56 protein-coding genes (1 of these 56 cut by a window edge) are annotated in these 55,966 nt (G+C 60.7%); 27 read left to right on the top strand and 29 right to left on the bottom strand.

What is annotated here, in order from left to right:
* Positions 1-1,177, bottom strand: partial view of a DNA polymerase I gene (gene polA, locus QNI81_RS13040; protein WP_283966765.1) — the 5' portion only. Its footprint begins 1,631 nt before the window's first position; only the first 1,177 of its 2,808 coding nucleotides appear in the window; the start codon lies at positions 1,175-1,177; its stop codon lies off the left edge, out of view.
* Positions 1,178-1,207: 30 nt separating this feature from the next.
* On the opposite strand from polA, the gene QNI81_RS13035 reads away from it, so the two are divergent.
* Positions 1,208-1,741 carry a hypothetical protein gene (locus tag QNI81_RS13035; RefSeq protein ID WP_283966764.1) on the top strand — a complete coding sequence of 178 codons (534 nt, stop codon included), beginning with the start codon at positions 1,208-1,210 and terminating at the stop codon, positions 1,739-1,741.
* A gap of 65 nt (positions 1,742-1,806) precedes the next feature.
* On the opposite strand, the gene QNI81_RS13030 is transcribed toward QNI81_RS13035, so the two are convergent.
* On the bottom strand, positions 1,807-2,292 hold the full coding sequence (locus tag QNI81_RS13030; protein WP_283966763.1) for a flavodoxin family protein: 486 nt from the start codon (positions 2,290-2,292) through the stop codon (positions 1,807-1,809).
* A gap of 53 nt (positions 2,293-2,345) precedes the next feature.
* A complete protein-coding gene (locus tag QNI81_RS13025; RefSeq protein ID WP_005679955.1) occupies positions 2,346-2,528 on the bottom strand; it encodes a zinc-finger domain-containing protein in 183 nt (60 codons plus the stop codon).
* Between the two features lie 70 nt (positions 2,529-2,598).
* On the opposite strand from QNI81_RS13025, the gene QNI81_RS13020 reads away from it, so the two are divergent.
* From QNI81_RS13020 to QNI81_RS13010, 3 genes are all read left to right on the top strand, one after another.
* Complete coding sequence (locus QNI81_RS13020; protein WP_046002069.1) at positions 2,599-3,528, top strand: ABC transporter ATP-binding protein; 930 nt, start codon at positions 2,599-2,601, stop codon at positions 3,526-3,528.
* A complete protein-coding gene (locus tag QNI81_RS13015) occupies positions 3,528-3,998 on the top strand; it encodes a GNAT family N-acetyltransferase (RefSeq protein WP_283966762.1) in 471 nt (156 codons plus the stop codon). The genes QNI81_RS13020 and QNI81_RS13015 overlap by 1 nt, the downstream gene beginning before the upstream one ends.
* A 122-nt stretch (positions 3,999-4,120) precedes the next feature.
* Entirely contained in the window at positions 4,121-4,744 is a 624-nt protein-coding gene (locus QNI81_RS13010; RefSeq protein ID WP_283966761.1) for a LysE family translocator, read from the top strand.
* A 5-nt stretch (positions 4,745-4,749) separates the two neighbouring features.
* Here the strand turns inward: QNI81_RS13010 and QNI81_RS13005 are convergent, their stop codons facing one another.
* The gene (locus tag QNI81_RS13005) at positions 4,750-5,211 is read right to left on the bottom strand and encodes a DUF1203 domain-containing protein (RefSeq protein ID WP_283966760.1); all 462 of its coding nucleotides are present in this window, start codon (positions 5,209-5,211) and stop codon (positions 4,750-4,752) included.
* Positions 5,212-5,436: 225 nt separating this feature from the next.
* On the opposite strand from QNI81_RS13005, the gene gpmI reads away from it, so the two are divergent.
* From gpmI to QNI81_RS12990, 3 genes are read left to right on the top strand one after another with little or no spacing between them, the layout of a single operon-like run.
* A complete protein-coding gene (gene gpmI, locus QNI81_RS13000; protein WP_283966759.1) occupies positions 5,437-6,957 on the top strand; it encodes a 2,3-bisphosphoglycerate-independent phosphoglycerate mutase in 1,521 nt (506 codons plus the stop codon).
* Entirely contained in the window at positions 6,954-8,099 is a 1,146-nt protein-coding gene (locus QNI81_RS12995; RefSeq protein WP_009177659.1) for a murein hydrolase activator EnvC family protein, read from the top strand. Before gpmI ends, QNI81_RS12995 begins: the two co-directional genes overlap by 4 nt.
* A gap of 7 nt (positions 8,100-8,106) precedes the next feature.
* A complete protein-coding gene (locus QNI81_RS12990; RefSeq protein WP_005637296.1) occupies positions 8,107-9,444 on the top strand; it encodes a S41 family peptidase in 1,338 nt (445 codons plus the stop codon).
* An 86-nt stretch (positions 9,445-9,530) separates the two neighbouring features.
* On the opposite strand, the gene QNI81_RS12985 is transcribed toward QNI81_RS12990, so the two are convergent.
* The 7 genes from QNI81_RS12985 to QNI81_RS12955 all read right to left on the bottom strand — a co-directional run bounded on the left by QNI81_RS12985 (position 9,531) and on the right by QNI81_RS12955 (position 16,353).
* Positions 9,531-9,920 carry a RidA family protein gene (locus QNI81_RS12985; protein WP_005637293.1) on the bottom strand — a complete coding sequence of 130 codons (390 nt, stop codon included), beginning with the start codon at positions 9,918-9,920 and terminating at the stop codon, positions 9,531-9,533.
* 26 nt (positions 9,921-9,946) lie between these two features.
* Positions 9,947-10,873 carry a sugar kinase gene (locus QNI81_RS12980; RefSeq protein ID WP_283966758.1) on the bottom strand — a complete coding sequence of 309 codons (927 nt, stop codon included), beginning with the start codon at positions 10,871-10,873 and terminating at the stop codon, positions 9,947-9,949.
* On the bottom strand, positions 10,870-11,925 hold the full coding sequence (locus tag QNI81_RS12975; protein ID WP_283966757.1) for a D-TA family PLP-dependent enzyme: 1,056 nt from the start codon (positions 11,923-11,925) through the stop codon (positions 10,870-10,872). Before QNI81_RS12975 ends, QNI81_RS12980 begins: the two co-directional genes overlap by 4 nt.
* On the bottom strand, positions 11,925-13,391 hold the full coding sequence (locus QNI81_RS12970) for a M81 family metallopeptidase (RefSeq protein WP_283966756.1): 1,467 nt from the start codon (positions 13,389-13,391) through the stop codon (positions 11,925-11,927). The genes QNI81_RS12975 and QNI81_RS12970 overlap by 1 nt, the downstream gene beginning before the upstream one ends.
* 63 nt (positions 13,392-13,454) lie before the next feature.
* Positions 13,455-14,498: a TRAP transporter substrate-binding protein gene (locus QNI81_RS12965; protein WP_283966755.1), complete on the bottom strand. Its 1,044-nt coding sequence runs from the start codon at positions 14,496-14,498 to the stop codon at positions 13,455-13,457.
* Between the two features lie 50 nt (positions 14,499-14,548).
* A complete protein-coding gene (locus QNI81_RS12960; protein WP_239318424.1) occupies positions 14,549-15,835 on the bottom strand; it encodes a TRAP transporter large permease in 1,287 nt (428 codons plus the stop codon).
* On the bottom strand, positions 15,832-16,353 hold the full coding sequence (locus tag QNI81_RS12955; RefSeq protein WP_065325328.1) for a TRAP transporter small permease: 522 nt from the start codon (positions 16,351-16,353) through the stop codon (positions 15,832-15,834). Before QNI81_RS12955 ends, QNI81_RS12960 begins: the two co-directional genes overlap by 4 nt.
* Positions 16,354-16,528: 175 nt before the next feature.
* Between QNI81_RS12955 and QNI81_RS12950 the strand changes: the two genes are divergently transcribed.
* A complete protein-coding gene (locus QNI81_RS12950) occupies positions 16,529-17,434 on the top strand; it encodes a MurR/RpiR family transcriptional regulator (protein WP_283966754.1) in 906 nt (301 codons plus the stop codon).
* Between the two features lie 3 nt (positions 17,435-17,437).
* Here QNI81_RS12950 and QNI81_RS12945 read toward each other — a convergent pair whose 3' ends face one another.
* The gene (locus tag QNI81_RS12945; protein WP_283966753.1) at positions 17,438-20,719 is read right to left on the bottom strand and encodes a hybrid sensor histidine kinase/response regulator; all 3,282 of its coding nucleotides are present in this window, start codon (positions 20,717-20,719) and stop codon (positions 17,438-17,440) included.
* Between the two features lie 354 nt (positions 20,720-21,073).
* Here QNI81_RS12945 and QNI81_RS12940 point away from each other — a divergent pair, with 354 nt between their 5' ends.
* The 7 genes from QNI81_RS12940 (at position 21,074) to QNI81_RS12910 (ending at position 28,798) form a co-directional block, all read left to right on the top strand.
* Positions 21,074-22,729, top strand: coding sequence for an ABC transporter substrate-binding protein (locus QNI81_RS12940; RefSeq protein WP_283966752.1), 1,656 nt, complete (start codon positions 21,074-21,076; stop codon positions 22,727-22,729).
* 86 nt (positions 22,730-22,815) lie between these two features.
* Complete coding sequence (locus QNI81_RS12935) at positions 22,816-23,793, top strand: ABC transporter permease (RefSeq protein ID WP_005623688.1); 978 nt, start codon at positions 22,816-22,818, stop codon at positions 23,791-23,793.
* A complete protein-coding gene (locus QNI81_RS12930) occupies positions 23,793-24,701 on the top strand; it encodes an ABC transporter permease (RefSeq protein ID WP_283966751.1) in 909 nt (302 codons plus the stop codon). Before QNI81_RS12935 ends, QNI81_RS12930 begins: the two co-directional genes overlap by 1 nt.
* Complete coding sequence (locus tag QNI81_RS12925; protein ID WP_283966750.1) at positions 24,698-25,510, top strand: ABC transporter ATP-binding protein; 813 nt, start codon at positions 24,698-24,700, stop codon at positions 25,508-25,510. Before QNI81_RS12930 ends, QNI81_RS12925 begins: the two co-directional genes overlap by 4 nt.
* On the top strand, positions 25,500-26,429 hold the full coding sequence (locus tag QNI81_RS12920; RefSeq protein ID WP_283966749.1) for an ATP-binding cassette domain-containing protein: 930 nt from the start codon (positions 25,500-25,502) through the stop codon (positions 26,427-26,429). Before QNI81_RS12925 ends, QNI81_RS12920 begins: the two co-directional genes overlap by 11 nt.
* Positions 26,422-26,877 carry a GNAT family N-acetyltransferase gene (locus QNI81_RS12915; protein ID WP_283966748.1) on the top strand — a complete coding sequence of 152 codons (456 nt, stop codon included), beginning with the start codon at positions 26,422-26,424 and terminating at the stop codon, positions 26,875-26,877. Before QNI81_RS12920 ends, QNI81_RS12915 begins: the two co-directional genes overlap by 8 nt.
* Positions 26,878-26,914: 37 nt before the next feature.
* Complete coding sequence (locus QNI81_RS12910) at positions 26,915-28,798, top strand: beta-N-acetylhexosaminidase (RefSeq protein ID WP_283966747.1); 1,884 nt, start codon at positions 26,915-26,917, stop codon at positions 28,796-28,798.
* Between the two features lie 45 nt (positions 28,799-28,843).
* Here QNI81_RS12910 and QNI81_RS12905 read toward each other — a convergent pair whose 3' ends face one another.
* Positions 28,844-29,302, bottom strand: coding sequence for an Lrp/AsnC family transcriptional regulator (locus tag QNI81_RS12905; protein WP_009177396.1), 459 nt, complete (start codon positions 29,300-29,302; stop codon positions 28,844-28,846).
* 114 nt (positions 29,303-29,416) lie between these two features.
* Between QNI81_RS12905 and QNI81_RS12900 the strand changes: the two genes are divergently transcribed.
* Both QNI81_RS12900 and QNI81_RS12895 read left to right on the top strand, forming a co-directional pair.
* On the top strand, positions 29,417-30,619 hold the full coding sequence (locus QNI81_RS12900) for a methionine gamma-lyase (protein WP_283966746.1): 1,203 nt from the start codon (positions 29,417-29,419) through the stop codon (positions 30,617-30,619).
* 9 nt (positions 30,620-30,628) lie between these two features.
* The gene (locus QNI81_RS12895) at positions 30,629-33,013 is read left to right on the top strand and encodes a thiamine pyrophosphate-binding protein (RefSeq protein WP_283966745.1); all 2,385 of its coding nucleotides are present in this window, start codon (positions 30,629-30,631) and stop codon (positions 33,011-33,013) included.
* Between the two features lie 4 nt (positions 33,014-33,017).
* Here the strand turns inward: QNI81_RS12895 and QNI81_RS12890 are convergent, their stop codons facing one another.
* The 3 genes from QNI81_RS12890 to QNI81_RS12880 are packed head-to-tail and all read right to left on the bottom strand — an operon-like array spanning position 33,018 to position 36,057.
* Positions 33,018-34,040: an ABC transporter substrate-binding protein gene (locus QNI81_RS12890; RefSeq protein WP_283966744.1), complete on the bottom strand. Its 1,023-nt coding sequence runs from the start codon at positions 34,038-34,040 to the stop codon at positions 33,018-33,020.
* Positions 34,010-35,395 (bottom strand): sensor histidine kinase N-terminal domain-containing protein, encoded by a 1,386-nt coding sequence (locus QNI81_RS12885; protein ID WP_283966743.1) that lies wholly within the window; start codon positions 35,393-35,395, stop codon positions 34,010-34,012. Before QNI81_RS12885 ends, QNI81_RS12890 begins: the two co-directional genes overlap by 31 nt.
* Positions 35,392-36,057 (bottom strand): response regulator transcription factor, encoded by a 666-nt coding sequence (locus QNI81_RS12880; protein ID WP_283966742.1) that lies wholly within the window; start codon positions 36,055-36,057, stop codon positions 35,392-35,394. The genes QNI81_RS12885 and QNI81_RS12880 overlap by 4 nt, the downstream gene beginning before the upstream one ends.
* Before the next feature lie 102 nt (positions 36,058-36,159).
* Between QNI81_RS12880 and QNI81_RS12875 the strand changes: the two genes are divergently transcribed.
* The 6 genes from QNI81_RS12875 (at position 36,160) to QNI81_RS12850 (ending at position 42,202) form a co-directional block, all read left to right on the top strand.
* Positions 36,160-37,140 carry a tripartite tricarboxylate transporter substrate binding protein gene (locus tag QNI81_RS12875; RefSeq protein ID WP_126137798.1) on the top strand — a complete coding sequence of 327 codons (981 nt, stop codon included), beginning with the start codon at positions 36,160-36,162 and terminating at the stop codon, positions 37,138-37,140.
* Between the two features lie 87 nt (positions 37,141-37,227).
* Positions 37,228-37,713 (top strand): tripartite tricarboxylate transporter TctB family protein, encoded by a 486-nt coding sequence (locus tag QNI81_RS12870; protein ID WP_009177475.1) that lies wholly within the window; start codon positions 37,228-37,230, stop codon positions 37,711-37,713.
* A 12-nt stretch (positions 37,714-37,725) separates the two neighbouring features.
* Complete coding sequence (locus QNI81_RS12865) at positions 37,726-39,246, top strand: tripartite tricarboxylate transporter permease (protein ID WP_283966741.1); 1,521 nt, start codon at positions 37,726-37,728, stop codon at positions 39,244-39,246.
* Positions 39,236-40,423, top strand: a complete 1,188-nt coding sequence (locus tag QNI81_RS12860; RefSeq protein WP_283966740.1) for a CaiB/BaiF CoA transferase family protein — start codon at positions 39,236-39,238, stop codon at positions 40,421-40,423. Before QNI81_RS12865 ends, QNI81_RS12860 begins: the two co-directional genes overlap by 11 nt.
* Positions 40,420-41,187 (top strand): citryl-CoA lyase, encoded by a 768-nt coding sequence (locus tag QNI81_RS12855; protein WP_283966739.1) that lies wholly within the window; start codon positions 40,420-40,422, stop codon positions 41,185-41,187. Before QNI81_RS12860 ends, QNI81_RS12855 begins: the two co-directional genes overlap by 4 nt.
* Positions 41,174-42,202 carry an AbrB family transcriptional regulator gene (locus tag QNI81_RS12850; RefSeq protein ID WP_283966738.1) on the top strand — a complete coding sequence of 343 codons (1,029 nt, stop codon included), beginning with the start codon at positions 41,174-41,176 and terminating at the stop codon, positions 42,200-42,202. The genes QNI81_RS12855 and QNI81_RS12850 overlap by 14 nt, the downstream gene beginning before the upstream one ends.
* A 44-nt stretch (positions 42,203-42,246) precedes the next feature.
* On the opposite strand, the gene QNI81_RS12845 is transcribed toward QNI81_RS12850, so the two are convergent.
* Both QNI81_RS12845 and QNI81_RS12840 read right to left on the bottom strand, forming a co-directional pair.
* Positions 42,247-42,375, bottom strand: a complete 129-nt coding sequence (locus tag QNI81_RS12845) for an entericidin (protein ID WP_283966737.1) — start codon at positions 42,373-42,375, stop codon at positions 42,247-42,249.
* Positions 42,376-42,388: 13 nt separating this feature from the next.
* A complete protein-coding gene (locus tag QNI81_RS12840) occupies positions 42,389-42,877 on the bottom strand; it encodes a hypothetical protein (protein WP_005622775.1) in 489 nt (162 codons plus the stop codon).
* A 69-nt stretch (positions 42,878-42,946) separates the two neighbouring features.
* Here QNI81_RS12840 and QNI81_RS12835 point away from each other — a divergent pair, with 69 nt between their 5' ends.
* The gene (locus tag QNI81_RS12835; RefSeq protein ID WP_005622777.1) at positions 42,947-43,681 is read left to right on the top strand and encodes an exopolysaccharide biosynthesis protein; all 735 of its coding nucleotides are present in this window, start codon (positions 42,947-42,949) and stop codon (positions 43,679-43,681) included.
* 102 nt (positions 43,682-43,783) lie between these two features.
* Here QNI81_RS12835 and QNI81_RS12830 read toward each other — a convergent pair whose 3' ends face one another.
* The 4 genes from QNI81_RS12830 to QNI81_RS12815 form a co-directional block, all read right to left on the bottom strand.
* Entirely contained in the window at positions 43,784-44,593 is an 810-nt protein-coding gene (locus tag QNI81_RS12830; protein WP_283966736.1) for a PRC-barrel domain-containing protein, read from the bottom strand.
* 214 nt (positions 44,594-44,807) lie between these two features.
* The gene (locus QNI81_RS12825; RefSeq protein ID WP_283966735.1) at positions 44,808-46,532 is read right to left on the bottom strand and encodes a sensor histidine kinase; all 1,725 of its coding nucleotides are present in this window, start codon (positions 46,530-46,532) and stop codon (positions 44,808-44,810) included.
* Between the two features lie 122 nt (positions 46,533-46,654).
* Positions 46,655-47,212, bottom strand: a complete 558-nt coding sequence (locus QNI81_RS12820; RefSeq protein WP_009177640.1) for an RNA polymerase sigma factor — start codon at positions 47,210-47,212, stop codon at positions 46,655-46,657.
* Positions 47,213-47,410, bottom strand: coding sequence for a NepR family anti-sigma factor (locus QNI81_RS12815; RefSeq protein ID WP_005622784.1), 198 nt, complete (start codon positions 47,408-47,410; stop codon positions 47,213-47,215).
* A 113-nt stretch (positions 47,411-47,523) separates the two neighbouring features.
* Between QNI81_RS12815 and QNI81_RS12810 the strand changes: the two genes are divergently transcribed.
* On the top strand, positions 47,524-48,345 hold the full coding sequence (locus QNI81_RS12810; protein ID WP_065328467.1) for a response regulator: 822 nt from the start codon (positions 47,524-47,526) through the stop codon (positions 48,343-48,345).
* Between the two features lie 153 nt (positions 48,346-48,498).
* Here the strand turns inward: QNI81_RS12810 and QNI81_RS12805 are convergent, their stop codons facing one another.
* From QNI81_RS12805 to QNI81_RS12775, 7 genes are all read right to left on the bottom strand, one after another.
* Positions 48,499-48,996: a Dps family protein gene (locus tag QNI81_RS12805; protein ID WP_005622789.1), complete on the bottom strand. Its 498-nt coding sequence runs from the start codon at positions 48,994-48,996 to the stop codon at positions 48,499-48,501.
* Between the two features lie 48 nt (positions 48,997-49,044).
* Entirely contained in the window at positions 49,045-49,206 is a 162-nt protein-coding gene (locus tag QNI81_RS12800; RefSeq protein ID WP_005622791.1) for a DUF1328 domain-containing protein, read from the bottom strand.
* A 228-nt stretch (positions 49,207-49,434) separates the two neighbouring features.
* Positions 49,435-49,923 carry a hypothetical protein gene (locus tag QNI81_RS12795; protein ID WP_065321213.1) on the bottom strand — a complete coding sequence of 163 codons (489 nt, stop codon included), beginning with the start codon at positions 49,921-49,923 and terminating at the stop codon, positions 49,435-49,437.
* Between the two features lie 3 nt (positions 49,924-49,926).
* Positions 49,927-50,676 carry an ABC transporter ATP-binding protein gene (locus QNI81_RS12790; protein WP_283966734.1) on the bottom strand — a complete coding sequence of 250 codons (750 nt, stop codon included), beginning with the start codon at positions 50,674-50,676 and terminating at the stop codon, positions 49,927-49,929.
* Positions 50,673-51,512 (bottom strand): ABC transporter ATP-binding protein, encoded by an 840-nt coding sequence (locus tag QNI81_RS12785; protein ID WP_283966733.1) that lies wholly within the window; start codon positions 51,510-51,512, stop codon positions 50,673-50,675. The genes QNI81_RS12790 and QNI81_RS12785 overlap by 4 nt, the downstream gene beginning before the upstream one ends.
* On the bottom strand, positions 51,509-52,414 hold the full coding sequence (locus QNI81_RS12780) for an ABC transporter permease (protein WP_005622798.1): 906 nt from the start codon (positions 52,412-52,414) through the stop codon (positions 51,509-51,511). The genes QNI81_RS12785 and QNI81_RS12780 overlap by 4 nt, the downstream gene beginning before the upstream one ends.
* 9 nt (positions 52,415-52,423) lie before the next feature.
* Positions 52,424-53,467 carry an ABC transporter permease gene (locus QNI81_RS12775; protein WP_065328471.1) on the bottom strand — a complete coding sequence of 348 codons (1,044 nt, stop codon included), beginning with the start codon at positions 53,465-53,467 and terminating at the stop codon, positions 52,424-52,426.
* A 248-nt stretch (positions 53,468-53,715) separates the two neighbouring features.
* Here QNI81_RS12775 and QNI81_RS12770 point away from each other — a divergent pair, with 248 nt between their 5' ends.
* Together QNI81_RS12770 and QNI81_RS12765 are read left to right on the top strand one after the other, a co-directional pair.
* Entirely contained in the window at positions 53,716-54,330 is a 615-nt protein-coding gene (locus QNI81_RS12770) for a helix-turn-helix domain-containing protein (RefSeq protein WP_005622802.1), read from the top strand.
* Positions 54,331-54,376: 46 nt separating this feature from the next.
* Positions 54,377-55,966 carry an ABC transporter substrate-binding protein gene (locus QNI81_RS12765; RefSeq protein ID WP_065321207.1) on the top strand — a complete coding sequence of 530 codons (1,590 nt, stop codon included), beginning with the start codon at positions 54,377-54,379 and terminating at the stop codon, positions 55,964-55,966.

Raw genomic sequence — 55,966 nt, 5'->3', positions numbered from 1 at the left:
GATCGTCGGAATTGCCCGCCTTATGCGTGAGCGGCACATAGCAGGCCTGCCCGGGCAACACGCAGAGGCAGATGCCGACCAGATCGGCGATCATCTCGTCAAGGCCGGTGGTCTCGGTATCCACCGCGACATAGCCGTGTTCGCGAATGAGGTCGATCCACTGTTGCAGGGTCTCGGCGTCGCGCACGGTGGTATATTCGGCACTGTCAAAGCCCGGCGCCTCGGGCAGCTCCAGCGCGGCGGCCGCGGCGGAGGGCGCTTCGGGGATGGTCGGGGCCTCGCGGCCCAGCTGGTCGGCCATCCGCTTGGACAGGGTGCGGAATTCCATCTCGGCGAGGAAACCGAGGAGCGTTTCGGCGTCCGGGTCGCGCACTTCCAGATCGTCAAGGGTGAAGTCCAGCTCCATGTCGCAGTCCAGCTGCACGAGGCGTTTGGACATTTCGATCTGTTCGCGTTTTTCAACCAGAGTCTGGCGGCGCTTGGGCTGTTTGATTTCTTCGGCGCGGTCCAGCAGATCCTCCAGCGAGCCGAACTCGTTGATCAGCAGCGCGGCGGTCTTGATGCCGATGCCGGGCGCGCCGGGCACGTTGTCGACCGAGTCGCCCGCAAGCGCCTGCACATCCACCACCCGGTCGGGGCCGACGCCGAATTTCTCGCGCACGCCATCGCTGTCGATGCGCTTGTTCTTCATCGCGTCAAGCATCTCGACCCCGTCGCCGACCAGCTGCATCAGGTCCTTGTCGGACGAGATGATGGTGACGCGCCCACCCGCTTCGCGCGCCTGACAGGCCAATGTGGCGATAATGTCATCGGCTTCGAAGCCTTCGATCTCCTTGCAGGCGATGTTGAAGGCGCGGGTGGCCTCGCGCGTCAGCGGGAACTGCGGCACCAGATCTTCGGGCGCGGGGGGGCGGTTGGCCTTGTAGAGATCGTACATGTCATTGCGGAACGACTTGCCAGAATGGTCGAAGATCACAGCAACATGGGTGGGCGCATCGGGGCCCTTGTTGTCCTCGACCTGTTTGAACAGCATGTTGCAAAACCCCGCGACCGCACCGATCGGCAGCCCGTCGGATTTGCGCGTCAGCGGTGGCAGCGCGTGGTAGGCGCGAAAGATGAAGGCGGAGCCATCAATCAGGTGGAGGTGACAGCCTTTGCCAAAATTGCTAGTGCTCATGGTGTTTGACCCCAACCGATTGTTTCCCAGATGTTCTTATCCGCCTTATCTCCGATCCGTCGCGTCACTGCAATCACTCTGCTCAGCCTGAGCGGTCTCTTGATTACATCCTGCCAACGCGAAGCCTCAAGTTCCGAAGCGGAAGCTTTCTTGTCTGGTTGCATCTCGAACCCGGGTCAGGGCGACCACTGTACACCGCTTTTGGCCTGTTTCGACAATGGGCAAAGCATCCATGGGGCGACGCTCGGTTGGTTGTCGGGCAATATCGAGGGAAAGACCCAAGATGGCGTGGCGTGCCGCGGAAAATGGGAGATTTTAAGTACATCAGATGCCAGCGGTTCTGCTCAATTTATCTGCGAGGACGGCAGCTATGGGAACGCAAGTTTTTCCTATGATCGCGCGAAGCCCGGCACAATTTGGGGGAGAGGTGAATTCAATGCGTCCGAGGCGTTTCAGGTCTGGGGCGGTTGGGACCTCATTCAGCGGCTGCGATTGGCAGGGGGCCATTTTGATCAGCTATGTGATGCTTTGAATGGCCTGAAAGAGCGCCGATCCGCACTGTGATGTTGCACGCATGTGTCGCGGTGGCCTGCAGGTAGGATATTGGCCCATATGGCAGTTCGACAGATTTAGAACATTCCCATCACAAGGCCTGCTGCCATGGCCTGACCTAAGTCGCGGCACATCTGCAATTCTGCCTCGGGGATGACCTTGTCGGCCAGAATCGCCTCCGGAGTCTGTGCGTGGGTGCAGATAATCAGCGGTTCTTGCACCGCCTTCAGCCGCCAGCCTTGCGCGATCCGTGCCAATTGCCGCGCGGCGTTCTCGCCATCTGATCCGGCACAGATCATCTGTGCATAGGGGCGCGCCTCGATCTGCCCCAGCACGGGATAGTAGCAGCGATCAAAGAATTCCTTCATCGTACCAGACAGCGCGGCGAGGTTTTCCGGCGCGCAGAACAGATAGCCGCTTGCCGCCAGCAAATCCTCCGGCCCGGCCTCCTCGGCGCGGACCAGACGCGCGGACTCTTCGTCCGAAGCGCTCTCATAAGCGGCCTCGGCCATCTGCCGGCTGCCGCCGGTGCGGGAATGATATATGATCAACAGCTCTGCCATATCCGGCAGACTAGCGAACCCGGGCGCGGATCAAAAGCGCGGTCAAGCCTGGCTCAGGCAACTTTGCCTTCAAAATCCCGGTGGATGTATTTGCAGTCGCAATAGGGGCATTCGACAAACCCACTGTCTTCGGGGATCTGAAGATAGACGCGCGGATGACCGAGCGCGCCCTCGCTGCCGTCGCAGGCGACACGGTAGCTGTCTACGATCTTGGTTTCCGGCGCTTCTATGGTCATCGCTGGCGATCCTCTGGCTAATGCGTTAGGGGCTTTATGAGCCATGGAAATACCGGGGGCAAGAGCCGCGATGACTGACGAGGCAATCCGCATTGAAGCTTTGCGCAAAACTTACAAAGGGCGCAAAGGTCAGCCGGAGAAACATGCATTAAAAGGGATCGACCTCACCGTGCCGCGTGGATCGGTGTTTGGCCTCTTGGGGCCGAATGGCGCGGGCAAGTCGACACTGATCAATATCCTTGCCGGGCTGGTGCTGAAGACCAGTGGCAAAGTGACGATCTGGGGCTTCGATCAGGATGAAAACCCGCGTCAGAGCCGGGCCTCGATCGGGGTGATGCCGCAGGAGCTGAACCTCGACCCGTTCTTTACCCCACGCGGTGCGCTGGAGGTGCAGGCGGGCCTGTATGGCGTGCCAAAAGCCGAGCGCGACAGTGACGGCATCCTGAAACTGATCGGGCTGGAGGACAAGGCCGAGGCCTATGCCCGCACCCTTTCGGGTGGCATGCGGCGCAGGCTTCTGCTGGGCAAGGCGCTGGTGCATCGCCCCAATATCTTGGTGCTGGACGAGCCCACCGCCGGTGTCGACATTGAGTTGCGCCAGATGCTGTGGGAGAACGTCCGCAAGCTGAACGCGCAGGGCATGACCATCATCCTCACCACCCATTATCTGGAGGAAGCGCAGGAGATGTGCGACGAGATCGCCATCATCAATCAGGGCGAAGTGGTGGCGCGGGATTCGACTGCAAACCTGCTGGGCCGCCTTGATGCGCGCGCGATGGTGGTGCAGCCCGCCGCCCCTGTCACGACCCTGCCACAAGGGCCGGGGATCGAGGCAGAACTGCGCGGTGACGGTGCCGTCGTGCTGCGCTATCACAGCAACGAAACCTCTGCCGAGGCGGTGCTGGAGGCGGTGCGCGCAGCCGGGATTTCCATTCGGGACGTCAAAACCGAAGAGGCCGACCTCGAAGATGTCTTCCTCGCACTGACAAAGTCCCGCTGATGCTGATCCGCCCGTTTGAACCCCGCGATGCCGCCGACTGGGCGCGGATCTTTCACACCGCCGTGCATCAGGTCGGGGCGCGGGATTACACCCCCGAGCAATGCGCCGCATGGAGCCCGGAACCGGCCCCGGTCGACCGGGTGCGGGAGCGCGCGCAGGACGGCCGCCTTATCTGGGTCGCGGCGGACGCAAACGACGTGGCGCAAGGCTTTATCGAGCTGGAGGCCGACGGCCACATCGACTGTTTCTACCTTGCCCCCGAGGTGGCTGGCACGGGCATCGGCGCCGACCTCTATGCCCGGCTGGAGGGGGAGGCGCGCAATCTTGGTCTTGCGTCGCTTTATGTCGAGGCCAGCGAGGCGGCGCGGCGGTTCTTTCTGCGCCAAGGCTTTGCCGAGGTCGGGCGCCGCGAGTTTGAACGGCGCGGTGTAATAATCCACAATTACGCAATGACCAAGGCGCTGACCTAGGTTCATAAGGGCGCAATTAACGCTCGCTCCGGGCGATCGCGCCGCTTAAGGTCGCTGAAATGATCGGGTGCGCGGCACAGCTGTGTTGGGCGTTCGGTATTTGGCTGAGAGGGATTTTGGGAATGGATTTGCATCAGATCGTCCTGTTTGCAGCTGCGGTTGTCGGGGTCTCTCTCATTCCGGGTCCAAGCACGCTGATCGCATTTGCCCATGGTGCAGCGAGCGGTTGGCTGCGGTCGATCTGGACCGCGCTGGGCAATGCAGCGGCGTCGATCTTGCAGGCGATTGCAGCCTCTGCCGGGCTGGGGGTGGTGCTTGCCGGGTCCGCGAGCCTGTTTCTGGTGGTGAAATACCTGGGCGCTGCCTATCTGATCTGGGCCGGTATCCAGATGTGGCGCAGCGCTGCGCGGCGGGTCGATATGGCAGAGGCGATGGGACCAGCCACCATGAGTTCTGCCCGCCTGTTTATCAGCGGCTTCACCGTGGCGGCGAGCAATCCCAAGGCCATCATATTTTTCACAGCGTTGTTTCCGCAGTTCCTGTCACCTGAAGGCACAGGACTTGGACAGCTTGCCACAATGGTCACAGTGGTCGGATTGGGGTCATTTGGTGTGGCGGCGTTTTACTGCGGGCTTGGCGCTTGGGTGCGCGAATTGAAACTGTCTCGCCGAGCGATGTCACGGCTGCATAAGGCCACGGGCGGGGTTTTCGTCGCCAGTGGCCTTAGCCTCGTTGCCGTGCGCTAAGGGCGTCAGCGCTCGATCCTTGCCTGATAGCAGTTGTTGCGCGCGGATCGGATGTGGATGTAGTGCACGCGCGGGTCGGCGAAGATCTCTTCGGCCTGCGCCATCATCTGGTCCTTGCCGATCACGATCCCGGTGCCGTAAACGATGCGGTCGTCTTCCCCATATCCCTTGATCAGATAGTCGGGGGAACGGGTGAAGACCTCGGGCATCTCCGGGCCCTCGTGCCGGGTGCAGGTGTCGGCACAGAGGAAGATCGGCCCGGTTTCTGCATAGGGCTGTGTTGTGGGAAAGGGGCGATGTGCGAGGATCAGCATCTCGGCCCCCTCAGGGATATAGGTCAGGCAATGGCGACATGGGTTGCCGCCGCCGTCAGAGGTGGCGCGTTCCGGCAGCTGGCCATGGGCGTCGGGCTGGCCGGCCTGATAGGCGCGCACGGTTTCGGTGGGCATGGCGATGATCTGGGGCATGGGGGATCGTCCTGTTGTTGATCTGTCCGCTATGGCTAGCAACCCCTGCATTGCCGCCGCGACCCGGATCTTGCGCCTTCGCCCCCTGTGATGCGGAGAGACATGCGCAAAAACGCACCGGCGGAGGTCACATTCGCGCGGATTGCGCACTCCCCGGTTTCCCAACCGCGCGACAGTCTGTAGAACCCGAGGCGAAACACCGCACTCGTTGACCGGAGACGCGCCATGACCGCACCCAAACCCGTTGTTCTTTGCATCCTCGATGGCTGGGGCAGTGCTGAGCCGGGCCCAGCCAATGCGCCCTATCTTGCAAAGACGCCAACGCTGGATGCGATCATGGCAAGCTGCCCCACCGCGCGGCTAATCACCCATGGCCCCGATGTAGGTCTGCCCAGCGGTCAGATGGGCAATTCTGAGGTGGGCCATACCAATATTGGCGCGGGCCGGGTGGTGGCGATGGACCTCGGCCAGATCGACCTCGCGATCGAGGACGGATCATTTTACAACAATGCTGCGCTTCAGGCCTTTATCGCCAAACTGAAGGAAACCGGGGGGGCGGCGCATCTGATGGGGCTGGTCTCGGATGGCGGCGTGCATGGCCATGTGACCCATATCCTGGCCGCGATTAAGACGATCCGCGATGCGGGCGTGCCGGTCTGGCTGCATGCGGTTACCGACGGGCGGGACGTAGCGCCGAAATCGGCGCTGGGCTATCTGGATCAGCTTGAGGCCGGTATGGCCGCAGGGGCGCAAATCGCCACCGTCACCGGGCGCTACTTCGCCATGGACCGCGACAATCGCTGGGAGCGGGTTTCTCAGGCCTATGCTGCGATGGTGAAAGGGGAAGGTCAGTTCACCGCCGCCACTGCCAAAGAGGCGGTTGAGGCCGCCTATGGGCGTGAAGAGCTGGATGAATTCGTCAAGGCCACGGTGATTGATGGATTCAATGGCATTCAGGACAGCGACGGTTTTTTCTGCCTCAACTTCCGGGCGGATCGGGCACGGGAAATCCTGCGCGCCATTGGCGAGCCGGAGTTTGCAGAGTTCGACACCGGCCCCCGGCCCGCGCTCGCCGGGCTGCTGGGCATGGTGGAATATTCCCAAGGCCACAACGCCTATATGACCACCGCATATCCGAAAAAGGCCATCGTCAACACGTTGGGCGAATGGGTGGCCAAACAGGGCAAGCGTCAGTTCCGTCTGGCGGAGACCGAGAAATACCCCCATGTGACCTTCTTCCTCAACGGTGGCAAGGAGGTACCCGAGGAGGGCGAGGACCGCTTCATGCCCAAATCGCCCAAGGTGGCGACCTATGATTTGCAGCCCGAGATGTCCGCGCCCGAGGTCACCGCGAAATTCGTCGAGGCGATCAAGGCGGGCTATGACCTCATTGTCACCAATTACGCCAACCCCGACATGGTTGGCCACACAGGGGACCTTGATGCGGCCATCAAGGCCTGTGAGGCGGTGGATCAGGGCCTTGGCGCGGTTGTCGCGGCCCTTAGGGACGCGGGCGGGGCGATGATCGTCACCGCCGACCACGGCAATTGCGAGATGATGGTCGACCCGGAAACAGGCGGCGCGCATACGGCGCATACCACCAATCTTGTGCCGGTGGCGCTTGTTGGTGGGCCAGAGGGGGCAACGCTGAAGGATGGGCGTTTGGCCGATCTTGCGCCGACGCTTCTGGCCTTGATGGGGCTGGAGCAACCTGCGGAGATGACCGGGGAAAGCCTGCTCGTATGATGCCATTGCGCGTGATGATGCTGGCGCTGGGCCTTCTGGCCGCGATCCCTGCGCAAGCGGCAACCCAGAACCCTGGCGAAGCAGCCACGGCTGCAGCGGCGGCGCTCGAGGCCGCGTCAGAACGGCTGGATGCCGCCAAAAGCGCCAATGACCGGGTCAAGGCGCTGACGGAAACCGTGCGCGCCTATGAAGACGGGCTTCAGGCGATGCGGGAGGGGCTGCGCCGTGTGGCGCGGCGCGAAACCCAGCTCACGACCCAGCTCAAGGCACGCGAGGATGAGGTGGCAGATCTATTGGGTGTGATCACCACGATTGAGACCTCAACGCCGCCAGTGCTGATGCTACATCCCTCCGGTCCACTGGGGGCCGCGCGGTCTGCGATGATGCTTGCCGAGGTGACACCGGGACTGCAGGCGCGCGCCGATGCGTTGCGCAATGACCTGCAAGAGGTGCGGGACCTGCGGCTGTTACAACAGAGCGCTGCGCAGCAGCTTGAGGATGGTTTGCGCGGCGTACAGGATGCGCGTGCGGCACTGTCGACCGCGATTGCGGATCGCCAAGATCTGCCCAAGCGATTTACCGAAGATCCAGTTCAGACTGCGATCCTGATCTCTTCAACCGAGACTCTGACCGGTTTTGCCGATGGGCTGGCGCTCATCGCAGAGGCCAACGGGGTCGAGGCTGATGATGCGGATATCACCGATCTGCGCGGCGATCTGCCTTTCCCGGTCGAGGGGCTTTTGCTGCGCGGCTACGGGGATAAGGATGCGGCGGGTGTCGCGCGTGCGGGCATTCTCGTAGCGACTCGCCCCCGCGCGCTTGTCACCACACCGACAGCGGCGACAATCCGATACCTCGGCCCGCTTCTGGATCTTGGCAATGTGGTGATTCTGGAGCCCCAACCCAACACGCTCTTTATCCTATCGGGCCTTGCCGACGTCTTTGGAGAAGCCGGGCAAGTGATCCCTGAAGGTACGCCAGTTGGCCTGATGGGCGGGGATGCGGCAGCGAGCAGCGCGATTTTGTCACTTAGCGGTGAAGGGGGTGGAACTGGCCGCTCGGAAACGCTCTATATAGAAGTCAGAATGGAAAACAGTCCCGTGGACCCAGAGACGTGGTTTCGGACAGGGCAAGGTGGATAGGCAAGAGATGAAGAAATTTGCGATGGCGGCTCTGGGCGGGACGCTTGCGGGCTTTGTGGCGACAACTTATGTGGCAGCACCGCTGCTGGCACAAGAGAGCAACAAGGCAACCGTCTATGAACAGCTCGATCTGTTTGGTGACATCTTTGAACGCATCCGTGCGCAATATGTCGAAGAGGTCGATGAAAAAGAGCTGATCGAAGCCGCAATTGGCGGCATGCTGCAATCTCTTGATCCGCACTCCAGCTATCTGTCGCCCGAGGATGCCACCAAGATGCGGGTGCAGACCCGAGGTGAGTTCGGCGGTCTGGGCATTGAGGTCACGCAGGAAGACGGGTTTGTCAAAGTCGTCTCTCCGATGGATGGCACGCCCGCCGATGAGGCCGGTGTCGAGGCAGGTGACTTTATCACCCATGTGGATGGTGAGAGCCTGCTAGGTCTGGGGCTGGATGAAGCAGTCGAACTGATGCGCGGCCCGGTGGGGTCGGAGATTATCATCACCGTGGTGCGCGAAGGCGAAGACGAGCCCTTTGACGTTTCCATCATCCGAGACACCATCAAGCTCACCGCCGTGCGGGGCCGCACTCAGGGTGATTCCGTGGTGCTGCGCGTTACCACCTTTAATGAACAAACCACGCCGAACCTTGAATCCAACCTGCAAGAACAGGTTGAGGCGCTGGGCGGTATGGACAATGTGAACGGGATCGTGCTCGACCTGCGCAACAATCCGGGCGGTTTGCTCACACAGGCCATCAGTGTGGCCGACAGCTTCCTCGAAAGCGGCGAGATCGTCTCCACTCGTGGCCGCAACCCCGAAGATGGCGAGCGATTTAACGCAACGCCGGGCGATCTGATTGGCGGTAAACCGATTGTGGTGTTGATCAACGGCGGTTCCGCCTCTGCATCGGAAATCGTTGCGGGTGCCTTGCAAGACCATCGCCGGGCGATTGTTGTTGGTACGAAATCCTTTGGTAAAGGATCGGTGCAGACCGTAATGCCACTGCGCAGCGACGGTGCTATGCGCCTGACAACCGCGCGTTACTACACCCCGTCTGGCCGGTCCATTCAGGCACTTGGCGTCAGCCCCGATATCGTCGTGGCACAACCGCGCCGCCGCCCTGAGGCAGAAGAAGACGAGCCCGCCAGCAGCGCCTTTGGTCCGCGCTCCGAGGCAGAGTTGCGTGGTCGTTTGAACAACGACAGCCTGTCGGAGGATGAGGTCCGCCAGATCGAAGCGGATCGCGAAAAAGCCGAGAAAGCCGCAGAACTGCGCGAGCAGGACTATCAGCTGGCCTATGCCATCGATATCCTCAAAGGCCTGTCCGCGCTGGGGCCAAAAGAATAACGCCTGACCGCGCATATGGATAAAAAACGGGCCGCCCCATCGGGCGGCCCGTTTGTGTTTTCCGGGGTGGCTTTTCAAACGATGCCTTAACCCAGAGGTTTATACGCCGTCACATCGATTTCGATCTTGGCATCGACCATCAACTGCGAACGCACCGTCGAGCGTGCCGGGGCGCCATTGGGGAAATAGCTCGCGTAGACCCGGTTGAAGGTCCAGAAATCACGCGGATCATCAAGCCAGACATTGACCTTGGCCACATCATCCAGCGTGCAACCCGCCTGCGCCAGCACCGCGATCACGTTCTCCATGGTGCGCTTGGTCTGTGCCTCGATACCGCCGGGCTCAATCTCGCCCCGTTCATTCATCGCGACCTGACCGGAAATAAAGACAAAATCGCCAGCGCGGGTGGCCGGGGAAAACGGCAGGTTCTGCCCGCCTGCGCCAGTGCGCTCTGCGCCGATACGTTCAATTGTCATGAGGAGTCTCCTGATAGTTTGGGAGTTTAGCCCCGCACCGCCTGTTCAAGGGCGTTGCGGGTTTGGGAAAGGGTCGGGATTGGTGTCACGGCCCCAAAACCGGTGGTCGACAGCGCGGCCGCCATATTGGCGTGCTCGGCTGCGACGAATGGATCGTCGGTTGCGAGAAGGCGCGCGAGGAAGGCGCCGTTGAAACAGTCGCCTGCGCCGGTGGCGTCTTTGGCCGCGACGCAGTGCCCGGACAGCCTGCGTTGCGCGCCATCGACAGAGATCAGCACGCCCTCAGCCCCCAGTGTCAAAGCCACGATGCGCGGGCCGAGGTCGTGATAGAACCTGGCAATGTCTTCAGCCGTGTTCAGGCCCGTCAATTGTCGTGCGTCGTCCAGACCCGGCAGGGCAATGTCACAGGTCGCCATGCAGCGATGTGTGGTCTCACGGGCCGCGTCCAGCGACCAGAGCGCAAGGCGCAGGTTCGGATCAAAGGCAAACATGCCGCCTGCGGCGCGCGTGAGTGCTGCGGCCTCGGTCACGGCGTCATGCATGCTGGGAGACACAGCAAGGCTAATGCCCGAGGCGTAAAAGATTGGGCAGTTCGGCAAGGCTGCGCGCGGCAGATCCGCCGGGGCGAGGCGAGATGCGGCTGATCCTTTGCGCCGATAGGTAAAGTGATGACCATCCGCATCATGGGTCACGAAATAGATGCCGGTCTCTTCTCCGGTGGCGCGGGTGACATGCGCGGTCGAGACGCCCTCGTCACACCACAGATCGCCAAGTGCGGCCCCAAAAGGGTCATCGCCGACACGGGTGATCATTCCTGCGCGCGTGCCCTGTCGGGCAGCGGCGATGGCGACGTTTGACACATCACCGCCAAAGCCCATCGCAAAGGAACCGTCTGGCGTCTGGTTGAACTCCACCAGTGGCTCGCCAAGGCATAGGATCTGAGGACTGCTCACCAGACTTGCCCCCGCGCCGCAACGGGTTCGGTGCCGATGATCTCATCGCCGCGCATCAGCGTGACATGGTCGAGCATATTCGACACCACGCAGGCATGATTGGGCACGATCCGGAGTTGGTCGCCAACCCGAAGCCCGGTTGGCTGATCCGAGGTGATCCGGCCATGCTCTTCACTCAGTTGATCAATTTTCAGATCGGGGTGCCCCAGAACGTGGCCAAAGCCATCGAGACCAAGCAAATCCGAGGTCAGAACTTTGGACCCTGCGTCTATGATTGCACGGGTCTTTGACGGGGTGGAAACCACCGTCGCCAGAACCGTCAGGGCGCAATCGTCCCAGTCGCAGGTGCCACGCGTCACCAAGGAACGGTCGTTGTAGATATAGGTCCCGATCCGGTATTCGGTGGCGAGCGGCATATGGTGGGCGCGCCACATATCGGGTGATCCGCCAGAGGAAATCACGTCGACTGTCAGGTCCGTGGCTTCAATTAAATCCTTGGCCTCGGCGAGCCATGTGGTGACCTGCGTCGCATCTCCCGTCGGCGGGTAGGTCATCAGCCCTGCAAAGCGCAGACCGGGGGCGGCATTGATCGCCGACGCCAGCTCCAGCGCCTCTGCCGGAGTTTCCACACCGCAGCGATCTGCGCCGGTATTGCACTCGACCAGCACCGGGAGCGGGGTTTTTGCATCCGCAAACCCTGCACTCAGCCCTTCGACAACAGCGGCGTTATCCGCCACGACCGACAGGCGCACCTGTTCCGACAGGGCGCGCAGCCGTGCGACCTTGTCATGACCGAGGATATTATAGGTGATCAGAATATCACGCATATCGCCACCCGCGATCATGGCCTCGGCTTCGGTGATTTTCTGACAGGTGATGCCGATGGCCCCCTGTTCGATCTGATATTCTGCCAGACGCGGCAGTTTGTGGGTTTTGATATGCGGACGAAGCTGCAGTCCGTGAGTATCGCAATAGTCCTGAAAAGCGCGGACATTGGCCTCTGCGATGTTCAGATCGACGAGGACAGCGGGGGTGTCGATGGGCAAGGTCATCAGGCGGTCTCCTCAGCATGCGGCGTTTCAACACGCGGCCAGATCGCACGGGTCAGACGGGTGTAGTCGGTGCGTGCCGGGTCGTTTGGATAGGGGCCATCAACGGCAGCGTAGAGGATCTCTCCGGCCACCGGCGCAAAGGCCCCGTGAAAGTGGTTGGTGGATTTCACCACCACGATGCGTTTTTCGGCGAGATCAATGCCGAGATTTGTGAAGAGATCGGGTGAGAACGTCTGGCTGCGGTTGGTGTTCAACACAAGGTCCAGATCCCCGATCCGGATCACCGCGCAATCGCCAAGCGGCACCACCGAGGTGCCAAAGCTCTGCACCGCATCACGTTGAAGCCGTATCACCGTGACCCGCGCGTCCACCGGTGCGCCCGCATGGGCAGAGGTCTTGCCGCCAAAGCGTAAATCCAGCGTCGCGCCCTCGCCGGCGGCGAAACACAGGCGCACCGCCATCGGGTCCCAAATGGTGCCAAAGGCCACGCCATCCAGCTGTTGGGTCAGCACCTCGCGCAGCAAAATCGTGGAATCGCCTGCAACACCGCCGCCCGGATTGTCCCAGACGTCCGCGACCACAACGGGGGTCTTGGTGCTGGTATCTGCACGCCGCAGGGCCTCGGCCGCCGGTAGGAAATCGGGTTTCGTACGACCACGAAAGCCAAACAGCTCCATCCCGAGGTCACGGGACAGGCGTTCCCCTTTGGCGGCATCGCCATCGGTGATCACGACGATCTTGGCACCAAGGTCGGGGCTGTCGCCGGCCATGAACCCGTGAATGACAGAGCCGGAGAGGATCTCGCCGCGCGCTTCCAGCCCCATGATTTTATCCACGAACCCGCGCATCGGCTGAATGCTGGTTGGCAGAACATCCATCATGCGCACGTCAAAGACTGATATTTCGGGCGCAATCTCACCGCGCACGGCGCGCAGGGTCAGATCCACACAAGCCTCGCCCGCCTCGACAAAATCGGTATGTGGGAATTCCTTGAACACGGTGATGATGTCGGCGTTGTCGACCCGTTTGGCGCTCAGATGGCTGTGGGGGTCAAAGCTCACGCCGATCTTGGCCTCCGGTCCCGCCAGCGCGCGGGCGGAGGCGATCAATTCGCCCTCGCAGTCGACGCAGCCATCCGCAATCATCGCGCCATGCAGGCCCAGTATCACCGCGTCCACCGGCAGGGCGGCCTTCAGTTGGCTCAGTACCTCATCGCGCAGATGCTCCCAGGTTGCCGCACTCACCAGCCCGCCGGGTTCCGCCCATGTGGCGGTGCCTTCGATCAGGGTGAACCCTTCTTCTTTTGCGCGCCGCCGCAAGGCCGGGAACACGGCGGAACACAGCGTCGGAGTGTCCGGGTGTTCGCCCGGAGGGGCGTAAAAGCTCTGCGCAAAGTCGGAAAAATCCGTGCGCAGCGGCGAAAAGGTATTGGTTTCGGTGGCAAGAGAAGCGCAGAAGACGCGCATGAGGCAAATCCTTGAAATTGAGGTTCCGGGGCGCGAGCGCGCTCACGCCCCGGTCGGGGACCGTTAGTCGAGGTAAGAGGCGTCGTTGGCCTTCCCGACTTCGGATTTGAAGAGCGTCAGCAACTCGCCCGCCTTGGCGTCGAGGTTCTCGGCCACATGGGCCTCAAACGCGGGCTGGGTGGCACCGGCCATCGCGGCGCGCTGCTCGGCGGAGAGGGCGGTCACTTCGATCTTGTCCATCAGACCCGCCAGACCACGATCCGAGGCCTCGATGATGCGCGACAGACCCCGGCTGGCGGTGACGCAGCTTTCGGCGGCGGTGTGCAGGGTGTTCTGCTCTGCCTCGGTCAGATCATCGTAGAAGGCCTTGTTGATCATGAAGGTGTAGGGCGAGAACAGGTGGTTGGTGAGCGTCATGTGCTTTTGCACCTCGGCGAAATTCGCAAAAGAGATGATCGGCACCGGGTTCATCTGACCGTCGATCACGCCGGTTTGCAGACCGGAATAGACCTCACCCCAGCTGAGCGGATAGGCCTCCGCCCCCAGCGCCTGCACGATCTTCTGATGGCTCGGCAGGGTCATGGTGCGGATGCGGATACCGTCGAAATCCTCAAGGTTTGCGATCTGGCGCTGCGAGTTGGTGACGGCAAAGAACCCGCCCGTATCCGGGAAGCCCAGCACCACAACGTCACCCAGTTCCGCCTCGATATCTGCCGCCAGTGCCTCGCCAAATTCGCCGTCAAAGACCGAGTAGGTCGATGCGTTGCTGGCGAATGCAAATGGCAGGTTCAGCACGTCGATACGCGGGTAATAGCTCGCCAGTGCGCCGGTGGAGGTGAGTGTCGCCTGAATGACGCCATCGCGCACCTGCTGGACATGCTCTGCGGCGGTGCCAAGCTGGTTGGAGCCAAAGACCTCAACCGTGACGCTGCCATTGGTGTCGGCGGTGACGATGTTCTGGAACACAGCCGTGCAGGCATGTGCGGGGTTTTCAAACGGGTCGGTTTTATTGTCATGGCCAAAGCGGATGGTGCCACCGGCCATGGCGGAGCTGGCGGTCAGGGCCGCAATCGCGCCAACGACAGCAGTTTTCAGGACTGTTTTCATTTTGATTTCCTCACTGTTGGTTTTTTTGATGGTTGGTTTGGTGGCCCCGATCAGGGGGCAAATCCGAGCGCACGCGGCAGCATCAGGGCCGCGTCCTCCCAGAATGCGAATAGGAAGAGGATGATCACTTCGGCGATCAGGAAGGGGGCGAGCTTGACCGAGATCCGCTCCAGCTTCTCGCCCGTGACCGAGGACAGCACGAAGAGGCAGGCCCCTACCGGCGGCGTCATCAGAGAGATATTGAGCGCCAGCACAAAGATGATGCCCGCGTGGATCGGCTCCAGTCCGATCTGTTCGGTGAGGGGCACAAGCACCGGGCCGAGGATGATCAGGATCGCGGTGATATCCATCACCATGCCGACCACCAGCAGGATGCAGATGATGATGGCGATCACCGCATAAGGGTTCTCCGACAGACCCAACACGCTGCCCGCAATGGCCTGCGGGATGCGCTCGAAGCTCATCCACCAGCCCAGAATCCCGGCAAAGGCGATGATGACAAAGATCACACCGGTGATGCGCGCGGTGCGCACCAACATTGCGTAGAGGTCGGGAAAGGTCAGTGTGCGGTAGACGAAGAAACCGATGAACAGCGCATAGGCCACAGCGATAGAGGCCGCCTCGGTCGGTGTGACGATCCCGCCAAGGATGCCACCAAGGATGATGATCGGCATCAGGAGTGCAGTGATCGACGAGAGGAACGTGCGCCAGACCTCTCCCAATGTGGCACCGCGGTCGGCCTTGGGCAGGTTCTCACGTTTGCCGCCAATGGCAATCACGCCCATGCAGACGGCACAGATCACCAATCCCGGCAGCAGCCCTGCTGCAAACAGCCCACCGATGGAGACCCCCATCAAGGAGCCATAGACCACCATCAGCCCCGATGGCGGAATGGTCGGTCCGATAATTGATCCCGCAGCCGTGACCGCGCAGGCGTAATCGCGTTTGTACCCCTGTTTAACCATGGCGGGCACCAACGTGCGTCCAAAGGCTGCGGCGTCGGCGGTGGCAGACCCGGTAAGCCCGGCAAAGAACACCGAGGCCAGCATATTGGTATGGGCGAGGCCACCGCGAAAGCGCCCCACCAGCACCTCCGCCAGCTTCACCAACCGTCCGGTGATTCCGGTGCTGTTCATGATCTCACCCGCCAGAATGAAGAACGGCATGGCGAGGAAGGGAAAAATATTGAGCCCGTTGAAGATCTTGCTGGGGCCAATGGCGAGGAACGTGGTGCCTCCGCCCATGCTGAAGATACCAATGACACCCGCAAGCCCGATGGCAAAGCCGATGGGCATGCCGACGGCAAGCAGGACGACAAAACAGATGCCAACGATCATGCGCCTGCTCCTTCTTCGCTATCGGTTTCGGGCAGATCAAGCTGTCGTCCGGCATCGCGGACCATCACCAGCACCACCTGCACGCAGGCCAGCGCGGCGGCGGCGGGGATTGCGGCGTAGAAGGGCTGCAACGTTGCGCCGAGGATCATTGCCTGCCGCTTGGCACCGCTTTCAGCAAAACCGATGCCGAACCACAGCACGTAGAAAAACAGGGCGAATGTCATCAGGTCGATGGCGATCAGCATGGCGCGGCGCAGCGGAGCGGGCAGGTTCAGCAAGACCGCCGTCAGCCCGATATGTTCGCGCCGCGCAATCCCCGAAGAGACCGCCAGCATCGCAGCCCAGATCATCAGGTAGCGCGCCAGTACTTCGGGCCATGGCAATTGCCAGTGAAAGAAGTAGCGATCCACAACGCCGATCCAGACGTCGAGCACCAGAGCCACCATCAGCGCGGCAAGGATAACCTCGGTCCCGCGATTGATCTGGTGGCTCAGCCGACCTGCAAAATCCCCGATCATGACGACTCCCTGTTTTGTAATTTAGGTACATATTCAGGAGGTATCGTGGGTTCCGTCAAGTAATTTTTGTTACTTAGCTACAAATATGGATGTATAAAGGAAGAATTCGATGGTGATTTGACCTAAAAATGTATCTTAGGTACAGAATCGCCTGATTAAATGACCGGAGAGACAGATGCCGACACCTGACAACGGCCCCGCACAGGGCGCAGTGGATCTGATCTCCAATCTGCGCCAGTTGAACGGCACCTTTGCCGCGCGTGAGCAGAAGGTTGCAGACTTCGTGTCGGCACATCTTGAGGAGATTTCCGGCATGACCATCGCCGAACTTGCGGGGGCGGTTGGGGTCAGCACGCCCACGGTTGTGCGCTTTTGCCGGAGCATGGGCTGTGACGGGTTTCGAGAGTTCAAATTGCGCCTGGCACAGAACCTCGCGGTTAGCCTGCAATACCTCGCGCCCAGTCACCGGGACGTGTCCGAGGGGGGCGCGGGCGCGGTTGATCAGGTGTTGGGCGCGCTTTACGCGACCGTGAATGTGATGCGTCAGCAGATCGTCCCCGAACGAATGGATGCGGCGGTGCAGGCGTTGACGGAGGCCGGGCAGATCGTGGTCGCCGGGGTCGGCGGCGGATCAACCATGGTGGCGCAGGAGGCGGCCAACCGGATGTTCCGGCTTGGAATTCCGGCAGTTGCGGTTTCCGACAGCTATCTGTTGCAGATGCGCGCGGCGACCTTGGGCGCGGGCGATGTGCTGCTGTTGGTCTCCACCAGCGGCGCGGCGGATGAAATCGTCAGCGCGGCGGGGATCGCCGGCGGCTACGGCGCAACGGTCGTGGCCATCACGCGCCCCGGCAGCCGGTTGGCGCAGGAAGCGACCATCGCAATCGAGGCCGACCTGCCCGAAGATCCGGACATCCTGAAACCCACCGCCTCGCGCTATGCGCATCTGGTGATCGTGGATGCGCTGGCGATGTCCGTGGCGCAGGCGCGCAGCGAGGCCACAACCGAGAACCTGCGCCGCATCCGGGCCTCTCTCACCGCCTATCACGGGCGCACGGGGCCGCAGCCCCTGGGCGACTAAGCCTCAGCCGCGCTGGGCGATCAAGGCGCGGAACTCCTCCAGCCGGGTTTCCACCGCATCAAAGCGCTGGGCGAGGGCGTCGTCCACGGTGTCGCGTTCCTTGAGCGAGAGCACAAAGCTCACGGTTTTCAGCACGTCCCGCCAGCGCGGGTTGTCGGGCAGGGTCTCGATCAGCAGGTATTTATCGAGCGTGCGGGTCTGCAATGATGTCTTGTCGAGGTTCACGCGCCAGATGCCACTGGTCTCGGCAAAGTCGATCTTGCCCTTGCCGGTCGCGGCGCTCCAGATCTCCAGCGAGTCCGACATCAGCGCCACGATGGTTTCGCGGTAGCTGTCACCGGGCGCGGCGCTGGCGTCTTCGGTGGTATCTTCTGTAATCAAGGAAGGCAGCGACGTGTCGACCACATCACGAAGAGAGTGCACGAATTGCGCGCGTGGGGTTTGCGCCTGTGTGAACAGCACTGCACGCCCACCGCCCGCTTCGGGGAGCATGGCAAACAGGCTGACCTGATGCGAGGTCCCACGCAGGGTGATTTCCATGTGGATCGGCTCGTCCTCGACTTCTGTTTGTTCCAGCGGGGCCAGAACCTCCGGGGGCAGAAGCTCCTTCAGTCGACTGCGGTTCACCGTCACGCGCTGATCGAGAACCTGTTGCGCGGCGTCATTGACGTAAGTGACCACACCACGGGCATTGATGCAGATCAGCCCGTCCTCCAGCGTGTCGAGCAATTGTGTCATCCGGCGCTGCGACAGGCGCAGGGCGTCCTCGATCTGGATACGACGCTCGATTTCCTCTTTCAGTTCGCGGTTTTCCTCGGCCCGGCTGCGGGCGCGGCTGGCCTCAAGAAGGGTTCGAATGCGGCTCAAAAGCTCGTCTTTGACAAAGGGTTTCACCACATAATCATTGGCGCCTGCCTCAAACCCCGCAAGCATATCGCTGGTGCGCCCGCGCGCGGTGAGCAGAATGATCGGCAGTTCATGCAACCCATGACGGCGGCGCAGATCCCGCGCCACATCAAGCCCGCTGAGACCCGCCATCATCACATCCAGCACGATCAGATCAGGCCGATCCTGCGCAACATTGCGCAGCGCTTCTGTCCCGTTGCGCGCGGTGGTGACACGGTAGCCTTGCGGTTGCAGCACATTTTGCAGCACTTGCAGGTTGATCGGTTCATCATCCACGGCGAGGATCATCGGCGACCCATCCGGTGCGGCCGGGCTGGTGTTGCCTGTCTCGGACTGCATCATCGGGGCCGGGGCAAGTTGCGTGGGCAGCCATTCCTCAAGCGGCGCAATCGCCGGAAGGTCGGATTGCGGCAAGAGCACCCGGAATTCCGATCCCTCGCCGGGGGTGCTTGAGACCTCGATGCTGCCCGACATCAGATCCGCCAGATGGCGCGCAATCGTTAGCCCCAGACCGGTGCCTGTGGCCTGACCTGACCCTTCGGGCATCAGCTGTTCCAGCGGGTGAAAGATCCGCTCCATACTATCGGCAGCAATCCCGGGGCCATGATCGCGGATCGCAAGTGCCATCTGCCCCGAGGCACGCTGTTCTGCGGTGATAAGTACCTCGCTGCCGCCGCCATATTTCACCGCATTTGAAAGCAGGTTGAACAGGATCTGCTCAAACCGTACCGGGTCGGCAGTGACGGCGGGCAGATCCTCGGGCAGGTTGAGGTGGAATTTGGCCGGATCCACCTGAAATGTCGGCTGCAACAACTGCAGCACGTTGCGCAGCGCATGGGCGACATCCACGGGCTGCAAATCCAGCCGCATGCGGCCCTCACGAATGCGGTAAATGTCCAGAAGATCATCCACCAAACGCGACAAGCGCCGCGCGCTGAAAGTAATCAGACGCAGCTGGCTCGCCTGTGCGGGCAGCATGTCGCCCATGGCGCCGCCTTCCAGCGTTTCCAGAATGCCTATGATCCCGTTCAACGGCGTGCGCAATTCGTGCGAGGTATTGGCAAGGAAGCGGTCCTTCATCCGGTCCGCTTCTTCGAGCTTGGCGTTCTTTTCGCCGATCTGGCGCAGGTTTTCCTGAAGCTCGGCGTTCTTATCGCGGATCATGTCGAGCTGATCGCGCAAGGCGCGCCGCATCTGGTTCACGGCGCGCGAGAGACGCGCGTATTCCACCGGGTGGTCGTATTCCGGTAGTGCTTCGTTCAGACTGCCGGTGGCGACCGCGCTGGCGGCCTCAGAGATGCGCCGGACCGGGCGGGTCAATGCGTTGGAAAACAGGAAGGACAATACCGCTAGACCCGCAACAGCCACCGCCCCGATCAGGAACAGCGCGTTGCGCAACTGGCGGCTGGTGGCAAATGCCGTGTCACTGTCCGCCTCGGCGACGACCGTCCATTCGGGAAAGGGCGGGTCCAGCACCCGCCAGGCCGACAGGGATGGATCACCCGAGAGACCCGCCTCCAGCAGGGCGACCCCATCCGCCCCGGACATCGCATCCGGCATATCACCGGGCGTGGGCCCGCCACTGGAGGCAATGACCGTCCCTTGCGACGACAACACCGTCAGGGCGGTTTCGCTCTCGATCATCAGCCGTTGCAGGCTGTTGGGCGGCATGCGCAGGATCATCGCGCCCTTGTTGCTGCCATGCAGGCGCACCGGCACCGCCAGATAGGCCACGAGATCCCCGGTGACCGCATCCAATGCGTAGTCCTGAAACACCGGATCATAGCCCGGCTGGCTCACCGCGCGGCTATAGGCTTGCCCCAAACCAACAGTGCCCGGATCCAGCATGCGCCCAAGGTAGCGGTCCTTGTGCACCGAATAGACCACCTGACCGTGACGATCCGCGAGATAGAGATTGTCGAATTCTGCTTCGTTCAAAAAGTCGAGAAACCCCGCGTGAAAGCGGCGATGGGTATTGGAATACTCCAGCGCCTCGCGCAGCAGCCGATCCTCGCTGCCAATACCGGACGGGGGCGCTGCAGGGCCATCAATATCGAAAATATTGCGCAGCTTGGCGCCAGCTTCCTCGGGGGTGCCGTCCATCTGCCGCAGCGCATGGCTAAAGCCATAAAACTCCCCCACGGAGTAGCGCACATTGGCAGACTGGGCGAGGTTTTCGGCCTGCCTGCGGGCATAGGTCATATACTGCGTGATTTCGCTGGCCTTGGCATCGCGCACAAAGGCAACCTTCTGAAAGGTCTCGGTAGCGATGGTCTGATTGACCAGCCGATAGAACACCATACCGCCCAGCGCCAGCGGCAGAACCGACGCAAGAAGAAAGGTAAACAGCAGGCGCGCGCGGATTCCCTGTAGCGGCACGGTGGCTCCGGTTTTTCTGGTTGTGTTATGCGTGATCCTGCGGCCTAGCCATAATTGAAGCAAGAGCACAGGCGGTATTCACAATAAATGCCGACCCGAGAATAATATCTCTAACAAATTGGAATGTTTAAATTATTACGATACGTCAAAACGGCGCGCGCGGCGTTTTGACGAAATTTCCGATTTTTCGGGTACCATTGGAGGCGCAGCGCGGACTTCATTGTGGGACATCCCCGGCGTTTGGTGAGGAGACTGAATGCTACCATGGATTGTAACATGGGCCACCTGTCGCAAGGCGGCATCAGGCGGATGAACACGAGGCGGGGCAAACCCGTCATCACAGGGAGATAGAAAATGAAATTCACTGCTACCGCCGGGCTGCTGGCATCGGTTGCGCTCTGGACTACCGCTGCTCAGGCAGAGGAAACCGTGCTGAGTGCGCTGCCGGAACAGGTCACCGCATGGGTGGAGAACTTCAACCCGTTCAACCAGACCACCGCCGCGCCCTCGGTCATGCACTTCATGTACGAGCCGCTGATTATTTTCAACGCGCTGGATGGCGGCAAGCCGATTTACCGACTGGCGACGGCATTTGACTATTCCGAGGATCTCAGCACCATCACCGTGACCCTGCGCGACGGCGTCCAGTGGTCCGATGGCGAGGCGTTCACCGCCGATGACGTGGTCAAATCCTTCGATCTGGCGCTGAGCGATCCGGCGCTCGATAGCGTGGGCATGGCGCAGATGCTCTCTGGCGTCGAAAAAATCGACGAGATGACGGTTCAATTCAACCTCTCCACCCCTTCCAGTCAGGCGATGTATCAGATCGTGCGCGTGCCGATCGTGCCGGAACACATCTGGAGCGAAGTTGCAGACCCCGTCACCTTTACCAACCCTGATCCGGTTGGTTCTGGCCCGCTGACGGAAATCCGCCGCTTTACGCCGCAGGAATACATCCAGTGCCGCAATGACAATTATTGGGACGCTGAGAGCCTCAAGGTCGACTGCATGCGTTTCCCGCAGATCGCCAACAACGATCAGGCGCTGGCAGCCGCCGCCAATGGCGAGCTGGACTGGATGGGGTCTTTCCTTCCTGATATCGAGAACACCTATGTTGCCAAGGACCCGGAACATCACAGCTACTGGCTGCCCGCAGGTTCTCTGGTTGCGTTCTACATGAACTTTGAGGCCAAAGAGGCCGGCGACAAAGAAGCGATCAACGATGTTGCCTTCCGCCGCGCGGTGTCGATGGCGTTTGACCGCGAGGCGATGGTGGAAATCGCAGGCTACGGCTATCCGACGATCAACCAGTATCCGTCCGGACTGGGTCGCGCCTATCACGCGTGGAACAACCCCGAGGTGGACGACAAGTTCGGCGCGTTCACCCAATACGATATCGACGGGGCCAAGGCGCAGCTGGCCGAAGCCGGGTTCAAGGATGTCGATGGCGACGGCTTTGTGGAGACCCCAAGCGGTGAGCAGATCGATCTTGAGGTCATCGTGCCCAATGGCTGGACTGACTGGGTCAACAGCAGCCAAATTGCGGTTGAAGGTCTGAATGCAGCCGGCATCAAGGCCAATGTCTCAACCCCCGAGTCTGCGATCTGGACCGAAAAGCTGATCAAGGGCGACTACGACATGGCGATCAATTCCGTTCGTGTCGGTGCGACCCCCTTCAACCAGTATCTGGACTCGCTGCATGAGATTAATCAGGCCAAATCGCGCTTTGCCGCCTCACGCTACTACAATAAAGAGCTGAGCGGCCTGCTGGATGCCTTCACCCAGACCAGCGATACCGACAAGCAAATGGCGATCATCGCCGATGTGCAAAAAATCGTCGGTGAAGACATGCCGCTGGCCTATGTGTTCAACAATCCGCGTTGGTATCAGTACAACACCAAGCGTTTTGAAGGCTTCTTTAATGCCGACAACCCGGTGGCCAACCCGGTGGTCCACAAGACCAATCCGGCCCGTCTGATCCACCTCCTGAACCTGCGCCCGGTCGAATAATTCCTCCCCGACCTTCGGGACCGCTCATCTGATGAGTGGTCCCGCTTTTGGCGCCACACCCCCCTCCCGACAGATGGTTTGACCTGATGCGTTTTCTTTTGAAGCGGCTCGGCTTTTATGCCGTTGCCTTTTTGGTGGCCGCGACCTTCAACTTCATGATCCCGCGCCTGTTGCCCGGCAACCCGGCGGATATCATGCTGGCGAACTCCGGTGGCATGATCGCACCCGAAGCGCGCGAGGCGCTGATGGCCACCTTTGGGTTCATCGACGCGCCGCTGCATGAACAGTATTTCGCCTATCTCGGCTCGATCTTTACCTGGGACTTTGGGCTGTCGATCAAGTTTTACCCGATGCCGGTTGCCGATGTGCTGACACAGGCGTTGCCGTGGACCTTGTTCCTGACTGGCTCGGCCCTGTTGATTTCCTTTTCCATCGGCACGCTTCTCGGTGTGCTTGCGGCATGGCGGCGCGGGCAGCTTACGGATGTGATCGCCTCGCCGACCGCATTGGCGCTGCAATCGGTGCCCGCTGTCGTGGTGGCGCTTTGCGGGCTGTATTTCCTTGCGGTGCGCAACCGTTTCTTCCCGACCTCCTACGCCTTTGATCCCAAGCTGGACCCGGCGTGGAGCTGGGAGTTCATCTCTTCCGTGGCCTATCACGGCTTTTTGCCGGTGGTGACGCTGAGCGTGGTGCTGATCGGCGGCTACCTTATCACCATGCGCAACAACATGATCGGGCAGCTGGGAGAGGACTACCTCGCCATGGCCGAAGCCAAGGGGCTGAGCGATGCCCGCGTGCGCTATGCCTATGCCGCCCGCAACGCGCTGCTGCCATCCGTCACCGCGCTGGCACTCAGTTTCGGGGCGCTGTTTGGTGGCTCGCTTATTACCGAGGTGGTGTTCAACTACCCCGGTGTGGGCAACCTTTTGTACCTTGGCATCGTCGGGCGGGATTTCCCGCTGATCCAGGGCCAGCTCCTCATCATGACACTCGCCATGCTGCTCGCGAACCTCGCGGTGGATCTGGCCTATGTCTTCCTTGACCCCAGACTGAAGAGGGCCTGATGTCAGATCTCCTCCGTACCTTCCTGCGCAACCGCAAGGCCGCCATCGGGCTTGCTATCGTACTGACCTATGTCGCGATTGCATTGGCCGCGCCTTTGCTGGCCCCTTTTGATCCCATCGCCCGCGTGGGTCGTCCGCATCAGGCCCCCTCGGCCGAGCATTGGCTGGGCACCACCCGCATGGGGCGCGATGTGTTCAGCCAGTTGATCTGGGGCACCCGCACCTCCTTGATGGTGGGGATCGTTGCCGGGCTGATCGTGACTGCCATCGGCACCTTCATCGGCATCACCGCCGCATATTTCGGCGGTATAGTGGATGATGTGCTGAACTTCCTCACCAATGTGGTGCTGGTGCTGCCGCAACTGCCGCTTCTGCTGGTTCTGGCCGCGTTCCTCGGTCAGGTCGGACCCTGGGCGATTGCGCTGATTATTGGCCTGACCTCTTGGGCGTGGGGTGCACGCGTCACCCGTGCGCAGGCGATGTCGCTGAAAACCCGCGATTTCATTCAGGCCTCTGCAATGATCGGCGAGCCCACATGGCGGATGATCCTTGTGGAGATGCTGCCGAACCTTCTGTCGATCATCGGTTTCAACTTCATCGGCTCTGTCATTTTCACCATCATTACCGAGGCGACGCTGGAATTCCTCGGCCTTGGCAGCCCCTTGGCCCTGTCGTGGGGCACCATGCTTTACAATGCGCAGACCGCATCGGCGATCATGGTGGGCGCCTGGTGGGAGGTGCTGGCCCCCTGTGCCGCCATCGTGCTGATCGGTATCGGGCTATCGCTGATGAACTTCGGCGTGGACGAGATCGCAAATCCCCGGATGCGCACCCTTGGCAATGTCGCCAAGGCACTCCGGATCGAAAAGCGCCTGTTGCGCCAACGCATGCAGGAGGCCAGCCAATGAGCGCGCTTCTTTCTGTCGAAGGCTTGCGGGTCGACTACCTGACCGCAGGCGAACCCTTCACCGCTGTTCGGGATATTTCGTTCGAGATCCAACCCAATGAGATTCTTGGTCTGGCGGGCGAGTCCGGCTGCGGCAAGAGCACGGTGGCCTATGCGCTGATGCGCTTGCACAAACCTCCGGCTTTGGTGCGCCGCGGGCGCATCCTGTTTGAGGGGCGCGATGTCTTGTCGTTCTCTGACAAGGATTTGCGCGCGTGGCGCTGGTCCGAGGTCTCCATGGTGTTCCAAAGTGCGATGAACTCGCTCAGCCCGGTGATGACGATCTTTCGCCAGTTCTACGACATGCTGCGCGCGCACGGTCCGATCACCAAGGCGGAGGCACAGGATCGCACCGCCCATATGCTGGAAATGGTCGGCATCCCGGCGGATCGCATGCAGTCCCATCCGCATCAGCTGTCGGGGGGGATGCGGCAGCGGGTGGCGCTTGCCCTTGCGCTCACCTTGCACCCCAAACTCATCATCATGGATGAGCCAACAACCGCGCTCGATGTGGTGGTGCAGCGCGAGATCCTGCAAGAGGTGCTGCGGCTGAAGGAGGAACTGGGGTTTTCGGTTCTGTTCATCACCCACGACATTGCCCTGATGGCGCAGATCTCGGACCGCATCGGCATCATGCGCGCGGGCGAGATTGTCGAAATCGGCACTGCCGCGCAGATCGTGACCAACCCGAGCCACGACTACACCCGCAGCCTGTGGGAGGCGATGCCGATCCTTGCCAAACGCCCGGAAGGAGCGCGTCATGCTGTCTGAAACCCCGATCCTCAGCCTTGATACCCTCAGCAAGACCTTCACCTTGCGCCCCGCCTTCGGCCGCGCAACCGAGGTGCATGCGCTGCGCAATGTCTCGCTTGATCTGATGCCGGGCCGTGCGCTGGCGCTGGTGGGCGAGAGCGGCTCTGGCAAAAGCACGGTGGGCCGGATGATTGTGGGGCACCACACGCCGACCTCGGGCCGCATCCTGTTTGAGGGCCAAGACATCGCAGAGCTGACCACACGCGCCGATCAGATGCGCTATCGGCAAGCGGTGCAGATGGTGTTTCAGGATCCGTTTTCGGCGCTCAACCCCGCGCATACGATCCGCCATCACTTGCTGCGCGCGCTGGCGCTGCACCAGCCAGAGGCCGATCCCGAAACCGCCCTGCGCATGATCCTAGAGGATGTGGAGCTGGACCCGATCTCGACCCCCGCAAAGTTCCCGCATGAACTATCGGGCGGGCAGCGCCAGCGGGTGAATTTCGCCCGCGCATTGGCGGTCAAGGCGCGCCTGATCGTGGCGGATGAGCCGACTTCGATGCTGGATGTGTCGATCCGCAAGTCCATCCTTGGTCTGATGCAGCGCCTGAAAGACGAACACGGGCTGTCGCTCCTGTACATTACCCACGATATCGCCACGGCGGAGTATCTGGCCGAAGACACGGCGGTGATGTTTCGCGGTCAGGTGGTCGAGAAAGGCCCCACCGCAGAGGTCGTGGGCGCGCCGCAACATGGCTATACGAAACTGCTGCGTGCGGCGGTTCCCGACCCAGAGCTGCGCCTCACCGGCAGCGATGCGGGCTTTGCCGCCGAGGCACGCCGGGTGCGGGACCTCAGCGCGCATCCTGTCCGTACCTTGAAGGAGGTCAGCCCCGGCCACCTCATCGCCGAACACGCGGAGGCCGCCCATGCCTGATATGTTGGTGCCGCTCTATCGTCTGCCGCCGGTGCCCGATCTGGCGGACGGTCTCACGATCCGACCTGCACTGCCGTTTGAATCGCATGTCCTGCTGGAGTTCGTGGGTCGGCATTTCAGTCCCAAATGGGTGGATGAGTGCACGGTGGCGCTGGCTGCGCGGCCGGCGCGGGTTTTGATCGCGACCGAAGGCCAACGCCTCTTGGGGTTTGCCTGTTATGACGTCACCTGTCGCGGCTTTTTTGGTCCCACCGGCGTCGACCCGCAGGCCCGTGGCAAGGGGCTTGGTAAGGCGCTTCTGCTCGCTGCACTGCATCGTCTCCATGACGACGGCTTTGCCTATGGCATCATCGGTCAGGCCGGGCCGGTGGAATTTTATCAGCAGGTCTGCGGCGCGGTGGCGATCCCGGACTCTGATGAGGGCGTCTTTGCGCGCGCCCTTGTCTGACATCCTCTGACACATACAACCAACAGGATCATCTCAAATGCATTTCCACCTCGACAGCCTTTGGCACGCCGAAGAGGGCGCGATGGAGTTCGCGCTGACCAATTGCGGCGACACTCCGGTTGCAAATCCGCGCCTTGTCTACGCCACCCTGACGCGCTGCCTGCGACCCTCGCGCTGCACGGGGGCGCGGCTGATACGGCGACAGGCGAATTTTCACGAGTATGCCTCTGACGCGGGCTTTGTGCTGCAACCGGGCGAGACGTGGCGGTTCACCGAGTTCAACCTCACCCGTCCGGCGCTGCATTCCAATGAGGGGCCAAAATCTGCCGGAGTCTTGCTGGAGGACGGAACCCTTGTCCCGGCCTTTGCGGGGGATTTGCAGGCCTCAGCGGCGGTTGCAGATACAAATGCATCGCAAAATGCTGCTCTAACATGCGGGATTTTGCCCGAACCTCGGCAAACCGCCATTACGGAGTGGTGCGCCACGGCCCCCGTCCATCTGGCACTTCGGACCGATGACGTCGCGGTCATGCAGAGCGTGTCTCAGGTCGCAGACCTGACCCGGCGCCTGCACCCTCTGGCCCCGACCCCCTTTGTGCTGATTGCCAAGGATGACGTCCCGCAGCTGACCGTTGAGGCGGATCAGACGCTGGGCGAGGACGCCTATCGGATCACCTGGACGGAGGGTAAAGCCACGCTCTGCCATGGCGCAGGGCAGGGGCTGCTTTACGGTCTGATTACGCTGGCGCAGGTGCTGACCAATGCCCATGCGGCGCCTGCGCGTTATGGCGTCCCCCGCAGTGGTCAGATCGAGGATGCTCCCCGCCACGGCTGGCGCGGCGCGCATCTGGATGTCTCGCGCCAGTTCTACCCGCTCGATCAGGTGCTGCGCTATGTGGACATTCTGGCGTGGCACAAGATGAACCGGTTCCACTGGCATCTGACCGATGACGAAGGCTGGCGGCTGGAGATCAAGGCCTATCCGCAGCTCACCGAGACCGCCGCGCATACCGGGATAGACCTGCCGGTGTTGCCGCAACTTGGCCCCGATATGACTGGGCAGGGCGGCTATTATACGCAAGACGAGGCGCGACAGGTGGTGAAACATGCGGCCCGATTGGGTGTCGAGGTCATGCCGGAGATTGATGTTCCGGGGCATTGCGCCTGTGTGCTGGGGGCCTTGCCCGACCTCGTCGACCAAGAAGAACCCGAGAGCTACTGGTCAGTGCAGGGCTTTGGCAATAACGCGCTGAACCCGGCCATTGAGGGGTCTTATACCTTTGCCGAGACCGTGCTGGCCGAGGTCTGCGAGATCTTCCCGTTTGAGGTCGTGCATGTGGGCGGTGACGAAGTGGCCGAGGGCGCATGGATGCAATCGCCCAAGGCACAAGCCATGATGCGCGAAACCGGTCTGAAGGACACGCCAGAACTGCAGGCCTATTTCCTGCGCCACATTCAGAACTTCCTCATCGGTTTGGGCCGCAAGCTCGGCGGCTGGGAGGAGGTCGCCCATGGCGGTGGCCTGGACCCCGCGCACAGCCTGCTGTTTGCATGGACCACCATCGAGAAAACCGCTGAGCTGGCGCAAGAGGGCTATGAAGTGGTCAGCACGCCGGGGCAGGCCTATTACCTCGATATGGCGCTGTCGGATGCGTGGTATGCGCCGGGGGCCAGCTGGGCCGGGTTCACCCCGCTCGACAAGACCTATGCGTTTGAGGCCGATAACGGAGATGCGGCTCTAATTGGGCGTTTGAAGGGTGTTCAGGCCTGCGTCTGGAGCGAGCATCTGACCACGATGGCACGCCGCAACCACATGATCTTCCCCCGCCTCAGCGCCATTGCCGAGGCCGGGTGGAGCACAGCGGAAAACAAGGATTACGACAGGTTCACGGCGCGCGCGGACCTCATGCCGCGTCTCTAAGCCACCAAACAGATCAACGGCCTCGGGGACACTCCGGGGCCGCTTCTACCCCAGCCTTGGAAAGACCGAAGTGTTCTTGACCGTGCTGTAGACAAAGCTGGTGTCAATCGAGGCAATGCCACCGATGGGGTGGATGCGGTTGCGGATGAAATCCTCGTAGGCGTCCAGATCGGCCACCACCACCCGCAGCTGGTAATCCGTGGCCCCTGTTAGAATGTGACATTCCAGCACCTCGTCGATCATATGGACGCGGCGCTCAAAATTCTTCACGTCCTCCTCATTGTGGCGCTCCAGTTTGATGCGCACAAACACCGTGATCGGCAGCCCGTAGGCCCGCGCGTCCACATCGGCGCTGTAGCCCCGGATCACACCGGCGGCCTCAAGGTTCTTGACCCGGCGCAGGCAGGGCGAGGGCGAGAGGTTCACCGCGTCCGCAAGGTCCTGATTGGTCATCCGACCATTGGCCTGAAGCACGCGGATAATCTGGCGATCTTTGCTGTCCATTTTGCTGTCCATTGGCAGAATCTGCCAACATGATCTGTGATGTTGGTATCTTTTGCAATCTAACGCCTCACGCAGGGGCGCATCATGGCGGACAAATGAGGAAGGAGACCCCAGATGTCCGACGCCAAAGGTTTTGCCACCCGTGCCATCCACCACGCCTATGACCCGATGCAGAACGAGGGCGCGCTGACGCCGCCGGTGCATTTGACCTCGACTTTTGTGTTCGAGAACGCCGAAGCGGGGGGCGAAATGTTCGCGGGTGAGCGTGAGGGCCATATCTACAGCCGGATCTCGAACCCGACCTGCGCCCTATTGGAACAGCGCATCGCCACGCTCGAAGGGGCCGAGGCCGGTCTGGCACTGGCAAGCGGCATGGGCGCGGTGACGGCGATCCTGTGGACGCTCCTCAGCCCCGGTGACGAGGTCATCGTCGACAAGACGCTTTATGGCTGCACCTTTGCCTATATGCGCCACGGGTTGTCGAAATGGGGCGTGACCATCACCCATGTGGACATGACCGACGCGGACGCCCTGCGCGCCGCCGTCAGCGACAAGACCCGCGTGGTCTATTTCGAGACCCCCGCCAACCCCAATATGCGGCTGGTGGACATCAAGCTGGCCTCTGAGATTGCCCATTCCGTGGGCGCGCGGGTGGTGGTGGACAACACCTATGCGACACCGTACCTGACCCGCCCGATAGAGCTGGGCGCAGATCTGGTTCTGCATTCGGCGACCAAATACCTTGGTGGTCACGGCGATGTGGTCGCGGGGCTTGTGGCGGGCAGTGCCGAGCTTTTGACCGAAATCCGCCTGGTCGGCATGAAGGATATGACCGGCGCGGTGATGGCGCCCTTTAACGCGATGCTGATCATGCGCGGGCTGAAAACGCTGGCGCTGCGGATGGACCGTCACTGTGCCTCGGCACAGACCGTCGCGGAGTGGCTCGAGGCGCAGCCCGGTGTCGCCAAGGTCTATTTCCCCGGCCTTCAAAGCTTTGAACAGCACGAGATCGCCAAGGCGCAGATGGCGCAGCCCGGTGGTATGATCGCCTTTGAACTCGAAGGCGGCATGGAGGCTGGCATCAGCCTGATGAACCGCCTGCAAATGATCCAGCGCGCGGTGTCGCTGGGCGATGCAGAGACGCTGATCCAGCACCCGGCCTCGATGACCCATTCCACCTACACGCCCGAAGAACGTGCCGAACATGGCATCAGCGACGGGCTTGTGCGCTTGTCGGTGGGGCTGGAAGAAGTCTCTGACATTCTGGATGATCTGCATCAGGCGCTGTCGCCCGAGATGCGGCAGGCGGCAGAGTAAGGGGGCGAGATGTCCGACCAGATCCAGCACCTGAAAACGGTGGAACAGCGGCTGTTGTGGCTGTCCCACTGGATGATCCACAACGCCAACCATCTGCGGGCCAAGGAAGACGGCATCAAGATCGGCGGCCATCAGGCCTCCTCGGCGTCGATGGTGTCGATCATGACCGCGCTCTATTTCTCGGCGCTTCGCCCCGAGGATCGGGTGGCGGTCAAACCGCATGCCTCGCCCATTTTCCACGCCATGCAATACCTGATGGGCCATCAAAGCCGCGAGAAGATGGAGAATTTCCGCGGCTATGGCGGTGTGCAAAGCTACCCCAGCCGCACCAAGGACATCGACGATGTGGATTTCTCCACCGGGTCTGTGGGCCTTGGCGTGGGGATCACCGCGCTTGCGTCGATGGTGCAGGATTTCATCACGGCCAAGGACTGGGGCGGTGATGTCGATCCGGGCCGCATGGTGGCGCTGGTCGGCGATGCCGAGCTGGACGAGGGCAATATCTACGAGGTGTTGCAGGAAGGCTGGAAGAACGACCTGCGCAACACCTGGTGGATCATCGACTACAACCGCCAGAGCCTTGATGGCATCGTGCGCGAGGGGCTGTTTGGCCGGGTCGAGAAGATCTTCGAGGCGTTCGGCTGGGATGTGGTGCGGGTGAAATACGGGGCGCTGCAACGGGCCGCCTTTGAAGAACCCGGCGGCGCGGCCCTGCGCGACTGGATCGATGCTTGTCCGAACGTGGTATACTCCGCGCTGACCTATATGGGCGGGGCCAATTGGCGCAAACGGCTGATGGAGGATCTGGGCGATCAGGGCGCGGTCTCGGCGCTGATCGACAAGCGCAGCGACGCGGAACTGGCGGCGCTGATGGAGAACCTCGGCGGCAATTGCGTGGAGACCATGGCGGACACATTCGCCGCCATCGATCATGACCGCCCGACCTGTTTCCTTGCGTATACGATCAAGGGTTGGGGCACGCCGATCGCGGGCCACAAGGACAACCACGGCGGTCTCATGACCAAGGCGCAGATGTCGGAGTGGCAGACCCATATGGGCGTCGCCGAGGGGCAAGAGTGGGAGCCGATGGCAACCGTTTTTGACACGGCGGGCTTTCAGGCCTACCTCAATCAGGTGCCGTTTTTTGCCAAGGGTGCGCGGCGCTATTCGGATGCGCGGCTTTCGGTGCCAGCGGTGGCGGTGGACACAAGTCGCGAGATTTCAACGCAGATGGCCTTTGGCAAGATCCTCGACGATCTGGCGCGCGGCGACAGCGAGCTGGCGGCGCGGATCATGACCACCTCTCCGGATGTGACCGGCACCACGGGGCTTGGGCCATGGGTCAATCGGCGCAAGCTCTTTGCCCGCAAGGCACAGAAGGATGCATTTATCGAGCATCGCATTCCCTCGACGGCCAAGTGGAACTTTGATCCGCAAGGTCAGCATGTCGAACTGGGCATCGCGGAGATGAACCTGTTTCTCCTGTTGGGGGCGGCGGGCCTGTCGCACAGCCTCTGGGGCAAGCGGGTGATCCCGATCGGGACGGTCTATGATCCCTTTGTCCACCGGGGCTTGGATGCGCTGAACTACGCTTGCTATCAGGATGCGCGGTTCATGATCGTTGGCACGCCTTCGGGGGTGACGCTCGCGCCGGAGGGCGGCGCGCATCAATCCGTGGGCACGCCCCTTACGGGCATGGCGCAGGATGGGCTGGCGAGTTTTGAACCCGCCTTTGCCGATGAACTGGCCGTCATCATGGAATGGGCCTTTGACTATATGCAGCGCGATGGCGAAGGCGACCCGGACGAACGCACCTGGCTGCGCGACGAAACTGGCGGGTCGGTCTACCTGCGACTGACCACCAAACCGCTCGAACAGCCGGGGCAGCGGGTCGATGATGCCTTCCGTCAGGGCGCGATTGATGGGGCCTATTGGTTGCGCAAGCCGGGCCCAAATTGTTCGGTGGTGATCGCCTATCAGGGCGCGGTCGCGGATGAGGCGATTGCGGCGGCGGGGCTTGTGGGCGAGCATCGCCGGGACGTTGCGGTGCTGGCGGTGACCTCGGCGGATCGTCTCAATGCGGGCTGGACGGCGGCGCAGCGGGAACGGGCGCGCGGGAACCCGCAGGCCGTATCGCATGTGGAGCGTCTCTTGGGCGAACTGCCTGCCCATTGCACCCTGATTACCGCGATTGATGGCCATCCGGCGACGCTCTCGTGGCTGGGGTCAGTTGCTGGGCACCGGGTGGTGTCGCATGGCGTTGAACACTTTGGCCAAACGGGCACCATCGGCGACCTCTACCGTCACTTCGGCCTCGACCGTCACAGCCTGGCGCGGTCGGTGGGTGAACTGACGGCGGGCGCGCGCCGCATTCCCGGCGGACAGGCGGGATAGCGGCCTAACGCAAGACGGCGCTGCTCCATTCGCGCAGAAACGCAGCCTTTTTGAGCGCGTCGAGATAGACCAGCAGCCCAGGCCCCATGCGAATACGACGCAGGGCCTGGGTGTCATCGCTCCATGAATCGTCATCCAGAACCGAAAAGGCACCGGGCGCTGCCTGCCAGCCGCGGGCAATCAGGTGGTCGATCATCAAACCTGCAAGTTCGGGCGCTTGGCTGCCGCGCGGAATGAACGCGGTGCGCAAGGCCACCACCGTGTAGTCTTTTGGCAGCAGGACGATCACGTCCTCCGTGTTGCTTTTCTCACGCGCGTAGCTGCCCAAGACGTTATAGACCATGGCCAGTTCGCCCGAAGCAACATCATCGATCATCTGGCTCGAACAGCAATAAAGACGCACGCCCACCGATCCGATCACCTCGCTGAGCCGCCAATAGGTTTCCGAGGTCCGCGCATCTTGCGTGGCATAAAGATACCCAAGACCAGAGGTGCGGATGTCATAGGTGCCGATCTTGTTTCTGAACCGCTCTGGGTGATCGCGGATCAATGCGATGAGATCCTGACGGTTTTCAGGCAATGGCAAGCCGTCGAGGGCCTTGCGTGACAGCACCACCGCAGCAGGCTCCTGCGTGAAGGCAAAGAGATGCTCGCGCCAGCGTGCCCAAACAGGCAGGCGCTCTGTTGTCGCGGAGCTGTAGGGCTGGGCCTGACCGTCATTCACCAGTTTGGTCTGGAGATCAGTCGCAATGGAGATCGCCAGATCCATGTTGAGGCCCTCTTGGTCGAGGGCTTTCATCATCTCGCCGGAACTGGCGACGGTGTATTCGATCCGCACATCAGGAAGATCGCTCAGGAAATCCTGCAAGGTGGGCTCAAAAAACTCTGCGTCCCCGGTGGATATCACACGCAGCACGCGGCGGGCATCTGCCGGGCCGACGCTAATCCGCTCCTCAACCTCGAACGCATGCGCTGCAGTGGCGAGTGCGAGGAAAATCAAGCCAATGGAAAAGACAAGCTTGCGCATGCGCCACCTTTGTCGCTGTGATTGGTCAGAAACAGGCGTCCGCCATGGGCGCGGGCAACCTCGTTTGCGATGGTGAGGCCAAGCCCGGAGCCGACCACTGCGTCCGTATTCCCGCCGCGGACAAAACGGCGGGTCAGGCGGCCCATATCCGCCTTGGGAAAGCCTGCACCCTCATCCCGCACGGTGATTTCAGCGCCGCTTTCGGTTCTGCGGGCAGTGACGTGAACGGTGCTGTCCGGGGGGGAGTATTTGATCGCATTGTCGAGCAGGTTGAGCAACGCGCTTTGCATCAGGATCGGATCGCCCTTCACCACCATTGCGAGGTCGGGCAGGGTGATCTCAAGGTCGATATCGCGCAGTTCCGCCATTGGGCGCAGGCGTGACACCGCATCCTGCGCCAGACGGGTCAGTTCCACATCTTCCATCTCCAGGTGGTCGGAGCGAAAAGATACCATGGCGTGATCCAGCAATTGTCCCGCTGCCCGGCTGCTCTCATCAATGGCGCGGATCATCTCGCGCACGGCCTGACGGTTTTCAGGCTTATCCACCCGGCGCAGAGTGATTTCCGCCTGCGTGCGCACGGTGGTGAGCGGGGTGCGCACCCGATGCGCGGCCTCGGCGATCAGATCCTCCGAGCGTGAGAGCGAAGTCTTGAGGCGGCTCATAAACCCATTGAGCGCGCCCACAAGGGATTCCATCTCCGCTGGCACCGGGGCTGAGACGGGCCGCAGATCCGAAAGGCCGCGCCGCGACACCGAGCCTGCCAATTGCCGCAGCGGCTGGATTGCGGATTGGGCCGCGAGAATGCCAAAGACAGCCGCGATCACAAAGAAACCGATGCCAAACCCGGCCACGGTCTGTGAAATCCCCGCCAATTGCTGACGCAAGCCATAGCGGGTCTGTGCGACGGTGACTTCGACAAAATCAGGCGTGCCGCTGACGGACAGACGCCGGGTGGCGGTCGCCATCCGGATTTCTTCGCCATCGTAATGGGCGGTTTGAAATCGCGGTAAAATCCCATTGCTGGCGACGGGTTTGGGCAGGTCGGAGTATCCTGTCAGAAAATCGCCATTGCGGGTGATGGCGTAAAACACGCGATCATCACTGATATTGCCGAGCATAGAGAAGGCGAAATAGGGAATATCCACAGTGAGATCGCCATCGCGCACCGATGCAGAATCAAGAATCGCCGTCACCGAGGCAGAGAGGATTTCATCCTGACTTTGCCCCGCGAGGTCGCGCGCATAGTTCTGAACCACCAGAAACATCAAACTCGCAAGCAGTGCGGCACCCGCCAACAACTGAATAATCAGACGTCGTCTGATGGAGCCACGCAGCAGGATCGGCGTGTTCATGACAGGCTCAGCCGGTAGCCCAGCCCACGCACTGTCACGATCTGCGCCTTTGCGCCTTCGAGGTGTTTGCGCAGCCGCCCCACATAGACCTCAATGGCGTTCTCCGAGGCGTCTACGTCATAAGAAAACAGCCGGTCCACCAGCTTGGATTTTGAAAAAACCTGATCGGGGGCGGCGATAAAAATCTCAAACAGTCGCAACTCTCGGTTGCGCAGGCGCACCTCGCGCCCATTCACTGTCAGAGTGCAGGCCAAAGGGTCAAATACCACGTCGCCATATTTATGTAGATTGCTCGCCCCCCCGCTACGGCGGCGCTGAACGGCGCGGCAGCGCGCTTCAAGCTCTGAGAAATCGAACGGTTTGACTATGTAGTCGTCAGCCCCGAGGTCCAGAACGCTGACGCGGTCCGATACCTCTGATCGGGCGGTCAATACAATCACAGGTGTATTGCGCTGTGCCGTGCGATGGGCCTGCAAGAACTGCCGCCCATCGCCATCAGGCAGCATGATATCGAGCAGAATCATATCGTATTCCGTTGTGGCGATGAAATCATCTGCCGTGCCCAGATCCGGTGCCCGGTCCACAACATGACCGTCAAGTGTGAGCCGGTCCAGCACCGCGTTCGCAAGCTGATCGTTATCTTCGACGAGTAAGTAGCGCATTGGGGCGAAACATCTGCTCCGTGTCAGGTTTGTGTCAGCTTGGGTCGGAATACCATGATTCATGATCGCGCTTTTGCGTGTTTGTCAAATGGGAGGAACATTATGACATCTTTTGCGCTGGGTCGTCGGACCCTGATGGCTGCTGCTGCGGCTGCACTGACTTTCGGCTCCCCGGCTATGGCCGAGCAAGCTCTCGACAAGGTTCACTTCCTGATCCCCGGCGGTGCCGGTGGTGGTTGGGACGGAACCGCGCGCGGCACCGGTGAGGCGCTGACCAAATCGGGCCTTGTGGGTACCGCATCTTATGAAAACATGTCCGGCGGTGGCGGTGGCAAGGCCATCGGTTACCTGATCGAGAACGCCGAGAGCCTGGATGACACGCTGATGGTGAACTCCACGCCCATCGTGATCCGCTCGCTGACCGGTGTGTTCCCGCACAACTTCCGTGACCTGACGCTGGTTGCGGGCACCATCGGGGACTACGCGGCCCTGGTCGTGGCCAAGGACAGCCCGATCAACAATATGGAAGAGTTCCTCGCGGCCTACCGTGAAGATCCGCGCGGCACTGCCGTGGGCGGTGGCTCGGTTCCGGGCGGCATGGACCACCTCGTGGCGGCCATGGTGATGCAGTCTGCGGGCGAAGATCCGACCGCGCTGAAATACATCCCCTATGACGCAGGCGGCAAGGCGATGGCGGCACTGCTATCGGGGGAGATCAAGGCGCTCTCCACCGGGTTCTCCGAGGCAATCGCACTGGCCGAAGCCGGCGAAGTCAAAATCCTCGGCGTGACCGCGGACGAGCGTGTGCCGGCCTATGACAGTGCTGCCACCATGAAAGAGCAGGGTCTGGAGACCACTTTCGTGAACTGGCGCGGGTTCTTTGGTGCGCCGGGCCTGTCGGAAGACAAGGTTGCCGCCTATCAGGACGTGCTCTCCAAAATGTACGACACCCCCGAGTGGGAAGACGTGCGCGCACGCAACGGCTGGGTCAACATCCACAACTCTGGTGATGACTTCCGCAGCTTCCTTGAAAGCCAGGAAAAAGTCATCGGCGACCTGATGAAGCAATTGGGCTTCCTTTAAGCCTTAGGCAGACACGCTTCGGTCCGGCACCAATCGCGGGTGCCGGACCCTTTCCCGTATCCCCCAAAACAATCACAGGAGGAGATCATGGCGCTCGACCGTTGGATCGCGCTGATCATTCTCGGCATCGCTCTGGCCTATGGCTATGCGGCCTTTTTCACCATGGATCAGCTTTTGCCGCCGTTCATGCAGCGAAACCCGATCTGGCCGAGCACCTTCCCCAAGGTACTGGCCGTTCTGTCGATCATTACCGCTGCGATTATCGTTCTGGGGCTGGAAAAACCCAGTGGCGAGGTCAAGACCCCGGACATCGATTACCGCCGCCTGGGTGACTACAACATCGGTCAGGCCGCGCTTCTGCTTGGGCTGATGGTCGCCTATGCGCTCTTGCTGCGCCCGGCGGGGTTCTTGCTGTCCACCTCCGGGTTCCTGATCGTCGGCGCGATGATCCTTGGCGAGCGCAAGCTGTGGATTTTGATCCCGGTTGCGGCCTTCGCCACCGGTGTTGTCTGGTACCTCGTCGAGGGCGTGCTGGGCATCTTCTTGCGGCCCTTGCCGTTCTTTCTCGGATAATCGGAGGCTCAGATGCTCGAAGGTTTGATGATCGGCCTCTCTACGGCCTTCTCTCTCACAAATATCCTGATGGTGATCGGCGGCTGTCTGATCGGGACATTCATCGGGATGTTGCCGGGGCTTGGCCCCATGTCCATCATTGCAATCATGATCCCGGTTGCGATCACGCTGGGCGACCCCTCTGCCGCGCTGATCCTGCTGGCCGGGGTCTATTATGGTGCGATCTTCGGCGGCTCGACCTCGTCGATCCTGCTCAATGCGCCGGGGGTGGCGGGCACCGTGGCCTCCAGTTTCGATGGCTATCCGATGGCGCGCGCAGGCATGGCCGGCAAGGCGCTGACCATTGCGGCGATCTCGTCCTTCATGGGGGGCACCATCGGCGCGATCCTGTTGATGGTCTTTGCGCCGATGCTGTCGACGGTTGCCCTCCTGTTCCACTCGGCTGAGTATTTCGCGCTGATGGTCGTGGGTCTTTCCGCGATTGCGGCCTTTGCAGGCACCGGCAATGTGGCCAAGGCGCTGATGATGACGCTTCTGGGGTTGATGATGGCGACGGTGGGCGAGGGCGCATTGTTCAACATGCCGCGCTTCACCATGGGGCTGATGGATCTTCAATCCGGCTTCAGCTTTATCACGCTGGCGATGGCTATGTTTGCCCTGCCTGAAGCAATCTTTCTGGTGATGAACCCCAAACGCGCCGCCCAAGGGGGCGAGAACGGGGGCAAGATCACAGGCTTGCGGATCTCCGGCCAGGAGGCGCGCAAGATCGCGCCCGTGATCGGACGCCAGTCCATTCAAGGCTTCTTTATCGGCGTTCTGCCCGGCGCGGGGGCGACGATCGCCTCCTTCCTCGGCTACGCGGTGGAGCGCAACATCGCCACCGAAGAAGAGCAAAAAGAGTTCGGCAAAGGTTCTATCAAAGGGCTGGCCGCACCGGAGACTGCAAATAACGCGGCCTGTACCGGATCGTTTGTGCCGCTCTTGACGCTGGGTATTCCGGGTTCGGGCACCACGGCGATCCTGTTGGGGGCGTTGATTGCACTTAACGTGACGCCGGGGCCGCGGCTGATGGTGGATAGCCCGCATATCTTCTGGGCGGTCATCATCTCGATGTATATCGGCAACCTTGTGCTCTTGGTGCTGAACCTGCCGCTCATCCCCTATATCGCCAAGGTCCTGTCGATCCCGCGCAACTATCTGATCCCGTTCATTTTGTTCTTCACCCTGATGGGGTCCTATATCGGACAGAACAACGCGACAGAGCTGTTGATCCTCGTGGGCTTTGGCATCTGTGCGACGGTGCTGCGGTTTGCGGATTATCCGCTGGCCCCCTTGCTCATCGGTTTCATTCTGGGGCGGATGCTGGAGGATAACTTTGCCCGTTCGATGCAGATCTATGACGGCATTTCCTTCATCCTTGATCGTCCGATGACGCTGGGGCTGTTGGTGCTGGCCATCCTGCTGGTGATCGTGCCGAGCTACCGTGCGCGCCGTGCCCGCGCCCGTGCGGCCGGGGTGGCCGATGGGGATTAAACCGCTCTCCGGGGTTCGGGTTCTTGACCTGACCAATGTGCTTGCGGGGCCGTATTGCTGTTATCAGCTGGCCCTGCTCGGTGCAGAAGTCATCAAGGTCGAGCGCCCCGGCACCGGTGATCTGGCCCGCCAACTGGGGGCCGATCCGGAGCGGAATAAATCCCTGATGGGGGTCAGTTTTCTGGCGCAGAACGCGCAGAAGAAATCCGTGACCCTCGACATGAAACACGATCAGGGCAAGGCGCTGCTAAAGCGCCTTGTTCGCACATCTGACGTATTGGTTGAGAACTTCCGGCCCGGCGTGATGGACCGTCTTGGTCTGGGATATGAGGTGCTGAAGGCGGAAAATCCAAACCTTATCTATTGCGCCATCAGCGGTTTTGGGCAGGACGGTCCGTGGAAGGACAACCCCGCCTATGACCAGATCGTGCAGGGGATCAGCGGCGTGATGTCGATCACCGGCGATGGCGACAGCGCACCGTTGCGCGTGGGCTACCCGCTGGCAGATACCGTGGGCGGCATGACGGCCGCCTTTGCAATCTCGGCGGCGCTCAACGACCCGGAGCGCGGCGCGTTTCTGGATATCTCCATGACCGAGGCGGTGATTTCCACCATGGGATGGGTGGTGTCCAACCATCTGATCGCAGGGCAACCCCCCGGCGCGCATGGCAATGAGAACACCACATCCGCGCCCTCGGGCACCTTTGCCTGCGCGGATGGGCCGATCAATGTGGCCGCAAACCGGGATGAGCAATGGCACTCCATGGCGCGTCATCTTGGGCGCGACGATCTTCTGGCCCATCCGGACTATGCCACCCGAGAGGATCGCAAACGCAACCGTCACATGCTGCGGGCAGAGCTGGAAAGCGTCCTTCGGACCCGTCCTGCTGAGCAGTGGGTGGCGGAACTGAATGCGCTTGGGGTGCCCTCAGGGCCGGTGCTGACGGTGCCGCAGATACTGAATGAGCCGCAAATCAAGAATCGTGGCCTGATCGCTGAGGTCGAGACCGCAGATGCGCCGCTGTCGCTGGTGGGCGCGCCGGTGCGGTTTGGCACCCATCGCCCGGTTCCGGATCAAGCGCCTCCTGCCTTAGGCGCAGATAATGACAGCATCTGGCAGGACATCGGTCTAAGCGCCGATGAGGTCGAAACCTTGAGACGGGAGCGCGTGATATGAGCGATGTGAGTGATTGGTGGCGCACGTCTATCATCGACATGGAGCCGGGCCGCATCGAACTGCGGGGCACCCCCGTGCAGGATCTGATCGGCAACGTCAGCTTTGCCGAGATGATCTGGCTGATGGTGCGCGGCGACCGGCCGACACCTGCGCAGGCCCGCCTGTTTGAGGCCGCCTTGGTCTCGGCTGTGGATCACGGCCCACAAGCCCCCTCGATCGCGGCGGCGCGGATGGCGATCACCTGCGGTTTGCCCTTGAACAATGCGATGGCGACGGCGGTCAACATGCTGGGCGATGTGCATGGCGGGGCCGGGCAGCAGGCGGTGGAGCTCTATCACCACGTCGATGCCCACTCGGGGGATCTGGCCGCGGCGCTGGACGGCTGGCGCGCAGAACATGGCAAGATCATCCCCGGCTTTGGCCACCGGTTCCACAAACCGACCGACCCGCGCGCGCCGCGTCTGATGGCGCTGGTGTCCGAGGCGGCAGAGGCAGGCGCGGTGTCAGGACGGTTCCAACACATCGGCCAAGAGATCGAGGCGCAGATCTCGGCTGAAAAAGGCACGGCCCTGCCGATGAACATCGACGGTGCAACAGCCGTGATCTATGCGGAACTGGGCTTTGCCCCGCCGCTGGCGCGCGGGCTATTCTGCCTGTCACGGTCCGTGGGCATCCTGTCCCACGCGTGGGAGCAGCAACAACAGGGCGGTCGCAACAAGGGGCCGACCCCGCCAAAATACAGATGGACGTATGACCCTACGTGATACATTTGGCCTGATTGGCGCGCTTGTCGTCGCCGTGTTGGGCACCTTGATTTTTGAAGCAATCGGTTTTCCCTGCGCCCCCCTGACCGGATCGGCGGCGGCGGTGTCGCTGGCGGCGCTCTTTGGATTGCCGATCAAGATGCCAGTGTGGCTCAGGACCACGGCCTTTGTGCTCTTGGGGATCAACATTGGCAGCAGCGTCACCCGCGACATGCTCGCCTCCGCGCTGGCATGGCCGGTGACCATCGCAATCCTCGCGGTGAGCCTCTGTGTCTCGCTGCAGATCTGTCGCATCGGGCTGGAGCGTTGGATGCGGTTCAGCGCGCGGGATTCGGTTCTGGCCGCCGCGCCCGGCCATCTGAGTTATGTGCTGGCGCTGTCACTCAGTGAAAACGGACAGACCTCTCGCATCGCCATCGTACAAAGCATCCGCGTGCTGTTTCTGACGCTGTGCGTGCCGGTGCTGGTCTCGACGGTCTTTGGGGCGACGGGTGTGGAACTGATGCCGGAGCATCCGCTAGCCCTTTGGCAACTGGCGCTTTTGGTGGGGGTCACGCTTGCGGTCGGCGCGGTGTTTGATCGCCTGAACGTGCCCGCCGCCTATTTGCTGGCTGGTATCTTTTGCAGCGCCGCCGGACATATCTTTGCGCTCACACCCGGACGCCCGCCGGAAGAGGCAACCTTTGTGGCGTTTCTGGTGATGGGCACCCTGATCGGTTCGCGTTTTGTCGGACAAAAGCTCGCGGATCTGAAACTCGACTTTCTGGCGGGGCTGTGGGTCACGGGCGTCAATGTTGTGATCACCTTGATCGCCATCGGGATCAGTATGCAGATCATGGGCCTGTCGCCCGCGCTGTTGATCGTGGCCTTTGCGCCCGGCGGGGTGGAGGCCATGGCCGCGATTGCCGTCACGCTCGGGCTCGATCCCGCCTTTGTCGCGGCGCATCACGTGATGCGGTTGATGATCCTGACGGTGCTGATGCCGCTGGCGCTCAGCAGGGCCAGACCCACCTGAAAAAAGCCCCGGCGCGACTGACGCCGGGGCTGCGCACAGTGAGGTTATTGCGCCTCCTGCGCCTCTTCTTCGATTTCATTGCCAAGGTTGGACACATCGCGGCCCAGTCCCTCGGTGGCCTCGCAAGCGGTCAGGCCAAGAACGGCCACCAGTGACAGATAGATCGTGCGCATGGCGGGCCTCCTGTTATTTCAGTTTCTCGGCAACATGGGTGGCAAAAGCGTCAACCATCGCGGTGTAGAAGACTTCGCTGCCCACGTTGAGCGTGGTCACATCGGTGCCCTCGGGGTAATAGACGTTCGCCTGCTCGGCACTCACGGTCAGGGTGTAGCGCTGGTCGTACTGGCTCCCCGGCAGGTCAACAGAGACGTCCCCTTCAAGGACGGAATCGGCGATCCCCATTTCGGCCTCAAGGCTGGAAGCCAGCGCCACGGTGTCGATCTCAATGTCGATCTCGGCGGCGTCTTCCATCTCTTTGTCGGCGATCTGATCCACCAACTGCGCCGCCAAAGCGGTCTCAAGGTCGGTTTCGAGTTCGCTCCAGACCGATACGGCTTCGCTGTTCTTAAGCGCGCTGGCGTCGGCGGTGACTTCGATTTCCTGTACCATCGTGGACGCGCCAGCGGCGGTCGCCATGGTTGCAACGAGAGCGGTTGTACGGATCAGATGTGTCATCGTTTAGCTCCTTGATATAGTGCTCATATCCCCGTGGGATCTGCACTATCAACACGCAGGGGCGGCAGAATGTTCCTGATTTTTAAAGGAAATTTTCCGCCTATTTTGTTCCGACCTTATAATGGCCAATTGAATAACGGTGAAATCAAAGGGAACTTTGCCCCGCCTGAAGCGTTCAGAATTCGAGCCAAGCCCCTTTTTTGGAAAACGGACCCCATGACCCAGTCGAGCCACCCAGTCGAAGATGTATTAGATACGACCGACCAGCTGTTAGAAGACGGCAAGGATGGTTTGCAAGTATCCGAACTGATGGATGAACTGGGGGTCAAATCCATTGCAGCAGTGTTGTTGGCCCCATCGCTGGCATTGGTGTCACCATTGAGTGGTATCCCGCTGTTCTCCTCGGCGTGCGGCATTACCATTGCGTTGATTTCAGCGCAGATGTTGATGGGACGTAATCACCTTTGGTTGCCCTCATTCTTGTCGAAACGCTCACTGCCTGCGCGCAATACGCAAAAAGCAACCCGCACGCTGCGATCGCTTGCGGCTTGGATGGACCGCAGATTTAAACGCCGTTTGCAATCGCTGCTGACACCGCCGTTCTTGCGAGTGCTTCAGGGCATTTGCCTGTTGTGCGGTCTGATCATGCCCTTCCTTGAAATCTTGCCATTTACCTCGTCGATCCTCGGCGGCGTTGTTGCTTTGCTGGCGCTGTCGATGCTGACCGGAGATGGGCTGATCGCGCTGGTGACCGTCACGGGCCTGACCCTTGCGATCGGCGGGGCGGCGATACATCTCTTTTAGGGGCAAATGTTGCGGTGCGTCCGGCCCAACAAATAGGGCCGGACCTGTGGTCAGGCCCGGCCGGTAGATGTCAAAGATGCGGCGTGATCTTTTCAGATTATGTCAGCCCTTGTATTCGGGCAGCTCTTCCATCTGGGATTTGGTCAACATCGTGTAGATGCGAATGGTGCCGGATTCATCCTCAATGCTGAGGTCCGCTAGTTCCAGTTCGACCGGCTTGGCCCCAAGGCCGAGGAAACCGCCGACGTCGACCACAACGGCGTTTACGTTGCCCTCACCGTCCATCACGATATCAGCCACCTGTCCGATCATTTCGTCATTGGCATCAAAGGCGGTTGCGCTGAGCAGTTCTTCTGCGGTCAGCTCCGCCATGTGAACCGAGGCTTCGGTGGTTTCATTGATCCCAAATGCGCTCTCCACTCGATCCGCCGGAGCATCGCTGCGCTCGCGTTCCTTGAGCGTTGGTTCTGCAATGGCAGGCTGCTTGGCGGTCTCGTAGCGTGGGGCGGCTTCCAGGGCATCAGCCGGGGCATTCAGGACAAGGAAATAGCCATCCGCACCCCCGTCTGAATTGCCGTTGCGCACGAATTTCAGCGCGTCCATATCAACGGCAATCTGGTTCTCTCCGATCCCGAGAAAACCGCCAATATCGACCAAAACCGCCTCTGCTGTGCCATCGCGGCTGAGGATCACATCGTTGACCTCACCGATGTCAGCCCAGCCGTCCTGAATGCCGTCCATCACATCCTTGAGCGCCTCATTTTCGGTCTGATAAATGCGCTTTCCAACAAAAGACGAGGCATGGAACTCTGCGGGACCGGCTTCGCTGCGGAACATGTCGCTGGTCTCTGCTGCAACAGCGGGCAAACCCATCGCGATGATCAGAGACGTGGAAATCAACAGCTTTTTCATCGTCTTAACTCCTATTCGGTGAGACGCGCCCGCATGTGCATGCAGGCATAATGAAAACGCAAAACGCCACTCAATGTTCCGCGCCCAAAATGCTGTACGGCGCATCGGCAAGAATTGGCGCGCAAGAGTTTGCCGAGATCCATGTTGTGAACCCGTCACAAAAATAGGGCCGCCCTGCGCAACAGAACGGCCCCAATGGTGCATGATGATCGCGTTAGTCGTCGTGATCGACGCCGGCGAGCGCTCTGTTTTCGTGGTCAAAGGGCAATGTCTCAAAGGTCACGCTCATGGCGTAGCTGTCTTCGCCTTCGGTGATCTTTGGACTGCACTCCAACTGGCGGGCAAAGCCGCGGATCAACTGGCTGCCAAGCCCGGTGCCTTCGTCTTCAAATTCTGCCTCATCGGAGGTCGAATTGGCGATGGTCAGACAGACTTCACCCTCTTGCAGAACTTTGAGTGAAACGCGGACCCAGCGATTGCCTGCCTTATCGACGCCAAGATACTTCAGCGCATTTGTTGCGGCCTCGACGGTCAGCAGTGCCAGCGGGACGGCCTGATCCGGATAGAGGACAACCGGCTCCAGATCGATGTCGATCTTGGGTATAGGCGCGGTGGTCGGGGCCAATTCGGTCAGCGGTTTGACCACGTCACGCAACAGATCATTGGCCTGAACGCGACCAAGCTCTGACGCCTGATACAGCGTCTGGTGTACCGTCGCCATACTGGTCACACGTCGGTTCACGGTCTTTAGCGCGGCTGCCGTCACCTGATTGCGTGTTCTGCGGATCTGCATCGAGATGATCGAAGAGATCAATTGCAGGTTATTTTTGACCCGATGATGCAGCTCTTTCAGCAGCACATCCTTGTCGTGCATGGCATCAAACAGATGTGCCTCGTCATGCAACAGCTTTTCGGAGACTTGCGTGAACTGGTTATAGATGACCTCAAGCTCGTGCGGCATCAGTCCGCTTTTGGGAGGGCTGGGCAGCACGCGGGAGCGGGCAAATTGGCGCATCTGCATACCGATGATGCGAAGGTGCCTGACAACCTGATGATCCAGCGCCACGTAGATCAGGACCAGACTGACAAGCCACATCAGCATCGGAAACAGCGCAGGCGTCAAAAAGAGATGCTGCAACGCGTTGGTTTCTGTCGGGGCATGTATGCCCTCCGGGTCCCAGCTTCCGACCACGTAGAACGCATCGCTCAGGATCGGGACGATGGAGAACAGTCGCATCTCTCCTGCTGCATTCTCTGCCTCGATGTGACGCGGATTGAGCGAGATCAGCTCCTTGATGCTCATGTTGGCGGGGAGGCGATCCAACGCCGTCTCGCGCGCACCAGAGGCACTCAGGATGTCGCCCTCGGCACTCAGTGTCACCAGATCAAGCGGGCGCTCGCCAAGCTTGGTCTGAAATTTCTTGTCGATGCGTTCGTGCGGGACGTGAATGATCTGATTGCCGATAAAGGTGCCGTTCGGATCATAGACGGGTTCGGAAATGATCAGGACCGCGCTGCCTGCAACGGGGCCAAAGGAGTTCACCCTGATTTCACGCTTCGGGCGACGCATCCAATCTGGGAAGTTCGGATTCTCAGAATAATCGATTGTCAGCCCGGTTGAGGCGCAGGACATGACGCCGTCTTTGGGCAGAAAACCTGCAAAGCTGTAGCGCTCTTGGGCGGTGTCGATGAAACGCTCCATCAACGCCCGGCAGCGATCCAGATCTTGGGTCAGATCGGGCACTGAAAGCGCAAGTGCCTCGGCAGAGGCGAAGGCGGATTTGATGATCTCACGCTCTTCTTGCGCAAATTCTGCGGTGAGTGCTTTTAGGCTCAGGTTGTTGGAGGCGGTGACCTCTTGTTGCAGCCGCACGGTTTGGTCCACTGCGATGAGGCCCAGCGGCACCATCGCGACAGAGAGCATAACGGCAAGGCGCACCGACAAACCCCGCGCCCAGGCGAAGGGCCGGGGCGCGTCGGGTGAATTGTCAGAAATGGATGAGGCGCTATTGCGGGCGCCCCCACCCCGAAGCAGGGCGAGGGACGGAAAGTTCATTCTGTTCACGCGGCGGTTCCACCACTTGCAGCGACGACCGCATGGGTGGCTGCATCTGTCAGTTCCAGCTGTTCGTCAGCCTTTAGCTGCATCTTAATGGAGAGGGCCTCGCGACCACGGTTAAGGCGGCTTTTGACCGTGCCGACCTTCACGCCGCAGACCTCGGCGGCCTCTTCATAGGAATATTGCAACACGCCGATCAGCGTCAGAACCTCGCGTTGTTCAGCTGGCAACTCGCTCAGCGCGCGACGGAACTCTGCCAGTTGCAGGCGGCCGTCATGGGCTGGCTTCACAGAGATGCTTTCGGTGATGCTACCGGTGGAATCTTCCACTTCGCGCATCGCCTTGCGACGGCCTGAATAAAACGTGTTGCGCAGGATGGTAAAAAGCCATGCCCGCATGTTGGTCCCTTCCTGAAACTTGTCCAGATTGGTCCATGCTTTCAGGATTGTGTCCTGCACGAGGTCATCTGCTGCCGCATCGTTGCGGGTCAAGCTCATGGCGAAAGCGCGCAGCACCTTCATATGGCTTGTCAATTCAGCCTTCGCACCTTGTCTATCCATTTACTCGGCCTCCTCCTGGGAGTGGGAGGGGGCGCCGGATGCGCTCCCTGACCCATCCGCGACCGGAATCTTGTCCAGACGATCAAGTAGGTCCATCAGATGCGGCGGCAAATCCGCATTCGCATCTTCGTCAAAAACCCGCTTAAGGTTTTCGTCGATCAGAGTGTCCCATGGCTGTTGTGAAAGTTTGTTTGCCATTCATCTCTCCCGCAACACCTTTAACTTTCAGGCGCAAATAATATCCATTTCCATGGAACAAACGCCCCAATCGTGCGTTTGTTCCGAGAAATATTGGTGACAGGAGAAAAAAATTGTCGACCCCTACAACAGGACAAGCGCTGACTCTGTCTGACCTTATCGCTCCGCATTTGCCATACCTGCGCCGCTACGCACGTGCGCTCACCGGTGCTCAGCAATCGGGCGACACATATGCGGCCTCGACGCTGGAGGCGATCCTTGCCGATCCGTCCTGCTTTGATGCGGAGAGCGTCGGCGGAAAAGTAGCGCTTTTCAAAGTGTTCCACAAACTCTGGAGCAGCTCTGGCCAGCCTGTGGCAGAGCTGGATGACGGCCCACGGGCCCGCGCGCTGCAACATCTGGCCTCTCTGACCGCCAACACCCGCGAGGCGCTCTTGCTCAATACGGTAGAGGCGTTTTCGGTCAGCGAAGTTGCCGACGTCATGGAAATCTCTGCCGATGAAGCGGCGCGACTGATCCAGCTTGCACGCGATGAAATGCAGCAATCCGTGAGCGGCAAGATCATGATCATCGAGGATGAAGCGATTATCGCGATGGATCTGGAAGGTATCTGTTCCATGATGGGACACGAGGTCACGGGTATTGCACGCACTCACAAAGCGGCCGTGAAACTTGGCCTTGAGGAAAAGCCGGACCTTATCCTTGCTGACATTCAGCTTGCCGATAACTCTAGCGGTATTGATGCCGTGGCGGACCTGCTTGAAGAGCTGGGTGATGTGCCGGTGATCTTCATCACGGCCTTCCCTGAGCGTCTCCTCACTGGCGAACGTCATGAACCTGCCTTCATGATTGCAAAACCCTATGTCCCGGATCAGGTAATCTCGGCGATCAGTCAGGCGATGTTCTTCTCCTCTACCGATACGCTGACCAGCTAACCAAAGCGGCTATCCCTTGCCAAAGACTCCGTACATTTGCTTGTGCGGGGTCTTTTTGTGCGCACAGATATCAAACCAGCTTTCAAAGTTCGAAAATAAAGAAGCCCTGCAAACCGATGGGTGTGCAGGGCTTCTTGATGGATGAGAGCGTGCTTACGAGGCAGACAAAGCACGCAGCATCCAAGCCGCTTTTTCGTGGAAGGCCGCGCGTTCGGTTGCCAAATCGCCGGTCACCATATCCTTGCGCGCCTCCGCAAGTTCGATCAGCGCGTGCAGTCGGTGCGCCAAACGCATGTGATCTTTCTCAAGGTCTTTGCACATTTCGCCCGCGCTCGGCATCTGGCCCAGATCATCTACGATGCTGTCAGACAGCACGCCATTGATCTTGCCCGGCGTCAGGTGGCCCAAGGCACGGATGCGCTCTGCCAACTCGTCTGCGGCCGCGAACATGTTCTGGTACTGCTCCTCGGTGAGGTTATGCAGCGAGAAGAACAACGGGCCCTCGACATTCCAATGATAAATATGGGTTTTTAACGTGAGGCGGTAAGTGTCCGCGAGCACGTCGCTCAGACCTTCGGCGATTGCCTCGGTGTCACGAACACCTGTCTCGACGGGGGCCAGTTGTGGTTTCACGTTCAATGCGGTCGTCATGATGTCTCCTTTCCGAAGGGAGTTTGCGTGATGGGTCGTGTCTGTGCGTCAGCGACGCACAGCACGAAAAATCAACGCGGCGATAAACATCACCAGGAAGATGAAGAAGAGGATCTGCGCGATCCCGGCCGAGGCGCTGGCGATGCCGCCAAAGCCAAAGACGGCCGCGATCAGCGCGATCACTAGGAATGTCAGTGCCCAACCAAGCATGGGGTGTCTCCTTTGCCGTGTTTCAATGCCCACCCTCTGTGGGCTTCGGGGAGACAACGGCAGAGGGCAGATTTTGTTCCGCGAAATTCTCAATCTCTGCCGCATTCGCCGGTTGGCGACAGCAGAGCCTTGGTTTTTCGGAGGATGTGCGCAGGGCCCAGCAAGGGTTTGTGCGCGACAAAGCGTGGGCGGGCATCCAGACGCGATGGTCTGGATGCCCGCAAAAGATCAAGAGGCGAGAGCGAGCACTGCCATGGAGGGCAGGCGAAGCAGCTCATGCGCCTGCGCGACGCGCTCGGGCGTGTAATACCCCTCTTCATGCAGGATGTTGACCGTGGCCACCATCTTGCCGCCAAGGATCACCGGCAGGTTGATGACCGATCCGCAGCCCAGTTTGCCGATCAGCTCCGCATCGGGGAACACGGTGTCGATGTCGGCCAATGTGTTGGAGACAAAGGTCTCGTGACGGCCATGAACCTGCTCGAACCAGCGGTTCATCTCGATTTCCTTGGTCCCGGTTGTGGGGTAATTTTCCGCATCATCCGTGTAGACGCGACGGGCGAGCATAGCGTCCATGTCAGCGGTCATCACAGTAAACAGCTTTGCCCCCACCGTGGCCTTGGTCAGCGCGCAAAGCGCGTCATAAGCCTGCTCTTCGGTGGTGGCCTCTGACAGCGCTTTTTCAAAATCTTGGCGCGCCGTGTTTGTGTCCGTCATGTCTTAGTCCTTGCGGTCTGGATTGCCGCCCGATGCGGCGTAAAGGGATTGCGTATAAGGGTCGGTGAAACTGCCATCGTGCAGCGCTGTTGCGGGCGCGATCTCGACGATGCGGCCCTTGTTCATCACCGCCATGCGGTCGCACATGAAGCTGACGACAGGCAGATTGTGGGTGACCATCAGATAGGTCAGCCCCTGCTCACGGCGCAGTTTCTTCAGCAGGTTGAGGATCTCCGCCTGTACCGAGACATCCAGCGCCGATGTGGGCTCATCAAGCAGCATCACCTTGGGTTCCAGCATCAGGGCGCGCGCGATGGCGACCCGCTGGCGCTGCCCGCCCGAAAGCTGGTGTGGGTAGCGAAACCGAAACCGCTGGTCGAGGCCTACGGCTGCGAGCATCTCGATCACGCGGGCATCGCGATTGCCCAGCCCATGGATCTTGAGCGGCTCGCTCAGCACCGTGTCCACGGATTTGCGCGGATGCAGCGATCCATACGGGTCCTGAAACACCATCTGGCAGCGGGTGGCAAAGCCCTGATCCACGTTGCGCCCGCGGGGCTGTCCCAGTACCGAGATCTCGCCGGTCCAGTCGGGCGCGAGGCCCGCGATGGCCTTGAGGATCGTGGATTTGCCAGAGCCGCTTTCGCCGACCAGCGCAAAGCTCTCACCTTCGGCGACCTCAATATTCACACCCTCAACCACCTTGGTGTGGCCATAGGAAATGTCGAGATTTTTCAAAATGATCGCGCTCATGTGCCGCTCCATGCGCTGCGGTCGAGGACGGGGAGTTCCTCGCGCGTTTCTTCCATCCGTGGCACCGCCGCCAGCAGGCCTTGGGTATAGGGGTGCGTCGCCTTGTGCAGGTCCTCTGCCGCGCAGCTCTCGACCACTTCGCCTGCGTGCATCACGAGGATGCGGTCGCAGTAGCGCGCCACCAGATTGAGGTCATGCGAGATCAGGATCAGCCCCATGCCCTTGTCGCGTACCAGCTCGTCGATGAGGTCCAGAACCTGCGCCTGCACGGAGACATCCAGCGCTGAGGTCGGCTCATCCGCGATCAGCATATCCGGGCGCGGGATCAGCATCATGGCGATCATGATGCGCTGGCCCATACCGCCCGAAACCTCATGCGGATAGAGGTTCACCACCCGTTCGGGATCGTTGATGCGCACGGAATGCAGCATCTCCAGCACGCGGGATTTGACCTCGCTGCGGGCAAGGTTCTCGTGGGTCTTGAGCGCCTCGGCGATCTGCGCGCCGATGGTCATCACCGGATTGAGCGAGAATTTCGGGTCTTGCATGATCATCGAGATCCGCGCGCCGCGCAGGTCGCGCATCTTGCGTTCCGACAATCCTTGCAGGTCGATGCCGTCAAAGATCATGCGATCAGCCTGCTGGCGTCCCGGTTTACGCACAAGCCGCAGGATCGCGCGGCCCGTCATGGATTTGCCCGACCCGCTTTCGCCGACGATGCCGAGCCGTTCGCGACCCAAGGTGAAGGACAGGCCTTTGACCACCTCGACGCGCCCCTGTGGCGTGGGGAAGCTCACGCGCAGGTTTTCCAGTTCCAAAAGTGGCATATCGCTCATGATTTGCCTCCCTGTTTGGGGTCCAGCACATCGCGCAGGCCGTCACCGAGGAAACAGAAACCAAGCGAGACGATGATGATGGCAAAGCCCGGCATGGTAGCGACCCACCACTGATCGAGGATAAAGGCCCGACCGCGCGAGATCATCGCGCCCCATTCCGGCAGCGGCGGCTGTGCGCCAAGGCCGAGGAAGCCCAGACCAGCTGCGGTCAGGATGATACCTGCCATATCCAGCGTCACCCGCACGATCATCGACGAGGTACACAGGGGCAGCACATGGCCGGTGATGATCCGCGTGTGCGACGCCCCCAGCAGGCGCATGGCCGAGATGAATTCCGAGTTGCGGAAGGTTAGTGTTTCGGCGCGTGCGATCCGGGCATAGGCGGGCCAGGATGTGATGGCGATGGCGATAATCGCGTTTTCAATCCCCGGCCCAAGCGCTGCCACAAAGGCCAGCGCGAGGATCAGCTTTGGCATCGACAGGAACACATCCGTCACGCCCATGATGATCTTGTCCGTCCAGCCACCGAAATAGCCGGATACCGCTCCGATGAGCAGTCCAAGCGGTGCGGAGATCACTGCCACCAGCGCCACGATCAACAGAGTGATGCGCGCGCCGTAAATGACGCGGCTAAAGATGTCGCGGCCCAGCTCATCGGTGCCCATCCAATGCGCGGCAGAGGGCGGCAGCAGGCGTTGACCGAGGTTTTGTCCCAGCGGGCTGTGGGGGGCGATCCACGGCGCAAAGATAGCCGCTAAGATCAACACCAAGAGGATCAGAGCCCCAACCACAGCGAGCGGATTGCGCATCAGCATCCGTGTCACGCGGTAGCTGTGACCCAAGGAAGCCTGCAGGCGGGAGCTGGGGGAGTCGTCGAGCAGCCAGTTTGTCATCGTTGTCATGGCACCCTCCTATCGGCTGCGCGGGTCGAGAATGCGGTAGAGCACATCCGACAGCTTGTTGATGAGAATGAAGACCGAGCCGATCACCAAAGTTGCACCAAGGACGGCGTTCATATCGGCATTGAGCAGCGCCACGGTCAGATAGTTGCCGATGCCCGGCCAGCTAAAGACCGTCTCGATCATCACCGAACCTTCCAGCAGTGCTGCATAGGAAAGGCCGATCACTGTGATCAGTGGCACTCGGATCGGGCGGAAGCCGTGGGTCCAGATTACCCGCCATTCCGACACGCCTTTGACGCGGGCGGTGGTGATGTACTCTTGGCCGAGCTGATCCAGCATGAAGCTGCGGGTCATGCGCGCGATATAGGCCAGCGAGAAGAAGCCAAGGATGGTGGCGGGCAGGATCAGGTGATCCAATGCGCTCCAGAACACATCCATGTCGCCTGCAATGAGGGCATCAACCAGCAGCAGGCCGGTGTGCGGCTCGACCAGACCCTCGTAGAAGATATCGACACGTCCCGGACCACCGACCCAGCCAAGGCCTGCGTAAAATACGACCAGCCCCACAAGACCAAGCCAGAAAGCGGGAACAGAGTAACCCAGCAGTGCAAAGACGCGGATCAACTGATCCACCCATGTGCCTTGCCTTGCAGCGGCCCAGACACCCAGCGGAACGCCCATGCCGACGCCGATGATGATCCCAAGCGTTGCCATCTCCAGCGTTGCCGGGAAGACACGCGCGAGATCCTCTGCGACGGGTCGGTTGGTGGACACCGAATGGCCGAGATCGCCCTGAAACACATCGCCCACATAGGTGATGAACTGCACCACCAGTGGCTGATCCAGCCCCATGGCGATGCGGGCGGCGTCGTATTGTTCTTGCGTGGCGCGATCTCCGACCACGGCCAGAACCGGGTCAATCGGGATCACGCGGCCGATGAAGAAAGTGATCGCCATCAATCCGACAAAAGTCAGGAACGTGACGATGACAAAGCCACCAAATGCGCTGGCGGTTTTCCTCAGCCCGGCGTGTGAAGGCGCGGCTGTACTCAAGGGTCTGGTCCCCTTTTCTCCTCCCAAAACCCCCGGCAGCCGGGAGATCTGGCATCGTGAAAACTCTGCGCCAGAGCGGCCCCTGACGCGGTGGTTGGTGCATCAGGCATAAAACAATTTTCGAAATGTGCAAAAAAATTTTTGCCTGACAAAAATTTTTTTTGTAGCGTGAGCGAGACAACATCCAGGAATGTGACCCTGTCTGATGCTACAGACGCAGGGTCCAACCCAAAGTGTGAAGAACAAAAATGCCGCGTGAAAAACCACCACAAGAGCCCAATGTCGGCCCCGCGATCCGCAAGCGCCGCAAGCAATTGAAACTGACCTTGCAGGCGCTCTGCGACAAATCCGGTGTGTCTGTGGGGTACCTCAGTCAGGTTGAGCGCGACAACGCAACACCTTCGCTTGGGACCTTGGCGCAGATTTCAGCGGCGCTGGATGTTGGGCTGGATTATTTCATTTCGGCATCGAAGCCTTCGGATGGTTTGACCCGTGCGGGAACACGTCCGCTGTTTGCGCTGGATGATTCCTCTCTGCGCTACGAGGCGCTGGGCGCGGATTTTCCCGGCTCTGAGATGTCGTCCTATATCCTGCACATCCCGTCTGGCTATGTATCGGAAACCGTGAGCCATGAGGGCGAAGAGATCATCTTTGTCCTTGAGGGGGAAATCCAGCAAACGCTGGATGGCCAGTCCTTCGCCATGACCGCGGGCGACAGCCTGCACTACAGCGGCAACACCCCGCACGCATGGAGCAACCCAACCGATCACACCGCCCGAATCCTCTGGACCGGGACGCTGACAGTTCTCAACCGCAAAGGCGCCATCGAGCTTCCGGAACTGTCCCACAAACAGAACGCGTAAACCGCGACAGACTGACTAGAAGTTTCATCCAACAAGGAGACCTCCCGTGAAACATCTGAAGACAACATTGCTGGCCAGCGCGCTGCTGTTGCCGCTTGCGGCACCTGCCGTCTTGGCCGACACGCCCGAGGGCGTGCTGGTGGTGGCACAGAACATCGACGATATCGTCGCAATCGACCCTGCGCAGGCCTATGAGTTCACCTCTGGCGAGTTGGTCACCAACCTCTATGATCGTCTGGTTCAATACGATGCCGAAGACACCACCGTTCTGGCGGCAGGTCTGGCATCGGAATGGGTCACCGATCCCGACGCCAAGACCATCACCTTCACCCTGCGCGATGGCGCGACGTTTGCCTCTGGCAACCCTGTAACGGCAGAAGACGTGGTCTATTCCTTCTCCCGCGTGGTGAAGCTGAACCTGACCCCGGCGTTTATCCTGACCCAGCTGGGCTGGACGGCAGATAACATCGGCGAGATGGTCACGGGCGAGGGCAACACCGTCACTGTGAAATACGCGGGCGATTTCTCTCCGGCGTTTGTGCTGAACGTCCTGGCTGCGCGCCCCGCATCCATTGTCGACAGCAAGCTGGTGCAGGAAAACGAAGTTGACGGCGACATGGGCAATGCGTGGCTCAATGCCAATGCAGCCGGTTCCGGTCCCTTCACGCTGCAACGCTATTCTGCAGGTCAAATGGTGCGCATGCAGGCGAACCCGACCTATTTCAACGGCGCGCCCAAGATCGACAGCGTGATCATCCGTCACGTTGCCGAAAGCGCGACCCAGCAGCTGCTGCTGGAGCAAGGCGATGTCGATCTGGCGCGCAATATGACGCCGGATCAGGTGGCTTCGCTCGACAGTGGCGAGATCAAGGTCGAGACCTTCCCGCAGGCGGCTGTCCACTTCCTGTCGTTCAACCAGAAAACCGAGAGCCTGACGCCCCCCGCTGTTTGGGAAGCGGCACGCTATCTGGTCGACTACAAAGGCATGACCGACACGATCATCAAAGGTCAGATGGAAGTGCATCAGGCCTTCTGGCCCAAGGGCTTCCCCGGTTCTTATGATGAGACCCCGTTCTCTTATGACCCGGAAAAGGCCAAGAGCATCCTGTCCGAGGCCGGCATCGAGACCCCGATCACCGTGTCACTGGATGTGATCAACGCGGCCCCCTTCACCGATATGGCGCAGTCGCTGCAAGCGAGCTTTGCCGATGCGGGCATCAACTTTGAGATCCTGCCGGGCACCGGGAGCCAGGTAATTACCAAATACCGCGAGCGCAGCCATGAGGCGATGCTGCTGTATTGGGGCCCGGATTTCATGGATCCGCACTCCAACGCCAAGGCCTTCGCCTATAATTCCGACAACTCTGACGACAATTATGCAGCGACCACCACTTGGCGCAACGCATGGGCCGTGCCGGAAGAGATGAACAAGAAAACCATGGCAGCGCTGTCCGAGAGCGACGCGGATGCGCGTCTCGACATGTACCGCGAGCTGCAAAAAGAGGTGCAAGCCGAGTCGCCCATCGTGATCATGTTCCAGGCCGCCTATCAGGTCGCCATGAACGAGGCGGTTTCGGGTTACGTCAACGGCGCGACCTCTGACTTTGTGTTCTACCGTCTGGTGGAAAAAGAGTAA

It is taken from the genome of Tritonibacter sp. AK171 (genome assembly GCF_030127025.1).
Lineage (GTDB): Bacteria > Pseudomonadota > Alphaproteobacteria > Rhodobacterales > Rhodobacteraceae > Epibacterium > Epibacterium mobile.
This window is presented reverse-complemented; position numbering and strand designations above follow the sequence as displayed.

What these genes read in the sequence shown, in the direction of transcription:
- QNI81_RS12905 (WP_009177396.1), bottom strand. Translation starts at nt 29,302, where the DNA reads ATGGACAGCAAAGATCGCCAGATTATCCGCGTGCTTCAGGCCAATGGT.
- QNI81_RS12965 (WP_283966755.1), bottom strand. Translation starts at nt 14,498, where the DNA reads ATGAAAACAGTCCTGAAAACTGCTGTCGTTGGCGCGATTGCGGCCCTG.
- QNI81_RS12820 (WP_009177640.1), bottom strand. Translation starts at nt 47,212, where the DNA reads ATGGATAGACAAGGTGCGAAGGCTGAATTGACAAGCCATATGAAGGTG.
- QNI81_RS12870 (WP_009177475.1), top strand. Translation starts at nt 37,228, where the DNA reads ATGGCGCTCGACCGTTGGATCGCGCTGATCATTCTCGGCATCGCTCTG.
- QNI81_RS13025 (WP_005679955.1), bottom strand. Translation starts at nt 2,528, where the DNA reads ATGACCATAGAAGCGCCGGAAACCAAGATCGTAGACAGCTACCGTGTC.
- QNI81_RS12860 (WP_283966740.1), top strand. Translation starts at nt 39,236, where the DNA reads ATGGGGATTAAACCGCTCTCCGGGGTTCGGGTTCTTGACCTGACCAAT.
- QNI81_RS12855 (WP_283966739.1), top strand. Translation starts at nt 40,420, where the DNA reads ATGAGCGATGTGAGTGATTGGTGGCGCACGTCTATCATCGACATGGAG.
- QNI81_RS12835 (WP_005622777.1), top strand. Translation starts at nt 42,947, where the DNA reads ATGTTCCTGATTTTTAAAGGAAATTTTCCGCCTATTTTGTTCCGACCT.
- QNI81_RS12875 (WP_126137798.1), top strand. Translation starts at nt 36,160, where the DNA reads ATGACATCTTTTGCGCTGGGTCGTCGGACCCTGATGGCTGCTGCTGCG.
- QNI81_RS12940 (WP_283966752.1), top strand. Translation starts at nt 21,074, where the DNA reads ATGAAATTCACTGCTACCGCCGGGCTGCTGGCATCGGTTGCGCTCTGG.
- QNI81_RS12890 (WP_283966744.1), bottom strand. Translation starts at nt 34,040, where the DNA reads ATGCGCAAGCTTGTCTTTTCCATTGGCTTGATTTTCCTCGCACTCGCC.
- QNI81_RS12920 (WP_283966749.1), top strand. Translation starts at nt 25,500, where the DNA reads ATGCTGTCTGAAACCCCGATCCTCAGCCTTGATACCCTCAGCAAGACC.
- QNI81_RS13030 (WP_283966763.1), bottom strand. Translation starts at nt 2,292, where the DNA reads ATGGCAGAGCTGTTGATCATATATCATTCCCGCACCGGCGGCAGCCGG.
- QNI81_RS12955 (WP_065325328.1), bottom strand. Translation starts at nt 16,353, where the DNA reads ATGATCGGGGATTTTGCAGGTCGGCTGAGCCACCAGATCAATCGCGGG.
- QNI81_RS12785 (WP_283966733.1), bottom strand. Translation starts at nt 51,512, where the DNA reads ATGAGCGATATGCCACTTTTGGAACTGGAAAACCTGCGCGTGAGCTTC.
- QNI81_RS12885 (WP_283966743.1), bottom strand. Translation starts at nt 35,395, where the DNA reads ATGAACACGCCGATCCTGCTGCGTGGCTCCATCAGACGACGTCTGATT.
- QNI81_RS12985 (WP_005637293.1), bottom strand. Translation starts at nt 9,920, where the DNA reads ATGACAATTGAACGTATCGGCGCAGAGCGCACTGGCGCAGGCGGGCAG.
- QNI81_RS12935 (WP_005623688.1), top strand. Translation starts at nt 22,816, where the DNA reads ATGCGTTTTCTTTTGAAGCGGCTCGGCTTTTATGCCGTTGCCTTTTTG.
- QNI81_RS12790 (WP_283966734.1), bottom strand. Translation starts at nt 50,676, where the DNA reads ATGAGCGCGATCATTTTGAAAAATCTCGACATTTCCTATGGCCACACC.
- QNI81_RS13015 (WP_283966762.1), top strand. Translation starts at nt 3,528, where the DNA reads ATGCTGATCCGCCCGTTTGAACCCCGCGATGCCGCCGACTGGGCGCGG.
- QNI81_RS12990 (WP_005637296.1), top strand. Translation starts at nt 8,107, where the DNA reads ATGAAGAAATTTGCGATGGCGGCTCTGGGCGGGACGCTTGCGGGCTTT.
- QNI81_RS12795 (WP_065321213.1), bottom strand. Translation starts at nt 49,923, where the DNA reads ATGACGGACACAAACACGGCGCGCCAAGATTTTGAAAAAGCGCTGTCA.
- QNI81_RS13010 (WP_283966761.1), top strand. Translation starts at nt 4,121, where the DNA reads ATGGATTTGCATCAGATCGTCCTGTTTGCAGCTGCGGTTGTCGGGGTC.
- QNI81_RS12910 (WP_283966747.1), top strand. Translation starts at nt 26,915, where the DNA reads ATGCATTTCCACCTCGACAGCCTTTGGCACGCCGAAGAGGGCGCGATG.
- QNI81_RS12780 (WP_005622798.1), bottom strand. Translation starts at nt 52,414, where the DNA reads ATGACAACGATGACAAACTGGCTGCTCGACGACTCCCCCAGCTCCCGC.
- QNI81_RS12845 (WP_283966737.1), bottom strand. Translation starts at nt 42,375, where the DNA reads ATGCGCACGATCTATCTGTCACTGGTGGCCGTTCTTGGCCTGACCGCT.
- QNI81_RS12815 (WP_005622784.1), bottom strand. Translation starts at nt 47,410, where the DNA reads ATGGCAAACAAACTTTCACAACAGCCATGGGACACTCTGATCGACGAA.
- QNI81_RS12925 (WP_283966750.1), top strand. Translation starts at nt 24,698, where the DNA reads ATGAGCGCGCTTCTTTCTGTCGAAGGCTTGCGGGTCGACTACCTGACC.
- gpmI (WP_283966759.1), top strand. Translation starts at nt 5,437, where the DNA reads ATGACCGCACCCAAACCCGTTGTTCTTTGCATCCTCGATGGCTGGGGC.
- QNI81_RS12975 (WP_283966757.1), bottom strand. Translation starts at nt 11,925, where the DNA reads ATGACCTTGCCCATCGACACCCCCGCTGTCCTCGTCGATCTGAACATC.
- QNI81_RS13020 (WP_046002069.1), top strand. Translation starts at nt 2,599, where the DNA reads ATGACTGACGAGGCAATCCGCATTGAAGCTTTGCGCAAAACTTACAAA.
- QNI81_RS12960 (WP_239318424.1), bottom strand. Translation starts at nt 15,835, where the DNA reads ATGATCGTTGGCATCTGTTTTGTCGTCCTGCTTGCCGTCGGCATGCCC.
- QNI81_RS12850 (WP_283966738.1), top strand. Translation starts at nt 41,174, where the DNA reads ATGACCCTACGTGATACATTTGGCCTGATTGGCGCGCTTGTCGTCGCC.
- QNI81_RS12930 (WP_283966751.1), top strand. Translation starts at nt 23,793, where the DNA reads ATGTCAGATCTCCTCCGTACCTTCCTGCGCAACCGCAAGGCCGCCATC.
- QNI81_RS12830 (WP_283966736.1), bottom strand. Translation starts at nt 44,593, where the DNA reads ATGAAAAAGCTGTTGATTTCCACGTCTCTGATCATCGCGATGGGTTTG.
- QNI81_RS12880 (WP_283966742.1), bottom strand. Translation starts at nt 36,057, where the DNA reads ATGCGCTACTTACTCGTCGAAGATAACGATCAGCTTGCGAACGCGGTG.
- QNI81_RS12995 (WP_009177659.1), top strand. Translation starts at nt 6,954, where the DNA reads ATGATGCCATTGCGCGTGATGATGCTGGCGCTGGGCCTTCTGGCCGCG.
- QNI81_RS12770 (WP_005622802.1), top strand. Translation starts at nt 53,716, where the DNA reads ATGCCGCGTGAAAAACCACCACAAGAGCCCAATGTCGGCCCCGCGATC.
- QNI81_RS13005 (WP_283966760.1), bottom strand. Translation starts at nt 5,211, where the DNA reads ATGCCCCAGATCATCGCCATGCCCACCGAAACCGTGCGCGCCTATCAG.
- QNI81_RS12970 (WP_283966756.1), bottom strand. Translation starts at nt 13,391, where the DNA reads ATGCGCGTCTTCTGCGCTTCTCTTGCCACCGAAACCAATACCTTTTCG.
- QNI81_RS12895 (WP_283966745.1), top strand. Translation starts at nt 30,629, where the DNA reads ATGTCCGACCAGATCCAGCACCTGAAAACGGTGGAACAGCGGCTGTTG.
- QNI81_RS12840 (WP_005622775.1), bottom strand. Translation starts at nt 42,877, where the DNA reads ATGACACATCTGATCCGTACAACCGCTCTCGTTGCAACCATGGCGACC.
- QNI81_RS12805 (WP_005622789.1), bottom strand. Translation starts at nt 48,996, where the DNA reads ATGACGACCGCATTGAACGTGAAACCACAACTGGCCCCCGTCGAGACA.
- QNI81_RS12900 (WP_283966746.1), top strand. Translation starts at nt 29,417, where the DNA reads ATGTCCGACGCCAAAGGTTTTGCCACCCGTGCCATCCACCACGCCTAT.
- QNI81_RS12915 (WP_283966748.1), top strand. Translation starts at nt 26,422, where the DNA reads ATGCCTGATATGTTGGTGCCGCTCTATCGTCTGCCGCCGGTGCCCGAT.
- QNI81_RS12950 (WP_283966754.1), top strand. Translation starts at nt 16,529, where the DNA reads ATGCCGACACCTGACAACGGCCCCGCACAGGGCGCAGTGGATCTGATC.
- QNI81_RS13035 (WP_283966764.1), top strand. Translation starts at nt 1,208, where the DNA reads ATGTTCTTATCCGCCTTATCTCCGATCCGTCGCGTCACTGCAATCACT.
- QNI81_RS12800 (WP_005622791.1), bottom strand. Translation starts at nt 49,206, where the DNA reads ATGCTTGGTTGGGCACTGACATTCCTAGTGATCGCGCTGATCGCGGCC.
- QNI81_RS12865 (WP_283966741.1), top strand. Translation starts at nt 37,726, where the DNA reads ATGCTCGAAGGTTTGATGATCGGCCTCTCTACGGCCTTCTCTCTCACA.